At 70.6% G+C, this 57671-nt stretch carries 50 protein-coding genes (1 of these 50 cut by a window edge); 39 read left to right on the top strand and 11 right to left on the bottom strand.

The window, feature by feature from the left end:
* A protein-coding gene (locus ACGFNN_RS29695; protein ID WP_393560522.1) for a glycoside hydrolase family 15 protein crosses the window boundary here: on the bottom strand, positions 1–1197 show its 5' portion. Its footprint begins 606 nt before the window's first position; only the first 1197 of its 1803 coding nucleotides appear in the window; it begins with the start codon at positions 1195–1197; its stop codon lies beyond the left edge, outside the window.
* A 437-nt stretch (positions 1198–1634) separates the two neighbouring features.
* Here ACGFNN_RS29695 and ACGFNN_RS29690 point away from each other — a divergent pair, with 437 nt between their 5' ends.
* The 15 genes from ACGFNN_RS29690 to ACGFNN_RS29620 all read left to right on the top strand — a co-directional run bounded on the left by ACGFNN_RS29690 (position 1635) and on the right by ACGFNN_RS29620 (position 18376).
* Positions 1635–3305: a CTP synthase gene (locus tag ACGFNN_RS29690; protein WP_362548818.1), complete on the top strand. Its 1671-nt coding sequence runs from the start codon at positions 1635–1637 to the stop codon at positions 3303–3305.
* A 149-nt stretch (positions 3306–3454) separates the two neighbouring features.
* A complete protein-coding gene (locus ACGFNN_RS29685) occupies positions 3455–4081 on the top strand; it encodes an NUDIX domain-containing protein (protein WP_393560471.1) in 627 nt (208 codons plus the stop codon).
* Between the two features lie 371 nt (positions 4082–4452).
* Entirely contained in the window at positions 4453–6525 is a 2073-nt protein-coding gene (locus ACGFNN_RS29680; RefSeq protein WP_393560469.1) for a tetratricopeptide repeat protein, read from the top strand.
* A gap of 144 nt (positions 6526–6669) precedes the next feature.
* Positions 6670–7785, top strand: coding sequence for an alanine dehydrogenase (ald, locus tag ACGFNN_RS29675; protein ID WP_393560520.1), 1116 nt, complete (start codon positions 6670–6672; stop codon positions 7783–7785).
* Between the two features lie 359 nt (positions 7786–8144).
* Entirely contained in the window at positions 8145–9263 is a 1119-nt protein-coding gene (locus tag ACGFNN_RS29670; RefSeq protein ID WP_103513592.1) for a ParA family protein, read from the top strand.
* Entirely contained in the window at positions 9260–9841 is a 582-nt protein-coding gene (locus tag ACGFNN_RS29665) for a hypothetical protein (RefSeq protein ID WP_393560518.1), read from the top strand. The genes ACGFNN_RS29670 and ACGFNN_RS29665 overlap by 4 nt, the downstream gene beginning before the upstream one ends.
* A 100-nt stretch (positions 9842–9941) precedes the next feature.
* Positions 9942–11087 (top strand): segregation/condensation protein A, encoded by a 1146-nt coding sequence (locus ACGFNN_RS29660; RefSeq protein WP_393560467.1) that lies wholly within the window; start codon positions 9942–9944, stop codon positions 11085–11087.
* A complete protein-coding gene (gene scpB, locus ACGFNN_RS29655; protein WP_393560465.1) occupies positions 11084–11734 on the top strand; it encodes an SMC-Scp complex subunit ScpB in 651 nt (216 codons plus the stop codon). Before ACGFNN_RS29660 ends, scpB begins: the two co-directional genes overlap by 4 nt.
* On the top strand, positions 11734–12894 hold the full coding sequence (locus tag ACGFNN_RS29650; protein WP_393560463.1) for a pseudouridine synthase: 1161 nt from the start codon (positions 11734–11736) through the stop codon (positions 12892–12894). The genes scpB and ACGFNN_RS29650 overlap by 1 nt, the downstream gene beginning before the upstream one ends.
* Before the next feature lie 131 nt (positions 12895–13025).
* On the top strand, positions 13026–13679 hold the full coding sequence (gene pnuC / locus ACGFNN_RS29645) for a nicotinamide riboside transporter PnuC (protein WP_393560461.1): 654 nt from the start codon (positions 13026–13028) through the stop codon (positions 13677–13679).
* Positions 13676–14755: an AAA family ATPase gene (locus tag ACGFNN_RS29640; RefSeq protein WP_393560459.1), complete on the top strand. Its 1080-nt coding sequence runs from the start codon at positions 13676–13678 to the stop codon at positions 14753–14755. Before pnuC ends, ACGFNN_RS29640 begins: the two co-directional genes overlap by 4 nt.
* Complete coding sequence (locus ACGFNN_RS29635) at positions 14752–15507, top strand: NUDIX domain-containing protein (RefSeq protein ID WP_393560458.1); 756 nt, start codon at positions 14752–14754, stop codon at positions 15505–15507. The genes ACGFNN_RS29640 and ACGFNN_RS29635 overlap by 4 nt, the downstream gene beginning before the upstream one ends.
* The gene (locus ACGFNN_RS29630; RefSeq protein ID WP_393560456.1) at positions 15504–16526 is read left to right on the top strand and encodes an ADP-ribosylglycohydrolase family protein; all 1023 of its coding nucleotides are present in this window, start codon (positions 15504–15506) and stop codon (positions 16524–16526) included. Before ACGFNN_RS29635 ends, ACGFNN_RS29630 begins: the two co-directional genes overlap by 4 nt.
* A gap of 3 nt (positions 16527–16529) precedes the next feature.
* Positions 16530–17318 carry a DNA polymerase beta superfamily protein gene (locus ACGFNN_RS29625; RefSeq protein WP_393560454.1) on the top strand — a complete coding sequence of 263 codons (789 nt, stop codon included), beginning with the start codon at positions 16530–16532 and terminating at the stop codon, positions 17316–17318.
* Between the two features lie 74 nt (positions 17319–17392).
* Positions 17393–18376 (top strand): class I SAM-dependent methyltransferase, encoded by a 984-nt coding sequence (locus ACGFNN_RS29620; RefSeq protein WP_393560452.1) that lies wholly within the window; start codon positions 17393–17395, stop codon positions 18374–18376.
* 10 nt (positions 18377–18386) lie between these two features.
* Here ACGFNN_RS29620 and ACGFNN_RS29615 read toward each other — a convergent pair whose 3' ends face one another.
* Positions 18387–19079: a DNA polymerase beta superfamily protein gene (locus tag ACGFNN_RS29615; protein ID WP_393560451.1), complete on the bottom strand. Its 693-nt coding sequence runs from the start codon at positions 19077–19079 to the stop codon at positions 18387–18389.
* A 10-nt stretch (positions 19080–19089) separates the two neighbouring features.
* The gene (locus ACGFNN_RS29610; RefSeq protein ID WP_393560449.1) at positions 19090–19503 is read right to left on the bottom strand and encodes a Rieske (2Fe-2S) protein; all 414 of its coding nucleotides are present in this window, start codon (positions 19501–19503) and stop codon (positions 19090–19092) included.
* A 225-nt stretch (positions 19504–19728) separates the two neighbouring features.
* Here ACGFNN_RS29610 and aroH point away from each other — a divergent pair, with 225 nt between their 5' ends.
* The 5 genes from aroH to der all read left to right on the top strand — a co-directional run bounded on the left by aroH (position 19729) and on the right by der (position 24205).
* Positions 19729–20091 carry a chorismate mutase gene (gene aroH, locus ACGFNN_RS29605; protein WP_362548778.1) on the top strand — a complete coding sequence of 121 codons (363 nt, stop codon included), beginning with the start codon at positions 19729–19731 and terminating at the stop codon, positions 20089–20091.
* Entirely contained in the window at positions 20088–21173 is a 1086-nt protein-coding gene (locus tag ACGFNN_RS29600) for a prephenate dehydrogenase (RefSeq protein WP_393560447.1), read from the top strand. The genes aroH and ACGFNN_RS29600 overlap by 4 nt, the downstream gene beginning before the upstream one ends.
* Before the next feature lie 124 nt (positions 21174–21297).
* Complete coding sequence (gene cmk / locus ACGFNN_RS29595) at positions 21298–22014, top strand: (d)CMP kinase (protein ID WP_393560445.1); 717 nt, start codon at positions 21298–21300, stop codon at positions 22012–22014.
* Positions 22011–22679, top strand: coding sequence for a lysophospholipid acyltransferase family protein (locus ACGFNN_RS29590; protein ID WP_393560443.1), 669 nt, complete (start codon positions 22011–22013; stop codon positions 22677–22679). Before cmk ends, ACGFNN_RS29590 begins: the two co-directional genes overlap by 4 nt.
* A 56-nt stretch (positions 22680–22735) precedes the next feature.
* On the top strand, positions 22736–24205 hold the full coding sequence (gene der, locus ACGFNN_RS29585; protein ID WP_362548766.1) for a ribosome biogenesis GTPase Der: 1470 nt from the start codon (positions 22736–22738) through the stop codon (positions 24203–24205).
* A 60-nt stretch (positions 24206–24265) separates the two neighbouring features.
* Here the strand turns inward: der and ACGFNN_RS29580 are convergent, their stop codons facing one another.
* Positions 24266–24574, bottom strand: coding sequence for a hypothetical protein (locus tag ACGFNN_RS29580; protein ID WP_362548762.1), 309 nt, complete (start codon positions 24572–24574; stop codon positions 24266–24268).
* A 137-nt stretch (positions 24575–24711) separates the two neighbouring features.
* On the bottom strand, positions 24712–25494 hold the full coding sequence (locus ACGFNN_RS29575) for a hypothetical protein (protein ID WP_362548759.1): 783 nt from the start codon (positions 25492–25494) through the stop codon (positions 24712–24714).
* A 299-nt stretch (positions 25495–25793) separates the two neighbouring features.
* Here ACGFNN_RS29575 and ACGFNN_RS29570 point away from each other — a divergent pair, with 299 nt between their 5' ends.
* Both ACGFNN_RS29570 and ACGFNN_RS29565 read left to right on the top strand, forming a co-directional pair.
* A complete protein-coding gene (locus tag ACGFNN_RS29570; protein WP_393560441.1) occupies positions 25794–27071 on the top strand; it encodes a glycosyltransferase family 4 protein in 1278 nt (425 codons plus the stop codon).
* Between the two features lie 428 nt (positions 27072–27499).
* Complete coding sequence (locus tag ACGFNN_RS29565) at positions 27500–27715, top strand: I78 family peptidase inhibitor (protein ID WP_362548753.1); 216 nt, start codon at positions 27500–27502, stop codon at positions 27713–27715.
* An 86-nt stretch (positions 27716–27801) separates the two neighbouring features.
* Here ACGFNN_RS29565 and ACGFNN_RS29560 read toward each other — a convergent pair whose 3' ends face one another.
* Positions 27802–28845: a phosphatase PAP2 family protein gene (locus tag ACGFNN_RS29560; protein ID WP_393560439.1), complete on the bottom strand. Its 1044-nt coding sequence runs from the start codon at positions 28843–28845 to the stop codon at positions 27802–27804.
* A gap of 488 nt (positions 28846–29333) precedes the next feature.
* Here ACGFNN_RS29560 and ACGFNN_RS29555 point away from each other — a divergent pair, with 488 nt between their 5' ends.
* Both ACGFNN_RS29555 and ACGFNN_RS29550 read left to right on the top strand, forming a co-directional pair.
* Positions 29334–31058, top strand: coding sequence for an MFS transporter (locus ACGFNN_RS29555; RefSeq protein WP_393560437.1), 1725 nt, complete (start codon positions 29334–29336; stop codon positions 31056–31058).
* Positions 31059–31147: 89 nt separating this feature from the next.
* Positions 31148–32386 (top strand): acyl-CoA dehydrogenase family protein, encoded by a 1239-nt coding sequence (locus tag ACGFNN_RS29550; RefSeq protein ID WP_393560435.1) that lies wholly within the window; start codon positions 31148–31150, stop codon positions 32384–32386.
* A 21-nt stretch (positions 32387–32407) separates the two neighbouring features.
* On the opposite strand, the gene ACGFNN_RS29545 is transcribed toward ACGFNN_RS29550, so the two are convergent.
* A complete protein-coding gene (locus ACGFNN_RS29545; RefSeq protein ID WP_362548741.1) occupies positions 32408–32848 on the bottom strand; it encodes a cell division protein SepF in 441 nt (146 codons plus the stop codon).
* Between the two features lie 285 nt (positions 32849–33133).
* On the opposite strand from ACGFNN_RS29545, the gene ACGFNN_RS29540 reads away from it, so the two are divergent.
* From ACGFNN_RS29540 to ACGFNN_RS29505, 8 genes are all read left to right on the top strand, one after another.
* The gene (locus tag ACGFNN_RS29540; protein ID WP_393560433.1) at positions 33134–34366 is read left to right on the top strand and encodes a DUF5685 family protein; all 1233 of its coding nucleotides are present in this window, start codon (positions 33134–33136) and stop codon (positions 34364–34366) included.
* A 610-nt stretch (positions 34367–34976) separates the two neighbouring features.
* Positions 34977–35207 carry a hypothetical protein gene (locus ACGFNN_RS29535; RefSeq protein ID WP_393560431.1) on the top strand — a complete coding sequence of 77 codons (231 nt, stop codon included), beginning with the start codon at positions 34977–34979 and terminating at the stop codon, positions 35205–35207.
* Positions 35204–37045 (top strand): FAD/NAD(P)-binding protein, encoded by a 1842-nt coding sequence (locus tag ACGFNN_RS29530; RefSeq protein ID WP_393560430.1) that lies wholly within the window; start codon positions 35204–35206, stop codon positions 37043–37045. The genes ACGFNN_RS29535 and ACGFNN_RS29530 overlap by 4 nt, the downstream gene beginning before the upstream one ends.
* A gap of 150 nt (positions 37046–37195) precedes the next feature.
* The gene (locus tag ACGFNN_RS29525; protein ID WP_393560428.1) at positions 37196–38272 is read left to right on the top strand and encodes an LLM class flavin-dependent oxidoreductase; all 1077 of its coding nucleotides are present in this window, start codon (positions 37196–37198) and stop codon (positions 38270–38272) included.
* Positions 38269–39597, top strand: coding sequence for an NtaA/DmoA family FMN-dependent monooxygenase (locus ACGFNN_RS29520; protein ID WP_393560426.1), 1329 nt, complete (start codon positions 38269–38271; stop codon positions 39595–39597). The genes ACGFNN_RS29525 and ACGFNN_RS29520 overlap by 4 nt, the downstream gene beginning before the upstream one ends.
* A gap of 4 nt (positions 39598–39601) precedes the next feature.
* Entirely contained in the window at positions 39602–40408 is an 807-nt protein-coding gene (locus tag ACGFNN_RS29515; protein ID WP_393560424.1) for a DUF1684 domain-containing protein, read from the top strand.
* 294 nt (positions 40409–40702) lie between these two features.
* The gene (locus ACGFNN_RS29510) at positions 40703–41605 is read left to right on the top strand and encodes a S1 family peptidase (RefSeq protein WP_393560422.1); all 903 of its coding nucleotides are present in this window, start codon (positions 40703–40705) and stop codon (positions 41603–41605) included.
* A gap of 187 nt (positions 41606–41792) precedes the next feature.
* Positions 41793–42272, top strand: a complete 480-nt coding sequence (locus ACGFNN_RS29505; RefSeq protein WP_362548720.1) for a hypothetical protein — start codon at positions 41793–41795, stop codon at positions 42270–42272.
* 171 nt (positions 42273–42443) lie between these two features.
* Here the strand turns inward: ACGFNN_RS29505 and ACGFNN_RS29500 are convergent, their stop codons facing one another.
* Entirely contained in the window at positions 42444–43343 is a 900-nt protein-coding gene (locus tag ACGFNN_RS29500) for a DUF4231 domain-containing protein (RefSeq protein WP_393560516.1), read from the bottom strand.
* A gap of 335 nt (positions 43344–43678) precedes the next feature.
* On the opposite strand from ACGFNN_RS29500, the gene ACGFNN_RS29495 reads away from it, so the two are divergent.
* From ACGFNN_RS29495 to fxsT, 5 genes are all read left to right on the top strand, one after another.
* A complete protein-coding gene (locus ACGFNN_RS29495; protein ID WP_393560421.1) occupies positions 43679–44395 on the top strand; it encodes a hypothetical protein in 717 nt (238 codons plus the stop codon).
* Between the two features lie 412 nt (positions 44396–44807).
* Positions 44808–44975, top strand: a complete 168-nt coding sequence (locus ACGFNN_RS29490; protein WP_393560419.1) for an FXSXX-COOH protein — start codon at positions 44808–44810, stop codon at positions 44973–44975.
* 30 nt (positions 44976–45005) lie between these two features.
* Positions 45006–47285 (top strand): radical SAM/SPASM protein FxsBH, inactivated beta-hydroxylase extension form, encoded by a 2280-nt coding sequence (gene fxsBH / locus ACGFNN_RS29485; RefSeq protein WP_393560417.1) that lies wholly within the window; start codon positions 45006–45008, stop codon positions 47283–47285.
* 146 nt (positions 47286–47431) lie between these two features.
* Positions 47432–48733 carry an FxsC protein gene (gene fsxC / locus ACGFNN_RS29480; protein WP_393560415.1) on the top strand — a complete coding sequence of 434 codons (1302 nt, stop codon included), beginning with the start codon at positions 47432–47434 and terminating at the stop codon, positions 48731–48733.
* Complete coding sequence (gene fxsT / locus ACGFNN_RS29475; RefSeq protein ID WP_393560414.1) at positions 48730–52665, top strand: FxSxx-COOH system tetratricopeptide repeat protein; 3936 nt, start codon at positions 48730–48732, stop codon at positions 52663–52665. Before fsxC ends, fxsT begins: the two co-directional genes overlap by 4 nt.
* Positions 52666–52785: 120 nt before the next feature.
* On the opposite strand, the gene ACGFNN_RS29470 is transcribed toward fxsT, so the two are convergent.
* Positions 52786–53670: an alpha/beta fold hydrolase gene (locus ACGFNN_RS29470; RefSeq protein ID WP_393560412.1), complete on the bottom strand. Its 885-nt coding sequence runs from the start codon at positions 53668–53670 to the stop codon at positions 52786–52788.
* 345 nt (positions 53671–54015) lie between these two features.
* Between ACGFNN_RS29470 and ACGFNN_RS29465 the strand changes: the two genes are divergently transcribed.
* The gene (locus ACGFNN_RS29465) at positions 54016–55194 is read left to right on the top strand and encodes a S1 family peptidase (RefSeq protein ID WP_393560410.1); all 1179 of its coding nucleotides are present in this window, start codon (positions 54016–54018) and stop codon (positions 55192–55194) included.
* A gap of 133 nt (positions 55195–55327) precedes the next feature.
* Here the strand turns inward: ACGFNN_RS29465 and ACGFNN_RS29460 are convergent, their stop codons facing one another.
* Positions 55328–55510, bottom strand: coding sequence for a hypothetical protein (locus ACGFNN_RS29460; RefSeq protein ID WP_393560408.1), 183 nt, complete (start codon positions 55508–55510; stop codon positions 55328–55330).
* Positions 55511–55749: 239 nt separating this feature from the next.
* On the opposite strand from ACGFNN_RS29460, the gene ACGFNN_RS29455 reads away from it, so the two are divergent.
* The gene (locus ACGFNN_RS29455; protein WP_393560407.1) at positions 55750–56562 is read left to right on the top strand and encodes a hypothetical protein; all 813 of its coding nucleotides are present in this window, start codon (positions 55750–55752) and stop codon (positions 56560–56562) included.
* 553 nt (positions 56563–57115) lie between these two features.
* Here the strand turns inward: ACGFNN_RS29455 and ACGFNN_RS29450 are convergent.
* Complete coding sequence (locus ACGFNN_RS29450; RefSeq protein ID WP_393560405.1) at positions 57116–57613, bottom strand: phospholipase; 498 nt, start codon at positions 57611–57613, stop codon at positions 57116–57118.
* Positions 57614–57671 lie beyond the last annotated feature (58 nt).

The following is a 57671-nucleotide window of genomic DNA, read 5'->3' as shown; positions in this document are numbered from 1 at the left end:
GCGCGGCCCGCGCACCTCCCAGATGCCCTCGTCGGGCTCCTCCCAGTGCTTCTCCAGGTAGCTGATCAGCTTCAGCTGGAGGCCCATCGCGTAGTCGTTGCGGGTCAGCCCCGTCATGTGCGCGAGGTGCAGCGCCTCGGTGACCTCGCCGTACACGTCGAGCTGGAGCTGGTTGGCCGCGCCGTTGCCGACCCGGACCGGGGCGGAGTTCTCGTACCCGGGCAGCCAGTCCAGCTCCGCCTCCCCGAGCTCCCGCTCTCCGGCGATGCCGTACATGATCTGCAGGTTCTCCGGGTCGCCCGCGACGGCCCGCAGCAGCCACTCGCGCCAGGCGCGCGCCTCCTCGCGGTAACCGGTGCGGAGCAGCGAGGAGAGCGTGATCGCCGCGTCCCGCAGCCAGGTGTAGCGGTAGTCCCAGTTACGCGAGCCGCCGATGTCCTCGGGCAGCGAGGTGGTCGGGGCGGCCACGATGCCACCGGTCGGAGCGTAGGTGAGCGCCTTCAGCGTGATCAGGGAACGGACGACGGCCTCACGGTAGGGGCCGTGGTACGTGCACTGCTCCACCCACTCGCGCCAGAAGTCCTCCGTCGCCGTCAGCGAGGACTCCGGATCGGGCACGCCGGGGGGCTCGTGGTGCGAGGGCTGCCAGCTGATGGTGAAGGCGATCCGGTCACCCGGGGCCACGGTGAAGTCGGAGTAGGTCGTCAGGTTCTGGCCATAGGTCTCGGCCTCGGTGTCCAGCCACACCGAGTCGGGCCCGGCGACGGCGACCGTACGGCCGTCCACCTTGTGCACCCACGGGGTGACCCGGCCGTAGCTGAACCGCATCCGCAGTTCGGATCGCATGGGGACCCGGCCGCTCACCCCCTCCACGATGCGGATCAGCTGGGGCGCGCCGTCACGCGGCGGCATGAAATCGGTCACCCGGACCGTGCCCCTGGGGGTGTCCCACTCCGACTCGAGGACGAGCGAGTCACCGCGGTAGCGGCGCCGGTCCGCCGTCGGGGGCTGCGCCCCCTCCGCACGGGCGGGTCCCAGCCGCCAGAAACCGTTCTCCTCGGTGCCGAGGAGCCCGGCGAAAATCGCGTGGGAATCGAAACGTGGCAGGCACAGCCAGTCCGCGGTTCCGTCCCGGCAGACCAGTGCTGCGGTCTGCATGTCTCCGATGAGTGCGTAATCCTCGATGCGCCCGGCCACGTGCGTCTCCAGTCGAACGGCCATGTCGCCCCGCAGGGCGCTTACTGCTGGTCAAGGGGTCGTTGTAGTAGAACCGACGAGCTCTTGCGCGGGTGAGCGGGCTGGGGTGGAGCCGCTGGGCCGGCCAACTCGGCAGCGAGTGTCCGAGCAGGATACGACGCACCCGGGAGATCCGCGCGACTGTCCGCAACTTGTCCGCCGCCTGTCACGGGCGAATGGGTGGGACCTGAAACGAACGTGATGATCTTGTGTTCGGCGGGGCGGGGGTATGGCTGGAAGCGACCTCTCCTCGTCGCTGATACCCTGGTAGCCCGTGGACCGGTGGTCGTCCCGAGAGTGGACGAGGCCCCCGAACCGCAGCGACGGCACCCCGGAAACCTCCGTGCGGCACGCCGGTACGCACCTCACGATCGCGACCACGGGAGCCCCCTTTGGCTATGCAGCCCACATCCACGACGACCAAGCACATCTTCGTCACCGGGGGTGTCGCCTCCTCCCTCGGCAAGGGTCTGACTGCCTCCAGCCTCGGTGCCCTGCTCAAGGCGCGGGGCCTCCGGGTCACCATGCAGAAGCTGGACCCCTACCTCAACGTCGACCCCGGCACGATGAACCCGTTCCAGCACGGTGAGGTCTTCGTCACGAACGACGGGGCCGAGACCGACCTGGACATCGGTCACTACGAGCGCTTCCTGGACGTCGACCTCGACGGCTCGGCCAACGTCACGACCGGCCAGGTCTACTCGCAGGTCATCGCCAAGGAGCGGCGGGGCGAGTACCTCGGCGACACCGTCCAGGTCATCCCGCACATCACCAACGAGATCAAGCACCGCATCCGCCGCATGGCCACCGACGACGTGGACGTCGTCATCACGGAGGTCGGCGGCACGGTCGGCGACATCGAGTCGCTGCCGTTCCTGGAGACGGTCCGTCAGGTGCGCCACGAGGTCGGCCGCGACAACGTCTTCGTCGTGCACATCTCGCTGCTGCCCTACATCGGCCCCTCCGGTGAGCTGAAGACCAAGCCGACCCAGCACTCCGTCGCCGCCCTGCGCAACATCGGCATCCAGCCGGACGCCATCGTCCTGCGCGCCGACCGTGACGTCCCGACCGCCATCAAGCGCAAGATCTCGCTGATGTGCGACGTCGACGACTCCGCCGTGGTGGCCTGTGTGGACGCCAAGTCGATCTACGACATCCCCAAGGTGCTGCACACCGAGGGTCTGGACGCCTACGTGGTCCGCAAGCTGGACCTGCCCTTCCGCGACGTCGACTGGACCACCTGGGACGACCTGCTCGACCGCGTCCACAACCCCGACCACGAGGTCACCGTCGCCCTGGTCGGCAAGTACATCGACCTGCCCGACGCCTATCTCTCGGTCACCGAGGCGATCCGGGCCGGCGGCTTCGCGAACAAGGCCCGCGTCAAGGTCAAGTGGGTCGCCTCCGACGACTGCAAGACCCCGGCGGGCGCGCAGAAGCAGCTCGGCGACGTCGACGCGATCTGCATCCCCGGCGGCTTCGGCGAGCGCGGTGTGGTCGGCAAGGTCGGCGCCATCCAGTTCGCCCGTGAGAACAAGGTGCCGCTGCTCGGCCTCTGCCTCGGCCTGCAGTGCATCGTGATCGAGGCCGCGCGGAACCTCGCCGGCATCCCGGACGCCAACTCCACCGAGTTCGACGCCGCCACCGGGCACCCCGTCATCTCGACGATGGAGGAGCAGCTGGCGTACGTCGAGGGCGCGGGCGACCTGGGCGGCACCATGCGCCTCGGCCTGTACCCGGCGAAGCTCGCCGAGGGCTCCCTGGTGCGCGAGGCGTACGCCGGTGAGCCCTACGTGGAGGAGCGCCACCGCCACCGCTACGAGGTGAACAACGGCTACCGCGCGGAGCTGGAGAAGAAGGCCGGCCTGGTCTTCTCCGGAACCTCCCCGGACAACAAGCTCGTCGAGTACGTCGAGTACCCGCGCGAGGTCCACCCCTACCTGGTCGCCACGCAGGCGCACCCGGAGCTGCGGTCCCGTCCGACCCGGCCCCACCCGCTCTTCGCCGGTCTGGTGAAGGCCGCCGTGGAGCGTCAGGTCGCGGCACGGGGCACCGGCGCCGACGCCTGAGTCCGGCGTTCCGGTCCTGCCCGGCTCCGCTCCCTGATCCGGCACGATCCGAACGTAGGGCCACGGTCCGAAGCGATACGGTTGACCGGGGTACACGTCCTGAAGGGGACGCGGTACCCCGGTTTCCGTTTGTTCGTGGGAGGACGTACATGGGTTTCCAGGACACGCCCGAGGAGTGGCAGGTCACCGCGTCGGTGACCCCCTTCACCGGCAACAAGACCAGCGTCCGCACCGACGACGTCGTGATGCCCGACGGCAGCGTCCACAGCCGCGACTACCAGGTCCACCCCGGATCCGTGGCGGTGCTCGCACTCGACGACGAGGGCCGGGTCCTCGTCCTGCGGCAGTACCGGCACCCGGTGCGCCACAAGCTGTGGGAGATCCCGGCGGGGCTCCTCGACATCCCCGGTGAGAACCCGCTGCACGCGGCGCAGCGCGAACTCTACGAGGAGGCCCACGTCAAGGCCGAGGACTGGCGGGTGCTCACCGACGTCTACACGACGCCGGGCGGCTGTGACGAGGCCGTACGCATCTTCCTCGCCCGGGACCTCTCCGAGGCCGAGGGCGAACGCTTCGCGGTCTCCGAGGAGGAGGCCGACATGGAGGAGGCCCGAGTGCCTCTGGAGGACCTCGCGCGAGGGGTGCTCGCGGGTGACCTGCACAACAACTGCCTGGTCGTCGGCGTCCTGTCGCTGACCGCGGCGCTCGCGGGCGACGGGGTCGACTCCCTGCGCCCGGCCGATGCGCCCTGGCCCGCCCGGCCCTTCGAGGCCTGACGATCCGCCGGCTCCCGTCTTCCGTGCGTCCGTGTCGCGGCGAACGGAGGACGGCGAGCAGGCGGCTGATCGTACGAAATGCTGATCCGATCGGGGGATGCGTCCGCCGCGCTCGGCCATGATCGTCCGCACCGCTGAACTAGGGTCTGTCCGGCGGAGCTTCGCGGGCCCACGACGCCTGGCACGCACTCTCGCCGTACGCCCGAATCACCCGAGTACGTCCAGTACGAGGGCGATCCTGACGCACGCCGAGAGCACGCACCAGACGCCGCGGGCTGATCCACGAAGATCCGCCGGACAGACCCTAGGCTCGAAAGGCCCCGCGCGGAGTTCCGGCGGGCAACCGCGTGCAGCGAAGTGGAGCGTGGCCCGTGACCGATCAGGCGGTGGACACCAGCGGCCCGGCCGAAACGGCGAGGACGTCCGGAGCCGATGAACCGCCGGACGTCACTCCATCCCAGTTCTTCGGCCGCGAAAGAGAACTGAAAGCCCTTCAGGAAGATGTCGGGCGGGCAGGCCTGGACACCCTGGCCGGCCGCAAAGCCGCCCGGGCACGGGTCCTGCTGATCGCGGGGCGTCCCGGATCCGGACGCTCCGCCCTCGCCGCCGAACTCGCCCGCAGGCTCACGGAACCGGGGGACTACCCCGACGGGGTCTTCCATGTCCAGCTCACGGATCCGGACGGTGAGCGGGTCCCGGGGGAGCGCACGGCGCGCGGGCTGCTGGACCTGCTCGCCGTTCCCGCTCCGCCCGGGGCGGACGAGGACGAGCTCTCCGGGATGGTCCGGGAGGCGTTCGCCTCGCGGCGGGCCCTGATCGTGCTCGACGACGCCGTGGACGCGGAGCAGGTCGACCCGCTGCTCCCCGACAACCCGGACTGCCTGGTCGTCGCGGTCGCGACCGGTCCCCTCACCGGGATTCCGGGGGTCCGCCCATGCACCGTCGGAGGTCTCGACACCGGTTCCGCGGTCCGGCTGCTCGCCCGCGCCATCGGGCAGGTCCGCGTCACCGTGGATCCCCGCACGGCCGAGGCGCTCGCGCAGGAGTGCGGAGGACACCCCGCCACACTCACCCTGGTCGCCGGCTGGCTCGCCGCACGACCGGGCGCGTCGGTCGCCGATGCCGCCGGACGACTGCGCGACCAGCAGGTCGACTCCGAAGTCCCGGCGGCGTCGAGGCCGTTGGCGCGCGCTTTCAGGCTGGTCCACGAGTCGCTCCCGCCGGCGGCCGCCCGTACCCTGCGCCTGCTCGCCCTCGCACCCGCCGGTCTGGCCGACGCCCACACCGCGTCCGCGCTGGCCGGATGCTCGGTGCCGGCGGCGGAGACCGCCCTCGACGACTTCGTGCGGCTCGGGCTGCTCAGGACGGACGGCGCGCGACAGCCTCAGTACGAACTGCCGGGCTGTCTCGCCCCGTTGGTGCGCGCCGCACTGGAGGAGGCGGAGCGGCCCGGCGAGATCCAGCTGGCGCGGGCAAGGATGCTGGAGCGGACCGTACGCAGGCTCCAGGCGTGCCGGGCGGTCACCGACCCCGAGGACTCCCCGGCCCGCCGCAGGCTGGCCGGGCTGCCGAGCTCCCTGCGCTTCTCCCCTCCGGAGTCCGCCGCGGAGTGGCTCAGGATCCGCGAGCCCGCGCTGGTGGCCGCCGCCCGCTCCGCGGTGAGGGAGGGGGATCTGGACACCCTCGCCCGACGGCTGGTGGCCGCTCTCGTCAGGGCTCTCGCGGCGCACCGGGGCACGGAGGACGCCGCTCCCGTGCTCTACGGGCTGCACGGCCTGGTCCTCGACGTGGCCGAGCGCCGAGACCTGCCCCGGGAGAAGGCGGCGGCCCTGCTGAACCTCGCCGATCTGGACGCCAGGACCGGCCGTACGGAGGGGGCGCTGGTGCGCTACCGGGCGGCCCTCGACGCCGGACGCGCCGCAGGTGACCTCTACGCGACCGGCCGGGCGATGGAATCCGCAGGTGGGGCCTACGCCGAACTGGGCGACTTCAGCCGGGCCTCCGACTGGTACGGCCGGGCCCTGGCGCAGCGGCTCGGCCAGGGCGAGCGGGCCGACGCGGCGCGGCTGTACGGACGGCTCGGGGCCGTACACGCCTATGCCGGGCGTTACGGCGAGGCCCTGCGCGACTGGCGGGCGGCCGCGGCCGGGTACCGCAGGCTCGGGGACGTCCCGGCCCAGGCGCGGGCGCTCAGCGAGGCGGCCCGGGTGCAGGAGTACGCGGGCCGGCCGCAGGAATCGCTCCACACCTGCAGGGAGGCGGTCGAGCTGGCGCGCAGGGCGGGTGACGTGCGTCTGCAGGCCGCGCTCGAGCTCAGGCTGGCCGACACCCTGGACCGGCTCGGCGACCCGGCGGCGGCCCGGCTGCACCGTGCCACAGCCGACAGACTGCTCGAAGACGACAGTGGCGCCTGCGAAATCCGTAGTGCATCCGCAGAAAATTAATGCTTTGTAAGGCTGGACAGCGCGAAGCCCTTCATTAATGATGGCTCTGCCGCGCATCACTGCGGTGTCTCCCCCTATGCTTGATTCATGCGGGTATGCCCCGCCATGTCCGAGCACATCACCGAGCCAAGGACCGTGATCGACGTGAAGGTCGGCATCCCCCGCGAAGTCAAGAACAACGAGTTCCGGGTGGCGATCACCCCTGCCGGAGTGCACGAGCTCGTCCGCCACGGCCACCAGGTCCTCGTCGAGCAGCACGCCGGCGAGGGGTCCTCCATCCCGGACGCGGAGTACGTGGCCGCCGGTGCGCGGATCCTCCCCACCGCCGACGAGGTCTGGGCCGCCGCCGACCTGCTGCTCAAGGTCAAGGAGCCGGTCGCCGAGGAGTACCACCGCCTCCGCAAGGGTCAGACCCTCTTCACCTACCTGCACCTCGCCGCCTCGCGCGAGTGCACGGACGCGCTGCTCGCCTCGGGCACCACCGCCATCGCGTACGAGACGGTCGAGACCGCGACCCGGGCCCTGCCCCTCCTCGCCCCGATGTCCGAGGTCGCCGGGCGCCTCGCCCCGCAGGTCGGCGCCTACCACCTGATGCGCTCGGTCGGCGGCCGCGGTGTGCTCCCCGGCGGTGTCCCCGGCACCGGTTCGGCCCGTGCCGTCGTCATCGGCGGCGGCGTGTCCGGCTGGAACGCCACGCAGATCGCCGTCGGGCTCGGCTTCCACGTGACGCTGCTCGACAAGGACATCAACAAGCTCCGTGAGGCCGACAAGGTCTTCGGCACGAAGGTGCGGACCGTCGTCTCGAACGCCCTCGAGCTCGAGAAGGCCGTCGTCGAGGCCGACCTCGTCGTGGGTGCCGTGCTCATCCCGGGAGCGAAGGCTCCCAAGCTGGTCACCAACGAGCTGGTCGCCAAGATGAAGCCCGGAAGTGTTCTTGTCGACATTGCGATCGACCAGGGCGGCTGCTTCGAGGACTCGCGTCCGACCACGCACGCCGACCCGACGTTCAACGTCCACGACTCGGTCTTCTACTGCGTCGCCAACATGCCCGGCGCGGTGCCCAACACCTCGACGTACGCCCTGACCAACGCCACGCTGCCCTACATCCTGGAGCTGGCGAACCGTGGCTGGGTGGACGCCCTGCGCCGTGACGCCGCGCTCGCCAAGGGTCTCAACACCCATGACGGACAGGTGGTTTACCGCGAGGTGGCCGAGTCGCACGGGCTCGACCACGTCGCCCTGGAGACGCTTCTCGGCTGAGTGGGTCAACTCTCCCCGTCAACCTCACGCGTCCGGCCGGACCCCGCTCAGCGGGGTCCGGCCGGACGCGTCCGCGTACCCGGCCCAACTCGTCGGAGACGTAACCCTCTACCCGTTTTGCACCCCTGCCAAAGGTGCGTCCCGGACGCTTCTCGCTCTTGACAGCGGGGTGTTCGATTGCCGACACATCGGGCCGGGTCCGGCGGATTGTGTTGCTGCGAACCGGTGACACGCCATAGAGTCGCCAATCGTCGGCATGGTGCCACGCTGACCTATCGATAAGTTTCCTGGTCACATCCAAGGAGGTAAGACGACTTGTGAATGAGTCGACAATTACTCCCGGGGGTGGTCAACCAGGGATGCCCGCACGGGGTCTGAGCCCGATCGGGCTCGAAGCTGTCGGCTCCGTCGCTGTCCGCACCTTCGCCACCCACCAGCAGATGACGACAGCCCCCCAGATGATGGACGGCCTACACGTGAACGCCATGGCCGGCAACGAGAGTGGCCGGGAGACCGCCCACTTCGCCGACTTCGCCGAGGTGCCCGAGGGGCACTTCTACGACCCCGATGCCGAATACGAGCCCGACCCGGAGTACGCGGCCACGCTCGCGCCCGACGCCGCCCGTCAGCGCCGTGAGCGGATCGGCCCGACCGGCCGCCCGCTGCCGTACTTCCCGATCCCCGGTCCGCTGACCGACCACGGTCCCGCGAAGATCATCGCGATGTGCAACCAGAAGGGCGGCGTCGGCAAGACCACGTCGACCATCAACCTGGGTGCCGCACTCGCGGAGTACGGCCGGCGTGTGCTGCTCGTCGACTTCGATCCGCAGGGCGCCCTGTCCGTCGGACTCGGGGTCAACCCGATGGAACTCGACCTCACCGTCTACAACCTGCTCATGGAGCGGGGCATGGCCGCCGACGAGGTGCTGCTGAAGACGGCCGTGCCCAACATGGACCTGCTCCCCAGCAACATCGACCTCTCGGCCGCCGAGGTGCAGCTGGTGAGCGAGGTTGCCCGGGAGTCGACGCTCCAGCGTGCCCTGAAGCCGCTGATGGCCGACTACGACTACATCGTGATCGACTGTCAGCCCTCGCTCGGCCTGCTCACCGTCAACGCCCTGACGGCCGCTCACAAGGTGATAGTCCCGCTGGAGTGCGAGTTCTTCGCGCTGCGAGGTGTGGCGCTGCTCACCGAGACCATCGAGAAGGTCCAGGAGCGTCTCAACCCCGAGCTGGAGCTCGACGGCATCCTCGCCACGATGTACGACTCCCGCACGGTGCACAGCCGTGAGGTGCTCGCACGCGTCGTCGAGGCCTTCGACGACCACGTCTACCACACCGTCATCGGACGGACCGTGCGCTTCCCCGAGACCACGGTCGCCGGTGAGCCCATCACCACCTACGCGTCGAACTCGGTCGGCGCGGCCGCCTACCGTCAGCTCGCCAGGGAGGTGCTCGCCCGGTGTCACGCCGAGTGAGTCTGCCGGGCGCCGACGAGCTGTTCCGTACCACCGGGGGCATGGGCCTGCAGGCCTCGTCCCCAGCCGAGCGGCGACGCAAGGCGAACGGCGAGGCGCGGGTCCCCGCGCCCTCCGGCGGGAGCGAGCCGGCGGCGGAGACCGGCCAGGGCGGCACACAGGCGAGCGGTGACACACCCGGTGCGCCCCGGGAGGAGCACTCCGCGGCCGACGCCGACGGCGGCGGCTCCCGCGGCCGTGCCGAAGCCGAGGAGCGGGACGCGCCCGTCCCGCCCCCGGCGCGCACGGCACAGCCCGCGGGTGCGGCCACCACGGTCCAGCCGCAGCGCGGACGGGGCGGAGGGCGGGGTGCGAACCGCCGTCCCAGTGGCCGGGAGCGCCACGACGAGAAGATCACCGTCTACGTGTCGGCCGAGGAACTCATGGACCTCGAGCACGCGCGTCTCGTGCTGCGCGGCGAACACGGCCTGGCCGTGGACCGCGGGCGTATCGTCCGGGAGGCCGTAGCCGTGGTGCTGGCCGACCTGGAGTCGCGCGGCGACGCGAGCATCCTCGTACGGAGGCTGCGGGGCCGCTGACCGGCGAGGCGCCGGTAGCCTGCCGGGGAGGGCCGCCGTACGCGCGGCCCGGCCCCGGGGCGCACCGCCCACCTCCCGCCGCACCCCTGGACCCCAGCACATGCCGACTGCCGACGACACGCCCCGCCCGACCCGCCGAGCCCTCGGCCGCGGCCCGGGGACGCGGCCGGCGGCGGCCCCGGCGGAGTCGCCTCCGACCGCTGAGGCCCTCCTGGCGCCCCCTGTGCCTCCTCCCGGGGTCTCCGCGGCCCCTGGAGGCTCTCCTGAGCCGTCCGGGCCTCCCGCGCCCGCCCAGGAGCCACCCGTGCCCTCTCCGGACCGTACGGAGGCCGTCGAGCGCGGGCGGGACACGACGGACGAGGTGGCAGGACCGGTTCCACCGGTCGCACCCGCGCGGGACGCGCCGGAACCGCCGGTCCAGGTCCCCGAGGCCGGTGACGACCGCCGGTTCACCGTCCGGCTGGTCAACTTCGAGGGCCCCTTCGACCTGCTCCTCCAGCTCATCTCGAAGCACAAGCTCGATGTGACCGAGGTCGCGCTGTCGAAGGTCACCGACGAGTTCATGGGGCACATCCGCGCCATGGGGCCGGACTGGGACCTCGACCAGACCACCGAGTTCCTCGTCGTCGCGGCGACGCTCCTGGACCTGAAGGCGGCCAGGCTGCTCCCCACGGCCGAGGTGGAGGACGAGGCGGACCTCGCCCTGCTGGAGGCGCGGGACCTGCTCTTCGCCCGACTGCTGCAGTACCGCGCGTACAAGCGGATCGCGGAGATCTTCAGCGACCGGCTGGACTCCGAGTCGCGTCGCCACCCCCGCACGGTCGGACTGGAACCCCAGCACGCGGCGCTCCTGCCCGAGGTCGTGATCAGCATCGGCCCCGAGGGTTTCGCTCGGCTCGCGGTCAAGGCGATGCAGCCGAAGCCGAAGCCCCAGGTCTACGTCGACCACATCCACGCCCCCCTCGTCAGCGTGCGCGAACAGGCGGAGATCGTGGTGGCGCGGCTGCGCGCGGAGGGCGAGATCAGCTTCCGGGAGCTGACCGAGGACGCGGCGGACACCCTCACGGTCGTCGCACGCTTCCTGGCCCTTCTGGAGCTCTACCGGGAGAAGGCGGTCACGCTCGACCAGGAGGAGGCGCTCGGCGACCTGCTGGTGCGCTGGGCCGGGGCCGAGGGGGCGGAGCCGGTGGTCACGGACGAGTTCGACCAAGAGGTGCGCGAACCGCAGGAGGATCGAGAGGCATGAGCACAGAAGACGACGGGCGCGACACCACGGTTGCCGGGCTCGACCTCAAGCCCGCCCTGGAGGCGGTCCTCATGGTCGTCGACGAGCCCGCCACCGAGGAGCACCTCGCCAAGATCCTCCAGCGTCCGCGCCGGGCCGTCGCGGACGCCCTGCGCGAGCTGTCCGACGAGTACACCGCGCAGCGCCGCGGATTCGACCTCAGGCTCGTCGCCGGAGGCTGGCGCTTCTACACCCGCCCCGAGTACGCCCGGGCCGTCGAGGGGTTCGTCCTGGACGGCCAGCACGCCCGGCTCACGCAGGCCGCGCTGGAGACGCTCGCCGTCGTCGCGTACCGTCAGCCGGTCAGCCGGTCGAGGGTGTCCGCGGTGCGCGGGGTCAACTGCGACGGCGTCATGCGCACCCTGCTCCAGAGGGGTCTCGTCGGGGAGGCGGGCACGGAACCCGAAACAGGTGCGATCCTGTACAGGACGACGAACTACTTTCTGGAGCGCATGGGCCTGCGAGGCCTGGACGAGCTCCCGGAGCTCGCGCCCTTCCTCCCGGAGGCGGACGCGATCGAGGCTGAGACGCTAGAGGGTGTGCCGTCGTTCGATCCGGACGCACCGGACACCCCGGATACTCACGCAGACGACAAGACGGATTTTTGATGCGAAGCAGTGGCAGGAACAGCGGAAGCGGCGGCAGCAGCGGCGGCCGGAGCAGTGGCGGCGGCCGCGGCAGGAACAACGCCGGCACCGGCAGGAACAGCAACCCGAACCCCCGGGTTCCCCGCTCCGAGCGCGACGACAAGCGCGACGACAAGCAGGAGCAGCGCCCCCGCCGGCCCCGTCCCGAGGAGCGCCGCTACGACGTCGGCTCCGACAAGCCGGGCGGCGACGGCGGCCCCCGCAAGGGCCGTGGTTCCGCCGCGCGCGGTGGGGCCAAGGGCGGCCCGAAGTCCGCGCAGAACGTGAGCAAGGGCGGCCGCCGCCAGGGCGCGCCCGCCCGCCCCCGGGAGCTCGACGCCAAGATCGAGCAGCGCAACCGCGACAGGTACGCCGGGAAGCCCGAGATCAAGCTGCCCAAGACCCACCCGGGCGCCGAGCAGGAGGGCGAGCGCCTGCAGAAGATCCTCGCCCGCGCCGGCATGGGCTCCCGCCGGGCCTGCGAGGAGCTGATCGAGCAGGCCAGGGTCGAGGTCAACGGCGAGATCGTCCTCGAACAGGGCATGCGCGTCGACCCGCAGAAGGACGAGATCAAGGTCGACGGCCTGACCGTCGCCACCCAGTCGTACCTCTTCTTCGCGCTGAACAAGCCCGCAGGTGTCGTCTCCACCATGGGAGACCCCGACGGCCGGCAGAACCTCGGTGACTACGTCACCAACCGTGAGACGCGGCTGTTCCACGTGGGCCGTCTCGACACCGAGACCGAGGGCATCATCCTGCTCACCAACCACGGTGAGCTGGCACACCGGCTGACCCACCCCAAGTACGGGGTGAAGAAGACCTACCTGGCAGCCATCCAGGGGCCGCTCCCGCGCGACCTCGGCAAGCGGCTCAAGGACGGCATCCAGCTGGAGGACGGGTACGCCCGGGCCGACCACTTCCGCGTCGTCGAGAACACCGGCAAGAACTACCTGGTCGAGGTCACCCTCCACGAGGGCCGCAAGCACATCGTCCGCCGGATGCTGGCCGAGGCCGGCTTCCCGGTCGACCGGCTGGTGCGGACGTCGTTCGGGCCGATCCCGCTGGGCGACCAGAAGTCGGGCTGGCTGCGCCGCCTGACCAACACCGAGGTGGGCATGCTGATGAACGAGGTCGGCCTGTAGGCCGCACCACCCGCAATCGAGGCCCGTGGCCGGTCCCGTTCGTTTTTCGAACGGGACCGGCCACGGGCCTTTCGCCGTCCCCCGTTCTTCTTTATAGTCAGAGTGACCATAAAGAAGAAGGAGGCGGCGCGGTGACGCTCGCGGACATACTCGACCCCCTGCAACAGCCCCTGGTGACAGCCCTCGGCACGCCGGTCAGCTGGACCGAGGTGCTGGGATTCGGCAGCGGCGCGCTGTGCGTGTGGCTCGTGGCCCGCCAGCACCTGGCCAACTGGCCCATCGGCATCGCCAACAACCTCTTCTTCATCCTGCTGTTCACCCAGTCCGGTCTGTACGCCGACGCCGGCCTGCAGATCGTCTTCATCTCCCTCGCCGTGTACGGCTGGTGGACCTGGACCCACGGGGGTGGACCGGGTTCGTCCGTCCTGCCGGTGCGGAGCACCTCCCGCACCGAATGGACCTGGCTGCTCGCGGCGGGGGCGGTGGGGACGCTCGGTCTCACCCTGCTGCTCTCCAGGGCCACCGACTCCACCGTGCCGTTCTGGGACGCCCTGACCACCTCGCTGTCGCTGATGGCGACGTACGGGCAGTGCCGCAAGAGGGTCGAGTCCTGGTGGCTCTGGATCGCCGCCGACCTGGTGTACATCCCGCTCTACGCGTACAAGGAGCTCTACCTGACCTCCCTGCTCTACGCGGGCTTCCTCGTCCTCTGCCTGATCGGGCTGCGCGACTGGAGGCGGGACCTCGCGCCGCACCACCGCGAGGACAGGGCGGTGGCGGCGTGAAGCGGTACGGGCACGGTCTCGTCCTCGGCAAGTTCTATCCGCCCCACGCCGGCCACCACCACCTCGTCCGTACCGCCCGGGACCGGTGCGAGCGGCTCACCGTGCTGGTCTGCGCCGCCTCCGTCGAATCCGTGTCCCTCGCCGACCGGGTCGCCTGGATGCGGGAGGTCCACCCCGACGTGCGGGTGGTGGGGGCGGTGGACGACATCCCCGTGGACCTCACCGACGCCGCCGTCTGGGACGCGCACATGGAGGTGTTCACCACCGCCGTGCCCGAACGGGTCGACGCGGTCTTCACCTCGGAGCCGTACGGCGAGGAGCTCGCCCGCCGCTTCGGCGCCCGGTCCGTCCTCGTCGACCCGGAGCGCATGCTCTTCCCGGTCTCCGGCACCGCGGTCCGCGCCGACCCCGTCCGCTGCTGGGACCACCTGGAGCCACCCGTACGCGCCGCGCTCGCCCGCCGGGTCGTGGTCCTCGGCGCCGAGTCCACCGGCACGACGACGCTGGCCCGCGCCCTGGCGGGCCACTACCGCCGGCGCGGCGGTGTCTGGGCGCGCACCGGGTACGTCTCCGAGTACGGGCGGGAGTTCAGCGAGGAGAAGCTCGCCGCGCTGCGCGCACGGTGGCCCGGGGCCCAGTGGGAGGACGTGGCCTTCACCACCGACGAGTTCCCCCTCATCGCCGAGACCCAGAACGCCAGGGAGGAGGCCGCGGCACGGGCCGGCTCCCCGGTGCTCTTCTGCGACACCGACTCGTTCGCCACCACCGTCTGGCACGAGCGCTACATCGGCGGGCGCAACCCCCTCGTCGAGCTGACCGCCGACCGGGTCGGCCACCACCTCTGGCTGCTCACCGACCACGAGGGAGTGCCCTTCGAGGACGACGGGCTGCGCGACGGCGAGGAGTTGCGGCCCTGGATGACCGACCGCTTCCGTGCCGAACTCACCCGTACCGGCAGGCGGTTCATCGAGATCACCGGCACCCGCGAGGAGCGGCTGCGCACCGCGGTCGAGGCCGTCGACGAACTGCTCGCCACCGGATGGCACTTCACCGCACCCCTGCCGGAGAAGCGATGAGCACCGCCCCCGACGGTTACGACCCCCGGGCCTTCGAGCCCTTCGCCGTCACCGTGGACCTCGCCGTCTTCACCGTCCGCGAGGCGCGGCTCCACGTGCTGCTCGTCGAACGCGGACAGGCCCCCTATCGGGGGCGGTGGGCACTGCCCGGCGGTTTCGTCCTGCCGAGGGAGTCCGCGGAGGAGGCGGCCCGCCGCGAGCTCGCGGAGGAGACCGGCCTCACCCAGAAGTCGGTCCGCGCCTTCCACCTCGAACAACTGCGCACCTACAGCGACCCGGACCGCGACCCGAGGATGCGGGTCGTCTCCGTCGCCTATGCCGCTCTCGTGCCCGACCTCCCCGAACCCCAGGGCGGCGGGGACGCGGCCAGCGCCCGGTGGTGGGACGTGAACGGCGCCGGGCCGCTGGCCTTCGACCACGACGGCATCCTGGCCGACGCGCACGACCGCATCGGCGCCCGGCTGGAGTACTCCTGCCTCGCCACCGCTTTCTGCCCCGAGGAGTTCACCCTCGGCGAGCTCCAGCAGGTCTACGAGACCGTCTGGGGCGTCGAGCTCGACCGGCCCAACTTCCGGCGCAAGGTCCTCGCCACACCCGGCTTCGTCCAGGCCGTGGACGGACCGCCGCGCCGCACCGGAGGGCGGGGGAAACCCGCCGCCCTCTACCGGGCGGGTGCCGCCACCGCCCTGCACCCCCCGCTGCTGCGCCCTGACGGGCGTCCCGAAGGACGGACACAAGGACGGAGACCATGATCCCGACAAGGATTCTCACCAAGCAGGCCGCCACGGGCGCGCTGACCGGGCTCGCGCTCGGCGACGCGCTGGGCTTCCCCACCGAGTTCAACGACGTCCCCTCGATCCTCGCCAAGTGCGGGCCCTGGCGGCAGATGGCCCTGCCGACGCCGGCGTTCGTCACCGACGACACCCAGATGACCATCGCGCTGGGACGCGGGATACGCACCGCGATGGACCAGGGCCTGCTCACCCCGGAGCGGATGGCGGGCCCCGTGCGGGAGGAGTTCGTGCGCTGGAACCGCTCGCCCGACAACAACCGGGCCCCCGGCCGCACCTGCATCGAGGCGTGCGAACTCCTCGAGGGCGACAGGGTCTGGCAGGAAGCCAGCCGGACCGGATCCAAGGGCTGCGGCGCCGACATGCGCGTCGCGCCCATCGGCCTCGTACCCGGTCTGAGCGACGAACAGCGCGCCGGGGCCGCCCAGCTCCAGTCCGCCCTGACCCACGGTCACCCCACCGCGCTGGCCGCCTCCGACCTGATGGCGCGCGCGGTGTTCCTGCTCGCACAGGGGACTGAGCCCCTCGGACTGGTGGGCCAGCTCCGCTCGTACGCCTACGAGAACCGCGGGCGCTACCTGAGGCGGTGGCTCGGTGACCTGTGGCGCTACACCCACGACGCCTCGCCCGAGGCCTTCATCAGCCGCGGCTGGGACGAATGCCTCACCGCCCTCGCACGGGTCCAGGACGCACTGCGCTCCCCGTCGCCCGAGACCGACCCCTGCGAGGTCACCGGTGACGGCTGGATCGCCGAGGAGGCCCTCGCCACCGCACTGCACTGCTTCCTCCTCTTCCCCGAGGAGCCCGTCACCGCCCTGCGCAGAGCCGCCTGCACCCGGGGCGACTCCGACTCCCTGGCCTGTATGACGGGGGCGCTCGCGGGGGCGCACCTCGGGGCGGGGGCATGGCCCAAGGAGTGGTCGGAACGCATCGAGTACCGCAGCGACCTGCTGTCCCTGGCGGCGCTCTGGGACGCTTGACGCATGAACACCGACCCCGACCTCCTGGCCCGCGCGGGGCTCCCCGCCATCGACCTCGCGTCCGTACTCGACGGGGAGCCGTGCCCGCTCGCCTTCGCGACGGTCTCGGGAGCCCACCTGTACGGCTTCCCCTCCCAGGATTCGGACGTGGACCTGCGGGGGGTCCACGTCCTGCCCGCGAAGGACCTGGTCGGGCTCCGGGAACCGGAGGAGACGCGGTCGCGGATGTGGGACCACGACGGCGTCGAGATGGATCTGGTCACCCACGACCTGCGCAAGTTCGTCCGGCTCATGCTGAAGCCGAACGGCTACGTCCTGGAGCAGTTGCTCTCCCCGCTGGTGGTGCACAGCACGGAGCTGCACGCCGAACTGGCCTCGCTGGCACCGGCGGTGGTGACCAGCAACCACGCCCACCACTACCGCGGCTTCGCGGGCACGCAGTGGCGGCTGTTCGGGAGGACCGGTGAACTCAAGCCGCTGCTCTACACGTTCCGGGCGCTGCTCACCGGCATCCACCTGATGCGCACCGGCACGCTGGTGGCACACCTGCCGACCCTGCTGGACGAGGTCGCCGCCCCGGCCTGCCTTCCCGAACTGATCCAGGCCAAGGCGGAGGCCGAGCACGGGCCGGCGCACCTGGTCGACGCGGGACGGGCGTCGCGTGACATCGAGGCACTGCACGCCGTGCTCGACGAAGCCCAGGCTGGCTCGCACCTCGCCGAGGCACCGTCGGGCTTCGGCGCTCTGCACGATCTCGTCGTCCGGGTCCGGCTGACGGATCCGGCCTCCTGACCCCGGGACTCCAGAAGTTTGCGGGAACGGCAAGCTTGGTTGCCTTCGGTGCAAATATTTTCCATAGTGGCGGCATGACTCGTTCCGCATCCCGGCCGCCCGCCGACGACCACGGCGCCGCGTCCCCTGCTCACGACCACCAGGCACAGGACCGCCACGCCCACGGTCACCACGCCCATGGGCACGAACACCAAGGGCACGAACACCACGGACACGACCACCACGCGGACGACGCGGTCCGGGACGACGAGCTCGCCGAGATGCTCGACCTCGACGCCGCGCTCTTCGCGCCGTACATCGAGTCCGTGACCGCCCGGATCGCGCACCTGGCCGGGGGTGGAGGGGACGTCCGACACGTCGTCGACCTCGGCTCGGGCACCGGTACGGGGACGTTCGCCCTGCTGGAGCGCTTCCCCCGCGCCACGGTGACCGCGGTCGACAGTTCGCCCACGATGCTCGCCCGGCTCGTCGAGGCGGCCCGCGCCAAGGGACTCGGCGACAGGGTGCGCCCCCTGGAGGCCGACGCGGGCGCCGGGCTCGCAGGGGTCGAGGACGCCGACCTCGTCTGGGCTTCCGCATCGCTCCACCACGTCGACGACCCAGCCGCGGCCCTTGCCGGGGCTCGGGCCGCGCTGCGCCCCGGCGGGCTGCTCGCCGTCGCCGAGCTGGACGGGCTCCCGCGCTTCCTGCCGGACGCCGGCGAGGAGGGCGGCCCCGGCCTGGAGGCACGCTGCCGAGAGGCCATGGACGAACTCCACGGGGAGCAGGTCCCGCACCTGGGCGCGGACTGGGGGCAGCGGCTCACCGAGGCCGGCTTCACCGTCGAGCACGAGCAGACGGAGCGGCTGGAGCTGCGCGCGCCGCTGCCCGAGGGCGTCGGCCGCTACGCGCGGATCGTGTTCTCCCGCATCCGCGGTGCCCTGGAGGGCAGGACCGCCCCCGCCGACCTCGCGGGGCTCGACGCCCTGCTCGACGGGGGACCGAAGGACGTCCGCCACCGGGACGACCTGGTCGTCCGCTCCGTCCGGGAGCTGTGGGTGGCCCGCCGCCCCTCCTGACTGTCCCCGGTCACCCGCCGGCCGAAGCCCGCCGGGCCCGGACCAGGAACGCCTCCACGCGTTCCCGGTCCGGCTCCGGCGGCAACGGGGAGCGTGCGACGGCCTCGTCGTTCTCCTCGGCCAGCCGGTTCATCCGGCGCTCCACCTCGGCCCACGGGACCTCGCCCCGCTTCACCGACAGCAGGTCCTCGCGCGCGTCCCCGACCTCGATCCGCAGCTCACCCGTCCGCAGCAGGTCACGGCCGGACGCCAGCAGCCGCAGCAGGTGCATGGCGTGCTTCCAGCGCGGGACGCCGTGCGTCCGGACATCGGCCTCCAGCTTCCGCCGCTGCCCCAGGGCGTAACGCACGAACGTCCCGTGGGCACGGCGGGACAGGAAGGCCCCGCGCAGGTCCAGCAGCTCGCGGCCGGTGGCGTCGATCCGGTCCACGAGCGGGGAGTGCAGGCACTCCAGCACATTGGGGTTCGCACGCAGGGCCAGCTCGCAGAAGCGCTCCAGCTCCCAGGAGAACTGCTCGTCGGCCGGACCCTCCACATGGGTCGGGGGCTTCGTGAAGCCCCAGAACAGCGGTGTGGGCGCGAGAAAGACCCCGCGCCGGTCCGTGTCGCTGCCGTCGGTGGCCAGCCCGAAGGCACGGGAACCCATCACACAGGCGTAGACGGTGTGCTCCCGCACCAGCCGGGCGCCGTCAGGGTCGATCATGCGCGTGAGGCTACGCCCTCTGGGCGAGCCGGATGCCGCCGCCCTCCACGGTGATCCGCTCGGCGGGGAGGGCGCGGGTGGCGGGGCCCTGCTCGACCGCCCCGTCCTCGATGCTGAAGCGGCTGCCGTGACAGGCGCAGTCGATCGTGCCCCCGGCGACCGAGGACACGATGCAGCCCGCATGGGTGCACACCGCGGAGAACGCCTTGAACTGCCCGGCGGCGGGCTGGGTCACCACGATCTTCCGGTCGGCGAAGATCTTGCCGCCGCCCACCGGGATGTCCGCGGTCCTCGCCAGTTCCGCGTCACCCGAGGCGGGCGGAGAGCTCTCGCCGTCCCCGCCCCCGCCGTCGCCGGACGATCCGCAGCCGGTCACCAGCACCGCCGCTCCCGCGGTCAGGACCGTCCTCCGCCGTGCGTTCATGGTCTTCTCCTCGATGGGTGACGGACGCCGGGGCAGGACGCGGCCGGCGAGAAGCATCGTCACCCCGCCGTTCGCCCCGGCCGCGCAACCCGGCGGCGGATGCGTCCGACCGGGGCACGGAAGCGCCACCGCCCTGGCGTCTCACGGAGAGAGCACGATGATCGGCGTGCCCGGCGCGGCACTAGGCTGAAAGGGCACGCAGCACGAGGCGACGAGGGGTACGACGTGGCGGTACGAGCAGTCCGTGGAGCCGTCCAGCTGGACCGGGACGACGCGGGTCACATGGACGAGCGGGTGAGTGAGCTCCTCACCGCGGTCCTGGAACGCAACCAGCTCGTCGCCGACGACCTGATCAGCGTCTGGTTCACGGCCACCCCCGACCTGCACAGCGACTTCCCGGCCGCGGCGGCGCGGGGCCTCGGTATCGTCGACGTACCGCTGATCTGCGCGCAGGAGCTCGACATCACCGGGGCCATGCCCCGGGTGGTCCGGGTCCTCGCCCACGTCGAGACATATCTCTCCAAGGCGGAGATCAGCCACGTCTACCTCGGCGCCACCGGCGCCCTCCGCAAGGACATCGCCCAGTGAGAACAGCCCTCGTCATCGGAACCGGCCTCGTCGGCACCTCCGCCGCCCTCGCCCTCGCGAGCCGTGGCATCCAGGTCCACCTGGCCGACCACGACCCGTCCTGCGCCCGGACGGCGGCCGCGCTCGGCGCCGGTACGGACGAGGCGCCCGAAGGCCCCGTCGACCTGGCGATCGTCGCCGTGCCGCCGGCTCACACCGCCTCCGTGCTCGCCACCGCGATGCGCGACAAGATCGCCCGCGCCTACCTCGACGTGGCCAGCGTCAAGGGAGGCCCCCGCCGCGAACTCGAGGCGCTCGGCGCCGACCTCACCCCGTACATCGGGACGCACCCGATGGCCGGGAAGGAGCGCTCCGGTCCTCTGGCCGCCACCGCGGACCTCTTCGAGGGCCGCCCCTGGGTCCTCACCCCGACGCGGGAGACCGACACCGAGGTGCTCAACCTGGCGCTCGAGCTGGTGGCGCTGTGCAGGGCGGTGCCGGTCGTCATGGACGCCGACGCCCACGACCGTGCCGTCGCCCTGGTCTCCCACACCCCGCAGCTGATCTCCTCGATGGTCGCCGCCCGGCTGGAGGAGGCCGACGAGACCGCCGTACGCCTGTGCGGCCAGGGGATCAGGGACGTCACCCGCATCGCCGCGTCCGACCCCCGGATGTGGGTGGAGATCCTCTCCGCCAACCCCGGCCCGGTCGCCGACGTGCTGGCCGGGGTCGCCGCCGACCTGGAGGGGACCGTCCGGGCACTGCGCGGTCTCCAGTCCGCCGACGAGGACGAGCGCCGCTCCGGTACCGAGGGCATCGAGAACGTCCTGCGCCGCGGCAACGCCGGGCGCGTCAGGGTCCCCGGCAAGCACGGCGCCGCCCCCGCCTCGTACGAGGTAGTCGCCGTGCTGATCAGCGACCGGCCGGGCGAGCTGGCGGCGATCTTCGCCGACGCGGGCAAGGCGGGCGTCAACATCGAGGACGTCCGTATCGAGCACGCCACCGGCCAGCAGGCAGGGCTGGTCCAGCTGATGGTCGAGCCCAGCGCCGCGCCCGCGCTGAGCGCCGCCCTCGGTGAGCGCGGCTGGTCGATCCGCCCCTGACGCCTGGTGCGGCCGCCCCCGGGGCGCGGGGCGCGACAGGGGTACAAACGCGCTTCGCGCACTCGGTAACCTTGTGGGAGGCCGTCCCGTGGCCTCGCTCCGCCCGTCACCGTGTACCAGGAAGGTGTCCACCACCGTGGAAACCGTAAGCACCGCCGCCCGGACCGCCCCGGCCGCAGTGATCGTCGCCATCGACGGCCCCTCCGGCACCGGCAAGTCGAGCACCTCCAAGGCCGTCGCCGCCCAGCTCGGCCTGAGCTACCTGGACACCGGGGCGCAGTACCGGGCGATCACCTGGTGGATGCTGAACAACGGCATCGACGTGCGCGACCCCGCCGAGATCGCCACGGCGGCCTCGAAGCCGGTCATCGTCTCCGGCACTGACCCGGCCGCCCCGACGATCACCGTCGACGGCGAGGACGCCTCGGGCCCGATCCGCACCCAGGAGGTCACCTCCCAGGTCAGCGCGGTCAGCGCCGTGCCCGAGGTGCGCGCTCTGATCACCGAGCTGCAGCGCTCGATCGCCAAGGAGGCGGAGCACGGCATCGTCGTCGAGGGCCGTGACATCGGCACCACCGTGCTGCCGGACGCCGACATCAAGATCTTCCTGACCGCCTCGCCCGAGGCACGCGCCGCCCGGCGCAGCGGTGAGCTGAAGGGCTCCGACCTCGCCGCCACCAAGGAGGCGCTGGTCAAGCGGGACGCGGCCGACTCCGGCCGCAAGACCTCGCCGCTGGCCAAGGCCGCGGACGCCGTCGAGGTCGACACCACGGAGCTGACGCTGACCCAGGTCATCGAGTGCGTCGTCACCCTCGTCGGGGAGAAGCAGGCCGCGAGGTGACCGAAGCCACCACCGCACCGGCACGGCGCGGAGCGGCCGTGGGGCGCGGGATCGGCATCGGGCTCATGTACGGGCTGTTCAGACCCCGTGTGCTCGGCGCGTGGAGGGTCCCCACGACGGGACCCGTCATACTCGCGGTGAACCACGCGCACAATCTCGACGGACCCATGCTGATGGGCACCGCGCCCCGGCCGGTGCACTTCCTGATCAAGAAAGAGGCGTTCGTCGGACCGCTCGACCCGTTCCTGCGCGGAATCGGGCAGCTGAAGGTGGACCGCACGACCGCCGACCGCGGCGCCATCACCCAGGCACTCGGAGTGCTGGGCGACGGCGGGGTCCTCGGGATCTTTCCCGAGGGCACCAGGGGCGAGGGTGACTTCGCCTCCCTGCGCGCGGGGCTCGCCTACTTCGCCGTACGCGGCGGGGCGCCGATCGTCCCCGTGGCGGTCCTGGGAAGCACGGACCGCCGCGGACGGTTGATATCGGCGCTGCCTCCGCTGCGCAGCAGGGTCGACGTCGTCTTCGGCGACGCCTTCCAGGCCGGCGACGGCAGCGGGAGGCGCACCAGGAAGGCGCTGGACGAGGCGACCCTCCGGATCCAGGCCGAGCTGACCGCACACCTGGAGAACGCCAGGCGCCTCACCGGGCGCCCGGTCAAGACCTGAGTAGTGGGCCGCGCGATCGTGGCCCATCGATGATGACGCACAGAGGAACGGACTTCATGAACGACCAGATTCACTCCGACGGCTCGGACCACGAGCACGGAGCACTTGGCGATGCCGAGTACGCGGAGTTCATGGAGCTCGCCGCGCAGGAGGGGTTCGACCTCGAAGAGGTCGAGGGCGCGATCGGTGAGGCCGGTCACGGCCCGCTTCCGGTGCTCGCCGTCGTCGGCCGCCCGAACGTCGGCAAGTCGACCCTGGTGAACCGGATCATCGGCCGTCGCGAGGCCGTCGTCCAGGACAAGCCCGGTGTCACCCGTGACCGCGTCAGCTACGAGGCCGAATGGGCCGGCCGCCGCTTCAAGGTCGTCGACACCGGCGGCTGGGAGCAGGACGTCCTCGGCCTCGACGCCTCCGTCGCCGCGCAGGCCGAGTACGCGATCGAGACGGCCGACGCCGTCGTCTTCGTCGTCGACTCCACCGTCGGGGCCACCGACACCGACGAAGCGGTCGTCAAGCTGCTGCGCCGTGCCGGGAAGCCCGTGGTCCTGTGCGCCAACAAGGTCGACGGCCAGAGCGGGGAGGCGGACGCCACCGCCCTGTGGTCGCTCGGCCTGGGCGAGCCGTACCCGGTCTCGTCGCTCCACGGCCGCGGCACCGGCGACATGCTGGACGCCGTCCTGGAGGCCCTGCCCGAGGCCCCGGCCCAGACCTTCGGCACCGCGCTGGGAGGACCGCGCCGTATCGCGCTGATCGGGCGCCCCAACGTCGGCAAGTCCTCCCTCCTCAACAAGGTCGCCGGGGAGGACCGCGTCGTGGTCAACAGCCTCGCCGGCACCACCCGTGACCCCGTCGACGAGCTGATCAAGCTCGGCGGGACCACCTGGAAGTTCATCGACACCGCGGGTATCCGCCGCAAGGTGCACCTCCAGGAGGGCGCGGACTACTACGCCTCGCTGCGTACGGCGGCCGCGGTCGAGAAGGCCGAGGTCGCCGTCATCCTGATCGACGCCAGCGAGTCCATCAGCGTCCAGGACCAGCGCATCGTCACCATGGCGGTGGAGGCCGGGCGCGCGGTCGTGGTCGCCTTCAACAAGTGGGACACCCTCGACGAGGAGCGCCGCTACTACCTCGAGCGTGAGATCGAGACGGAGCTCGCGCAGATCGCCTGGGCCCCGCGCGTCAACGTCTCGGCGGTCACCGGGCGGCACATGGAGAAGCTGGTCCCCGCCATCGAGACCGCCATCGAGGGATGGGAGACCCGCGTCCCCACCGGCAGGCTCAACGCCTTCCTCGGCGAGATCGTGGCCTCGCACCCCCACCCGGTGCGCGGAGGCAAGCAGCCCCGCATCCTCTTCGGCACGCAGGCGGGCACCAAGCCGCCGCGGTTCGTGCTCTTCGCGTCGGGCTTCCTGGAGCACGGCTACCGCCGTTTCGTCGAACGCCGGCTGCGCGAGGAGTTCGGCTTCGAGGGAACGCCCCTGCACATCTCGGTGCGGGTCCGCGAGAAGCGCGGCCGCAAGAAGTGAGCTGACGGTACGGCGAAGCCCCGTACCCCCGAAGCGGGGGTACGGGGCTTCGCCGTACCGTCAGGCGTCCGTGGACCCGGGCGGCAGTGCCGCCGGCTTGGCGCGTCCACCGGCGTGCCGGCCCACCCGCTGCCAGGACCCCGGGTTGGTGCCACTCGTACTGCTGCTTCCCTGGGAGTTCGCCGCCGAGCGGCCCCCCAGCGGGGCACGGCTGCCGAACATGCCGATGCCGAACGTTCTGAAGCCGAGATTCTCCTCGCCCGTGCGATCCCCGGGAAGAGCCCGGAACGACCGCCTGTACTCGGAGTACAGCGCGTCGTAGATCGGGGTGGGGGACTTGCCGCCCGACGGGTCCTGCGAGGGACGCATGGCCGGAATCGGGGTCTGCTGCTGGCGAGGAGGGTCGTATGAGTGCACGTAGGTGCCAACGACCTCACCTCCCGTCGGATGCGGGCGAGACGGAGAAATCGCGGTCAGACGGGCGTCGGAGGGCATGACGGACATGCTCAGGTCCCGGCGAGAGGCATGGTCGCCGCGACCAGGAGGCCGTTGACGGCAGCCTTGTCCAGCGCGTCCCGGAGCAGGTCCTCGCGCGGCTGCTGGCCGATCGAGCCCGCCGGAGCGGCGAAGACCAGCACACTCTGCGCCTTGTTCGCCGCCGTACGCCAGCCCTCGGTGACCTGGAGCGGCTGATGGGCCTGCCACCACGCGACGGGGTTGCCGCCGCCCGCGCCCGGCTGGAGTACGGCGTGCAGCTGGCCCATGGCGAGGAGGACGGACCAGCCGGGAAGGACGCCGGGCAGCCGGTTCAGGTGGGGAGTGGGCAGGAAGCCCTGCTCCAGCAGCAGCTGGAGGAACTGGTCGCCCCCGCTGCCGTCCGTGCCCGGTCGCGCGATCGGCCCGGTGGGTTCGACCACCAGGGCGGGGCGGAGGTCGTCCTCGATCAGGACGAGACCGCTGGTGATGCCGAGGACGGCCTGTTCGGGCATGAGGCCCTCCGGATTCTGTGGCTCGCTGCCGGTGATGGAGCGCACGGCCCCCTGGAGCTGGTCCTCCGCGACCTGGACGACCTGTGAGGGGATGCAGGTCGCGTGGGCGAAGGCGAGTACGGCGGTCTCCTCGCCCACGAAGAGCACCGTGCTGGTGCGTTCCTGGTCGGAGTCGCCGGGAGTGCGGCAGGAGGTGCAGTCGTAACTGCCTGGTGCGCTGTCGCCGACGAGCAGCCGGTCGGCTTCGGCGTCGCCGATCTCGGCGCGTACGTCCTCGCTGACGTCGAGCATGCGCGGCACGGGTGGCTCCTCGAACTCGGTGCGTCGGCCGGGTGGTTCCCGGCTCACGAAGAGACAACGGAAGACCGGGGGCCGGGGTCACGCGCGAATCGGGAGATTGAGCGCCGGGCTCGGCTCGCCGATACGTCAGCAGAGCGTCGCCGCGATCCGGAGCGAATCATTCCGTACGGCGAGCTCCGGAACGCGAGCGCTCGTTCGAATTGTCACGGGACTGTACGGCTGTCGTGCGAAGCCTGCGACCTCTTCTGACGGCACGTAAGGTCCGACGCGACCAGTCGAACAGGGGAAACGACTACGCAATGCATATTTCATTTCTTCTCCACAACGCGTACGGCATCGGGGGAACGATCCGTACAACCTTCACGCTCGCCCGGACCCTGGCGGAACAGCACGACGTCGAGATCGTCTCCGTCTTCCGCCACCGGGAGGTGCCGAAGTTCGGCGCGCCCGAAGGGGTGCGGATGAGTCACCTCGTCGACCTGCGCAGGGAAAGTCCGGGATACGAGGGAGCGGCCGCCGAACACGCCGTCCCTGCCTCGGTCTTCCCGAGGGGGGACACCAGGTACCGGCAGTACAGCGGGCTGACCGACCGGCGCATCGCACAGCACCTGGGGACGCTGGACGCCGATGTCGTCGTCGGTACGCGGCCGGGCCTGAACGTCCACATCAGCCGGCAGGCGCGGTGCGGCCCTGTGCGCGTCGGTCAGGAGCACCTCGCCCTGGAGAGCCACGGATACCGTCTCCGGCGGGAGATCGCCCACCGGTACGGGCTCCTCGACGCCGTCACCACCGTCACCGAGGCCGACGCCCGCGACTACCGCACCAGGCTCGGGCTTCCCGGTGTGCGGATCGAGGCCATCCCCAACGGTGTGCCGGAGCCGGCGGGTCCGCCCGCCGACGGCGGGGAGCGGTGGATCGTGGCGGCCGGCAGGCTCCACCGGGTCAAGCGCTACGACCTGCTGATCCGCGCCTTCGCCGAGGTCGCGGCGGTGCGCCCCGAGTGGCGGCTGCGCATCTACGGCGCGGGGGACGCGTCGGGGAACGAGGCCGCGGCCCTGCGGGCGCTCGCCGACGGGCTCGGGCTCCGGGAGCGGGTCCTGTTCATGGGGGCGGTCGATCCGATGGAGACGGAGTGGCCCAAGAACTCGATCGCCGCCGTCACGTCCGAGAGGGAGTCGTTCGGCATGACCATCGTGGAGGCGATGCGCAGCGGGGTGCCGGTCGTCTCCACCGACTGCCCGTACGGCCCCGCCGAGATCATCCACGACGGTACGGACGGCAGGCTCGTCCCGCCCGGCGACACCGGGGCCTTCGCGGAGGCGCTGCTCGGTCTCATCGACGACGACGCGCTGCGGTGCCGGATGGGCCGTGCCGCGCGGGAGTCCGCCGCGCGCTTCGACCCGGCACCGATCGCGGAGCGGCACGTGCGGCTCTTCACCGAGCTGGCCGCGCGGGGCGGGAGAGGCTCGGGGAGCGGGCTGCGCGGCGCGTTGTACCGGTCCAGGAGCGGTGTCCTGGACGTGGCGTACGCGCTGCGTGACAAGGCGGCCGGAGCGATCCGCGGGGAAGGGGTCTGAGCCCGGGGTGGCGGGGCTCGCCGGAAGCGCGGCGTCGCGGCCCGTCATTGCGGATAGTGCGATGATCCGCGGCGCCGGCTCCGGGGCCGAGCGGCCGTCCGGGGGGCGGAGGAGTAAGAGCCGCATAAGGCGGGGTGAATTCGGGATGACGGGCCCGCGTATTCCTCATTTCCTGCGTCCCGGAGAAAGGGATCGCGCGCGGCCCGTACTCGCCTGTTATTGCGCCGGCTGCGACGCCCGGGGCCTTTTCGCGACCTGCGGGGCATTGATGAATACACGGTGCCCGGCTACCCGTTCGGGTGAAGCGGACGTTATGAACAGGTGTGGGGGTCCTGTGACACAAGCGTGACCCTCCGGATACGGAGGGGCATCCTGGCGCGGGCCCTCACGGCTTCCGCTGCGGCACCGGGCGGCCTACGGTGAGAGGTATGTCATCCGTACCGAGCCCTCCCGCCCAGCCCGACGACAGCCCCGACTCGTACGTCGGCCTCGACGCCGAGGCCGCGGACCGGCAGGCCAGAGCGCGAGGCTGGAGCACGGTCCGTGCCCTCCCGCCGGGCACCGTCATCACGATGGAGTACCGCAGCGGGCGGATCAACTTCGAGGTGGAGGCGTCGACGGTGACCCGTTGCTGGGTCGGATGACGCCCGCACCGCCGAGCAGGACGAAGGCCCCCACGGAACCGTGGGGGCCTTCGTCTGTCGGTCCGCGCCCGGCGGGGGCGGTTCGGTCAGGGGGTGACCGAACCGCCCGTCACCGGTCTCGTCTGTCCTGCGGCGCTTCTCGGCGTACGGTCCGCGTGCGGCGGCCTGCGCGATGCCGCGGGGGCCTGTGAGCTCCGCTCCGAGCGCACGGGGTGAAGCACCTGGTGCGCCCTGGCCCGCCCGGCACCCGGATGCCCTGGCGCTGCCGCCGAGTCCGGTACCGGTGCGTGGCCGGCGGGTCCCTGGAGATCCTCGGCCGCGGCTCCGCCACTCAGGGCCTGAGGCAGGAGGACCGGCTCCGGAGCCACCGGAGCGGCAGGCGTGGAGGCCCGTGCGCCGCGCCGCGCCCGCCACCGCTCGCGGAACGCGAGAATGACGGTCTCCGCCCGTGTGACCAGGGGTTCGAACCAGGGGAGGGCCAGCAGGATCAGCAGACCGGCCGCCCAGCCCAGCAGCACGTCGCTCAGCCAGTGCGTGCCGATGTACACGGTGGTGAGCCCCACGCCCAGCGAGACGAAGGCCGAGAGCGCCGACAGGTAGCGCCTGGCGCGCGGCGTGGTGGCCAGGTAGGCGAGGATTCCCCAGGTCACCACGGCGTTCGCGGTGTGCCCGGAGGGGAATATATCGCCGCCGGCGAAGAGCTCGGCCGAGCCGATCTGGGTGGCGTAGTGCGGTCCCAGCCGCCCGAGCCCGTACTTGACCGCGCCCACCGACACGTTGAGCAGCAGGAGCGCGGTGCCCAGCGTGAGCAGGGGCCGCAGCGTGTGCTGGCGCCAGGAGCGCCAGCCGAGCCAGGAGGCGACCATCACGGCCGTGGGGCCGCGCTGGCCGAGCACGACGTAGTAGTCGAGGAAGGCGTGGAGTCCGGGCCACTGCTGATACGGCCGGAACAGCATGACCTTCCAGTCGAGGGCCACCAGCCAGGACGAGACCAGCACGGCGACGACGATGGCGAGATAGAACGCCAAAGTCCCGCCGAAGAGAGCGATGCGGTGACGGCTCATCCGCGGGGTCTCTATCTTCGGCGGTTCCGGCTCCCGGTCCAGACGGGCAAAGATGTCGGTACGCACCCAATGGACGTTACAGCGAGTGAGTGTGTGATCCGGCCGATCCCGCGTCTTTGTGATGACGATGTGATGTGGACTTTGTCTCAGGCCGGTATCCATTCCCGGCGTGCGGCGGAATGTCTTCCGCTCATGGGCTATTCACTCCCGTTGTTATTCGCAGAAATGTTTGAGCGTCGACGAAATGGCTGTCGAGTGACCACATCCGGCCGGCCCTCCGACCCGCCCGCGCGGGCACCGGGGGATTTCGGAGGGCGGGCGATCCGGTGGTGCCCACCGGCGCGGCGGTCCTGGTGTCCCCCTGCTCACGGGGAGTGAAGTGGTGTACGCCACACCCGGTGGCTGGTGAACGTATGAGCTGCACCACGCGTGACCACGGGGGACTCGCGTACGCTGACGGCTCACTCGCCCGTCGATGCCGGGCCCGGGGGCAGGTCAGCCGGCCCCCTGCTGGCCTGCCGAGCGCGAGGGACACATCAGTGGGAGGTACGCGTATGACCGGGACGACCACGGCCGTGGGCAGGCTGCGCTCGGCGGCCGACGGTGCCAACCGCTGGGTCGTCCTGGTCGTCCTCTGCCTCAGTCTGCTGCTCGTCGCACTCGACGCGACCGTGCTGCACGTCGCCGTGCCCGCGGTCACCGAGGACCTCCGGCCCAGCGCCGTCGGACTGCTCTGGATCGTGGACGCCTACCCACTGGTGTGCGCCTCGCTGCTGATCCTCTTCGGCACGCTCGGTGACCGGATCGGCCGACGGCGGGTCCTCCTCCTCGGCTACGCGCTCTTCGGTGTCGCCTCCGCGCTCGCCGCGACGGCCGGCTCGCCCGGGGTGCTCATCGCGGCCCGTGCGCTGCTCGGCGTCGGCGGGGCGATGATCATGCCCGCCACGCTGTCGATACTCCGCCAGGTCTTCCCCGACCGCCGTGAGCGGGCCCTGGCCGTCGGCATCTGGACCGCGGTCGCCGCGGTCGGAGCCGCGACCGGGCCGGTCATCGGCGGCTTCCTCGTCGAGCACTACTGGTGGGGCTCGGTCTTCCTGATCAACATCCCCCTCATGGCGATGATCCTTCCGGTCGGGCGCTGGCTGCTGCCCGAGTCGCGCGGGGAGGGCGAGGGGCCCTGGGACGTGATCGGAGCGCTGATGGCCGCGGCCGGGGTGCTCGGAGCCGTACTCGGCATCAAGCGGATCGGTGGTGGGGAGGGGCTGCTGAACCCGGGCACCCTCGTCCCGCTGCTGGCGGGATTCGCCCTGCTCGCGCTCTTCGTTCGCAGGCAGAAGCGCCGCGCGCACCCGCTGATCGACATCGCGATGTTCTCCCGGCCGGCCTTCAGCACCGCCGTCGGCTGCATCGTCCTCGCCATGCTGGCGCTGGTCGGCCTGGAACTGATCGCGGTCCAGTACCTCCAGCTCGTCCTCGGTCTGAGCCCGCTGGAGACGGGCCTGCGGCTGCTCCCGCTCACCTTCGCCGCCATGGCGGCCGGGGCCACCGGGTCCCACACCCTCAGCCGCATCGGTCCGCGCCGGATGGTGGGGTGGGGCTTCGTGCTCACCGCGGCCTCGGTGCTGCTGCTGACGCTGATGGGCCAGCACGACCGGCCGGTCCTGCTGACCGCGGGTTTCGTGCTGCTGGGCTTCGGGCTGCAGTCCACCTTGTTCGGCGCGTACGAGTCGATGCTGAGCGAGGTGCCCGCCGAGCGGGCCGGCGGCGCCGCGGCGATCGGCGAGACGTCGTACCAGCTGGGCGCCGGTATGGGCATCGCGCTGCTCGGCAGCGTGATGAACGCCGCCTACGCCCCGGGGCTCTCCCACCTCCACGACGAGGGGGTGCCCGCCGCGGCGGGCACGGCCGCCTCGCACTCGCTGGGCGAGGCCTACCAGGAGGCGGGGCGGTTGGGCGGTCCCGTCGGGGACCTGCTGCGGAGCACCGCGCGGCACGCCTTCGTCGACGGTCTGCACATCACGCTGCTGGTCAGTGCGGGTCTGCTGCTGCTCGGGGCGCTGGCAGCCCTCCGGCTCCCGCGTGTCATGGACTGCCGTACGGCGGGGGAGGGCCACGCGGAGCGGCCGGCGGTCCTGCCGGGCCAGGCCGAGGGGCGTGACGACTCCGGTCCGGACGCCTCCCGCCGTGAGGCGGGTGAGCGGCGACCGGGGCACCGGGTGTCCCTGCCCGCCCGCCGCGAGCCCGCCGAGGCGACCGGCTCTGGACGGGCCGCGCGCTGAGCCGTAACGTCGGCACGGCGCCGTAACTACCACTGCTAGTTTTAGTACCGTGGCGCGTTTCTGTACCGTGCGAGCCGCCGGAGGCACCCATGTCCACCACCGAGTCCGCGAAGCAGTCAGCCCAGGCGGCGCCGCCGAAGCGGCAGCCCTTCGATCCCGGTGACCCGCTCGGGATCGACGACCTCCTCGGCCCCGATGACCTCGCGATCCGTGACACCGTGCGCACCTGGGCCGCCGACCGCGTCCTGCCGCACATCGCCGAGTGGTACGAGAACGGCGAACTGCCCGGAATCCGCGAGCTGGCCCGCGAGCTCGGCTCGCTGGGCGCCCTGGGCATGTCCCTCGACGGGTACGGCTGCGCCGGGGCGAGTGCCGTCCAGTACGGACTGGCCTGCCTGGAGCTGGAGGCCGCCGACTCCGGCATCCGTTCGCTGGTCTCCGTGCAGGGCTCGCTCGCCATGTACGCCATCCACCGGTTCGGATCCGAGGAGCAGAAGCAGCGGTGGCTCCCCGGGATGGCGGCAGGCGAGACGATCGGATGCTTCGGTCTCACCGAACCCGACCACGGGTCGGATCCCGCGGGGATGCGGACGTACGCCCGGCGGGACGGGGACGACTGGGTCCTCACCGGCCGGAAGATGTGGATCACCAACGGTTCGGTCGCCGGTGTCGCCGTCGTCTGGGCGCAGACCGACGAGGCGGGCGGCGGGCAGGGGGTCCGCGGCTTCGTCGTGCCGACCGACAGCCCCGGATTCTCCGCCCCCGAGATCAGGCACAAGTGGTCGCTGCGTGCCTCGGTCACGAGCGAGCTGGTCCTGGACGACGTGCGGCTGCCCGCCGACGCGGTCCTCCCCGGAGCCACCGGTCTGCGCGGCCCGCTCAGCTGCCTCAGCCACGCCCGCTACGGCATCGTCTGGGGAGCGATGGGCGCCGCGCGGTCGAGCTTCGAGGCGGCCCTGGACTACGCGAGGACCCGTGAACAGTTCGGCCGGCCGATCGGCGGGTTCCAGCTCACCCAGGCCAAGCTCGCGGACATGGCCCTGGAGCTCCACAAGGGCATCCTCCTCGCCCACCATCTCGGACGCCGGATGGACGCCGGGAGGATCCGCCCGGAGCAGATCAGCTTCGGAAAACTCAACAACGTGCGGGAGGCGATCGAGATCTGCCGCACCTCACGCACCATCCTCGGTGCCAACGGGATCTCGCTGGAGTACCCGGTGATGCGGCACGCGACGAACCTGGAATCGGTGCTCACCTACGAGGGCACCGTGGAGATGCACCAGTTGGTCCTGGGCAAGGCGCTCACCGGCCTGGACGCTTTCCGGTAGGGAGTTCCGGCGAGCGCCCGCTCAGCTCTGGTTGAAGAAGCCGTCGGCAGGCCGGCCGGCGGCTTCGCCGTTGACGACCTGGGTGTGGGCGGGGGTCAGCAGGAACACCCTGGTGGCCACGCGCTCGATCGAACCGCGCAGCCCGAAGGTCAGCCCCGCGGCGAAGTCGACGACGCGCTTGGCGTCGGTGGGGTCCATGGCGGTGAGGTTGACGATCACCGGGACGCCGTCCCGGAAGAGCTCGCCGATGGCACGCGCGTCACGGAAGCTGTCGGGGGTGACGGTGGCGATCCGGCGGCCCTTGTCCTCCGCCTTCTCCGACGCCACCCGGACCCGGGGGTCGGTCACCCACGGCTGGTTGGTTCCGGTCTCGGCATCCTCGGAGTACTCGTCGTCGTAGTACCGCTCGTCGTTGTCCTCCACGAGGCCCAGCCAGGCACTCGCCTTGCGCACCGATCCCATGGACGCCTCCTCTCACCGCGGTTCGTTGGTGTTCCGCATCTCTTTCCTATCCCTATGGTCGTCCATGATGCGGATCCAGCGCCAAGGGGATAGTCGCGGCGCAGGCGATTCGTGACGCTACTGGTGCAGAACATGTGGCGATTCGTCAGGGTTCATACCGCATCGGGGGGCTTGCGGAAGGAAAATATGATGCACCCGCCCGTACGGGTGAGATGGAGGGCGTACGGGTGAACGGCCCACTCGATACGATGCACGCCGCGCTCGTGCACGGGCGCGGTTCGTCAGATGAACGGCTCCCGGGGGATCGTCGTGTTCGGAATCGTGAGGCCCTGCACCCATCGGCTGTCCGAAGGGCTCAAGGCGGAGTGGATGGCCCATCTCTGCGGGCTCTGTCTCGCGCTCCGTGCGGACCACGGGCAGTTCGCCCGTGTCGTGACGAACTACGACGGCCTGATCGTCTCGGTTCTGACGGAAGCTCAGACCGAGCGTACGGCGGCGCAACGACGCACGGCGGGGCCGTGCCCGCTGCGCTCCATGCGCACGGCCCCGGTCGCCCGCGGCGAGGGGGCCAGGCTCGCGGCCGCGGTCTCCTTGGTGCTGGCCTCGGCGAAGGTCCGTGACCATGTGGCCGACGGGGACGGTGTGTTGAAACGGCGCCCGGTGGCGGCCGCCGCACGACGTGTCGCCGCCGGATGGGACCGGGCCGGTGCCCGCACCGGGGCGGAGCTCGGCTTCGACACCGCGGTCCTGGTCGACGCGGTGGACCGGCAGACCGGGATCGAGTCCCTCGCCGGCCCCGGCACCTCGCTGCTGACGGTCACCGAGCCCACCGAGACGGCCACGGCCGCCGCCTTCGCGCACACCGCCGTCCTCGCCGGCCGGCCGGACAACACCGAGCCGCTCGCCGAGGCGGGGCGGCTCTTCGGACGGCTCGCGCACCTGCTGGACGCCGTGGAGGACCTGGAAGCTGACGCGGCGTCGGGTGCCTGGAACCCGCTCACCGCCACCGGCACACCGCTCGACGAAGCACGCCGGCTGTGCGACGACGCCCTGCACGGGGTGCGCCTCGCCCTGCGGGACGCGGAGTTCTCCGACGGCTCGCTGACCCATGTGCTGCTGGTGCACGAACTGCGGCGCTCCGTCGACCGGGCCTTCGGGACGGCATGCTCCCACCAGCACGCCGGACAGCCCTCGGGCAGCTTCGGCCCGCCGCCCGGCAACCCCTACGCCCCCACGCCCGGCGGCCCGTACGGTCCCCCCGGCCCTCCGCTCCCGCCCGAACCGCCGCGCAACCGGCGCGGGCTCATCGCCGGCTGCCTGGTCTGGGCAGGGCTGGCCTGCACCTGCCAGATGTGCTGCTCCAGCAGCTTCCACGACCCGTGGAGCGGACAGGAGCGCGAAGGGCTCTGCCACAAGTGCGACTGCGGCGACTGGTGCGAGGGGTGCTGCGAGGGCTGCAACTGCTGCGGGAACTGCTGCAGCTGCTGCGAGGGCTGCGACTGCGGGTGCGACTGCTGAATCCTTCCGGGCGCGGGTCGGTCACCGCCCGCACGCGGACACGCCCGCCTGCTTCGCGGAGTCCGCTTCCGCCCGCGAGGCCGCGGGTGCGCCCTGCGCGCGGGCGGTGAGTGAGAGTGCGGCGGTGATCAGTGCGAAGGCGGCGGTCTGCCGTGTTCGGTGTATGGCGGAGCTCTCCGAATTCGTCGACGGCGCTCCCGTGCCCGGGTGGCAGGGAGTATCGGTGAGGGAGATCGGCTTGAGGGAGGGGAGGGTCGTGCGACGCCGTGTACGCGAAGGAACGCGAGGGAAAGCCGCTCGAGCGCGCATGGCGCGAGCGGAGGAAACGCAGGGCGAGGGTCAGCTCAACAGGAACAGGACCACACACGACCGAAGTCGATGTGGGAGCGGGTGACCAGCCATGGCTGCGCGTGCATGGCCCAAGTGGAACAGGCATCCGGTGGTGCGTCAACCGCGATGAGACGTACTGCTCACACTCCGGACAGCCTTGACATCAGGGCCCGTTGAGGCTTTTCTCGGAGACGGACCGGCGCTGAGGGGCCCGGTCCACACCGTGTTCCGCGCCGAAGGTGCGCCCCGTGTTCGATCTCTGCATCCACGGAGCCCCCGCATGTCCGCGCAGACGCAAACCCTCTCGACCGGCCTTTCCGCCAGACCCGCCACGCACATCGGCGAGCGGATCCCCCGCGTCGTCCCCGTACGCCGGACAGGACAGTGGGCGGCCGTCGCGGCCGTCCTGGTCCTCCTAGCGGGATCCCCGGTCGCCGTCACCTCGCTCCTCTCCCTCGGCCGGCACCACGTCGAACACCCCTACGCGCGCGGCACGGCGGACGCACGGTGAACGCCGCGCACACGATCGTGATCGTCGGGGCCGGCCCCCGCGGCACCGGCCTCATCGAACGCATCGCCGCCAACGCCCCCGAACTCCACGGCGAACGGCCCCTGGACATCCATCTCGTCGACCCCCACCCGCCCGGCGGCGGCCGCATCTGGCGGCAGAAGCAGTCCCCGCTGCTCCGGATGAACTCCATGGCCGAGGACGTCACCATGTTCACCGACGACACGGTCCCGCTCGACGGCCCGGTACGCCCCGGCCCCACCCTGCACACCTGGGCCCAGGACGTCCGCGAAGGGCGCACCGCGGCACAGGCCGCCCCGGAGGTGCTGGAGGAGATCCGGAACCTGGGCGGCCAGGACTTCCCCAGCAGGCGTCTCCAGGGCGTCTATCTGCGCTGGGTGTACGAGACCGCGCGCGCCGCGCTCCCGCCGGACGTCACCGTCCACGAACACCGAGGCCACGCCGTGCGGGTACGCGGACCCCGCGACGGCCGGCAGCAGGTCACCGTCCGAGGACGCGCCGAACCCCTCGAAGCCGACCTCGTCGTGCTCACCCTCGGCCACCTCGACGCCGAACCGGACGCCGGCCAGCAGGAACTGGCCCGCTTCGCCGCACGCCACCACCTCGTCCACCTGCCGCCCGACCACACCGCCGACACCGACCTGACGCGGCTGCGGGCGGGGGAGCCCGTCCTGGTGCGAGGCATGGGCCTCGCCTTCATCGACCTCATGGTGCTGCTCACCGAAGGCCGGGGCGGCCGCCACGAGAACGGGGTCTACATCCCCTCCGGGGAGGAGCCCGTCCTCTACGCCGGATCGCGGCGGGGAGTCCCGTACCACTCCAAGATCGGCTACCCCTGGGAGGGCGAACGGCCTCCTCTGCCCAGACACCTCGGCCCCGCCGAGGTGCGCGACATCCTGAGCCGTACCGCGACCCCCGACTTCCGGCGCGATCTCTGGCCGCTGGTCGCCAAGGAGTTGGGCCACGCCCACTACCACCGGCTCCTCACCGCGCACCCCGAGCGGGCGGCCATGGCGCTGGAGGACTTCTCGGAGAAGTACGCGGCCGCCGGGCCCGACGGCCCGGAAGTCGCGGCCCTCGTCGCCTCGGCCGTCCCCGATCCGTCCGACCGGCTCGACCTCGAAGCCCTCGACAACCCCCTCGACGGCGTGCGGCACCCCTCCTTCGCGTCGTTCCAGGACGCCATGCGCGCCTACATCACCGCCGACCTCGAACGCCGGCACGACCCCCGGAACAGCCCCGATCTCGCCGTCTTCCTCGGACTGCTCTCCGTATACGGCCAGTTGACAGCGCTCGGCGACATCGGAGACCGCTGGCACGGCTTCTTCAGCCACCTCGCCTCAGGCCCCCCGGGCCTCAGGCTGCGCCAGCTACTCGCCCTGTCACGGGCCGGAGTCGTCCGCTTCCTCGGCGCGGACATGACCGTCGAGACCGACGAGGCGCACGGCCTCTTCCGCGCCCGCAGCGCCACCGTGCCCGGGGCGTTCACCGAAGCACGCGCCCTGGTCGAGGCGCGGCTGGCGCAACCCTCGCTGCGCGACAGCCGCAGCGCGCTGCTGAGCGCGCTGCACGACGACGGGGCGGCCGGCACCGGCACGGGGCTGCTCCGCGTCGACCCCGCCGACGGCCGGATCCTCTACCGCGACGGCACCGTCCACCCGCGCCGCTTCGCCCTCGGCCCCGGCACCACGGCGCGCACCGGCGCGGCCTTCACCCGGCCACGTACCGGCGGCCCGGCCTTCCGGCAGAACGACGCGACGGCCCGCGCTCTGCTCACCTTCCTCCGCGACCCGCCCCGCCGGGACCGGAGTGCCCGCTGAGCCGGTCCCCGGCGTCCCCTCCTCCACAGGCACCTGATCCGTGAACTCCGCTGCGGATGCCGTCCGCCCGACGGGCCATTCGTACTCCCCGGGAGCAGCCCTCCCGGCTCGTCCCGGACCCATGACCGAACCGAACCTGAGAGGCCTCGCATGCCCGCAACCGGTGCACTCCACCTCGCCGCCGAGATCGGGGGCCCACCCCGCTACGACGCCCGCTCCCACGTCGCGCTCGCCCGCCTCGCCGAGGAGGGTGCACTCGACTACGTCACCCTGGCCGACTCCTTCGCCCGGCCGGGTCCGGACGCCCTCTCCGTACTCGCCCGGGTCGCCCCGGACACCAAGCGGATCGGTCTTGTTCCGACGGTCACCACCACCCACACGGAGCCCTTTCACGTCTCGTCCGCCGTGGCCACACTCGACTGGGTCAGCAAGGGCCGGGCCGGCTGGTACGTGGACGTGTCGGCCACCGAGACCGAGGCCCGGCTGTTCGGCCGGAGGACCGCCGGGCCGGCCGCCGCGCTGTGGCAGGAGGCCGGAGAGGTGGCCGACGCCGGAGCCCGGCTGTGGGACAGCTGGGAGGACGACGCCGAGATCAGGGACGCCGCGACCGGCCGCTTCGTCGACCGCGAGAAGCTGCACCATGTCGACTTCCACGGCAGCACCTTCTCCGTGCGCGGTCCGGCCATCGTGCCGCGGCCACCCCAGGGCAGGCCGGTCGTCGTCATCGACGGCACGAGCGACCTCGCCAGGGAGCCGGCCGCACGCCACGCCGACGTGGTGCACGTGCGCGCCGCCTCGGCCGCACAGGCCGCCGCGCTCCGCGACGACCTCCGAAGCAGAGCAGCCGCGTACGGCCGCGACCCCGCCGGCCTGAAGGTCCTGGCCGCGCTCACCGTCGACCTCGGGGACGCCGAGACGACACCCGAACCAGGGCTGGACAGCGCCCCGCAGCGCTCCGGACGGGAGAGCTACTTCCGCGGCGGCCCCGTCGACCTCGCCGAACTCATCACCGGGTGGCACCGCGGCGGAGCGGTCGACGGATTCCACCTCACCCCCATCAGGCCGGAGCGCGACCTGGAGAGGATCGTCAACGGCACCGTGGCCCTGCTCCAGCACCGCAGCCTCTTCCGCACCTTCCACCCGGGCGGCACGCTGCGCGAGCACCTCGGCCTGAGCCGGCCCGCCAGTCGCTACGCGTCCGCCAGGATCTCAGGAGCCACCTCATGAAGCAGATGCATCTCGCGGCCCACTTCCCGGGCGTCAACAACACCACCGTCTGGGCTGATCCCCGATCCGGGAGCCAGATCGACTTCAGCTCCTTCGAGCACCTCGCCCGGACCGCCGAGCGCGGAAGGTTCGACTTCTTCTTCCTCGCCGAAGGACTACGGCTGCGCGAGCACAAGGGCCGGATCCACGACCTGGACGTGGTGGGCCGGCCCGAGTCCCTCACGGTCCTCAACGCCCTGGCCGGCGTCACCGAACGCCTGGGACTCGCCGCCACGGTCAACGCCGTATTCAACGAGCCCTACGAACTCGCCCGCCGACTAGCCACGTTGGACCACCTCAGCGCGGGCCGTGCCGGGTGGAACGTGGTGACCTCGTCCGACGCCTTCACCGGGGAGAACTTCCGCAGGGGCGGCTACCTCGACCGTGGGAACCCCCACCCGGCCCCCGGCTCCGGCCGTCCCGCGCCGACGCCTTACACCCGGGCCGCCGAGTTCGTCGCCACGGCACGGGAGCTCTGGGACTCCTGGACCCCGGACGGCACCCCGCGTCCGTTCACCCACACGGGAGAGCACTTCGACATCTCGGGGGAGTTCACCGTCCCCCGCTCACCACAGGGCCACCCCGTCGTCATCCAGGCCGGCGACTCCGACGAGGGCAGGGAGTTCGCGGCATCCGCCGCCGACGTCGTCTTCACCCGCCACGGCACGCTGGAGGCCGGACGCGCCTTCTACGCCGACGTCAAGGCGCGCCTGGCCGCGCACGGAAGACAGCCCGACGACCTCAAGATCATGCCGGGTGTCACCGTGGTGCTCGGCGACACCGACGCGGAGGCACAGGAGAACGCCGCCGCCATCCGCCGCCTCCAGGTGTCCCCGCAGAACGCGATCCTCGCCCTCGAACAGGTCTGGGGCCGCGACCTCTCCGCGTACGACCCCGACGGCCCCCTCCCCGGCATGGACCCGGCCCCTGAGCCGGACCTCGCCCAGGGCAGGGTCCGGATCAAGGACCCGCAAGCCGTGGCCGCGAGATGGCGCGCGCTCTCGGAGGCCAAGGGACTGTCCATCCGCCAGACCGTCATCGAGACCACGGCCAGGCAGTCCTTCATCGGTTCTCCGGCCACGGTAGCCGCCGAACTGGAGACGTTCGTGGACACCGGGGCGGCCGACGGCTTCATCCTCGTACCGCACCTGACCCCGGTCGGGCTGGACGACTTCGTCGACCGGGTGGTCCCGCTCCTCCAGGAACGCGGCTCCTTCCGTTCCGAATACACCGGCACCACGCTCAGGTCGCACCTCGGCCTGACCGAGCCGGTATGGAAAGGTTGACCGCATGAGCACGGACGCACAGCAGGGCAGCGAGGAGTTCCAGGCCTGGCAGCGCTGGCACGAGGGACGCATCGTCGCCGTCGCGGCACCGCACGGGCCGCTCTCCCTCACCGGCACCCACTGGCTCGCCGACCACCCGGAGGGTCGAATTCCGGCCGTGCCCGGGCTCTGGCGTGAGGAGGACGGCGCGGTGGTCCTCACCGCGACCGCCGAGGACGGTCTGACCGTCGACTCCAAGCCGCTGACCGGCGAGATCCGTCTCGGAGCGGACCACGGCCCCATCGACACCTCCCGGGTCGCGCAGGGCGAACGCCGGCTCGTCGTGCTCAGCAGGGAAGGACTGTGGGCGGTGCGGGACTTCGACCCCCGGTCGCCCGCCAGGCACGCCTTCCGGACCATCGACGCCACCCCCTACGACCCGCGGTGGTCACTGGACGGCGTCTACCGCCCCTACGGCGCGGACCGGAACATCCGTGTCGAGAACGCCGACGGGCGCGAGCGGGGTCTGGGGCTCTCCGGGGAGATCGCCTTCACCGTGGACGGAAGCGAGCACACCCTCCAGGCCGCGGTCGAACCCGACGGTTCGCTCTGGGCGGTCTTCGCCGACGCCACCAGCGGGGAGAGCAGTTACCGCTTCCGCTTCCTGCGGCCCGCCGCACCGGACGCGGAGGGCAGGGTCCGGGTCGACTTCAACCGCGCACTGCTGCCTCCGTGCGCCTTCGCCGACCACTTCATCTGCCCCTTCCCGCCGCCCGGCAACACCCTCACCACAGCCGTCGCCGCGGGCGAGCGGAACCGGATCGACGGCTGACCCGTCCCACCCGCGGGCAAGCGCACGGCCCGGCACGCCCTGCCCCTTCAGCCCTGCCGTCCCCGTCAGCAGGACGGTCGGCGGGGCACTTCGCCGTGCTCCCTCCCACGGCCGAAAACGCTCCCTTGCGGGGCACACGGGCTGCCCCCAATACTCCCGAGCAGCGCCCGTCAGGAGCGTGATGGCGTCCGGAACGCCGGCCACCGCCGGACGCGTACGCGCCCCATGACCGCGCCTCACGGGCCCCTGCCACCCCACAGGAGGGCCCCCGATTCCCCTCGGGAGGAACGACAAGTGAGGATCAAGCGCACCAACCCCCGCACCGGCACCGCAGGAAGACGCCGCCGGATCACCGCCGTCACCACCGGCCTCGTGGCCCTCGCCACACTCGCGGTGCCCGCCGCCAACGCCAGTCAGTCCGGAACCTACAGCGCCGACCAGCTCGGCGCGGCCGGAGAAGCCGTGCTCGCCGCCGACGTCGCGGGCACCGCCTGGAACGTCGAACCGTCGACCGGGCGGCTCGTCGTCACGGTGGACAGCACCGTGACCCAGGCCGAGATCGACACGATCAAGAAGTCCGCCGGAGCCAACGCCGGGGCACTGCGCATCGAACGCACCCCGGGAACGTTCAGCAAGCTGATCTCGGGCGGCGACGCGATCTACGCCTCCAGCTGGCGCTGCTCCCTCGGCTTCAACGTCCGCAGCGGCAGCACCTACTACTTCCTGACTGCCGGTCACTGCACCGACGGCGCCGGAACCTGGTGGTCCAACTCCGGTCACACCACGGTCCTCGGTACGACGTCCGGTTCCAGCTTCCCGACCAACGACTACGGCATCGTCCGCTACACCAACTCCTCCGTCACCAAGTCCGGAACGGTCGGCAGCCAGGACATCACCAGCGCCGCCAACGCGACCGTCGGAATGTCGGTCACCCGTCGGGGATCCACCACCGGCACCCACAGCGGCTCCGTCACCGGCCTCAACGCCACGGTCAACTACGGCGGCGGGGACATCGTCTACGGCATGATCCGCACTAACGTGTGTGCCGAGCCCGGAGACTCCGGAGGCCCGCTCTACTCCGGAACGCGTGCCATCGGGCTCACCTCGGGTGGCAGCGGCAACTGCTCCTCGGGCGGGACGACGTTCTTCCAGCCGGTCACCGAAGCGCTCAGCGCGTACGGCGTCAGCGTGTTCTGACCCGTTCGGCCACCGCCGCGCTCCCGTGAGTCCCCGCCGATCGCCGGCGGGGGCTCCCTTTCGACCCACCTGTTTTGAGAAGATGCCAGGACGGCCGGTCGCAGAGGCACCACGGGGGGCGGACGCTGTGCCCGTACGGAGGGACGCCCTCCGTGAGCCCCCGCAGACACCAGGGGGTTCCAGGTCCGTGAAACGCATCGGTGTGACCGGTCACCGCTCCATCCCCCCGGAGCTCCACGCGCTCGTACAGGAAGGGCTGAGGGCCGCACTGTGCGGGCACGAGGGCAGCCTGGAAGCACTCTCCAGCCTCGCGGTCGGAGCCGACCAGCTCTTCGCGGACGTCGCGCTCGCCCACGGCGCGGAGCTGACCGTGGTCATCCCCAGCGGTGACTACGAGTCCGGCTTCGACGAAGCGGAGGACCTCGAGCGCTACCGCACGCTCAAGGCGAGAGCCGCGCGCGAGATCAGACTCGACTTCCCGCACTCCACCGACGAGGCCTACTACGCCGCCGGTACCTACATCGCGGACCACTGCGACCGGCTGGTCGCCGTCTGGGACGGCCTTCCCGCGCGCGGACTCGGGGGGACCGGGGACATCGTGACGTACGCCCGCAGCCTCGGCCGTCCGGTCACCGTCATCTGGCGGGACGGCGTGCAGCGGGGCTGAGGGGTGCGCCGGCCTCGCGGGGGCAGCGGGGCAGAGGAACCGGCGCGCCGCTGGGTGCACGGGTGGACACGGGCGCCCAGGGCCCGGTGTACGGGACCTGGTCCGAGACCTGGCCCGGCCCGGCCAGGAAAGGGGACCTGGCCAGGGGTCGGGGACCGGGCCGGGCGCCGGTCACATCCGGTGACGCACCAGCCAGTCGGTGTGCTCCGGTGACACGATCCGCTCGGTCTCGAAGACCGCCACGGCCCACTGCCGCTCGGTGAGAGTGGTCTCCATGGCGGCCTGCATGTTCTCCAGGTCGTCCTCGACGAGGGAGTGCGCGGTCAGCAGCGGATGATGACGACGCGTCTCGTTCCACGCGAGACACGCGGCAGCGGCGGCCGAGAACGTACCGGTGAGCCCGAACGAACCGGCACTCCCGAAGGTCTGGAACAGGGCAAGCACCAGCGCCGGGAATGTCAGCGCCGCGATGGTGCCCGACCAGACCAGGGCCCCGCGCCGCGAAACCAGTCTGCGCCGCCGGTACCAGCGCCGCTGCTCGATCAGCCTGTCCCTGATGTAGGTCTCCTTGCGCACGGTGAACGCCTTGTCCCGTAACTCCCGCATGGAGGCGGTGATGAGACCGCCCCCGGAGTCCTTCATCGCCTCCCTGGGATCGTCCCATCCGACCTTCCGCAGCTCCTGGAGCCCTTCCTCCAGCCTGCTGGCGAACAGTGCTTCCGGATGGTGCACGGAGGAGTCGAACGGTGAGCCGTGGACGGCGTAGCGCCAGCAGTTCGATTTGATGAACTCCGCTGCGGAACGGTTGAGTTGCCAATGCGACTTTGCTTTGCGCCTGGAGGCCAGGAAGGTCGTGATCAGGACACCGAGGTACGCCAACACCGCGATACCATCCAGGAGTTGGATGCCTGACCCGACCTCGGCATGCCAGGGGAGGGCAGCCGGCAGGGTGCCCAGGACCAGCAGCGCCAGCTGTCCGCGGGTGGTGTTGACCGCCTCGCGCTGGCGGGCGATGGCCACGGCGTCGGTGTGATGGAAGAGTGCGGGCAGATCAGTACTCCTGAAGACCATCGACCTAAGCGGGCCGGGAAGTTCCGACACGTTCACCCCCGTCTGCAGTTGTGGCAGGCCTTGTGGGGCGGGTACGGCCCCGCCGTGGATTGCCTTGTCCCCGGAGGTGTGGTCAGGGCTCAGGGCGCGCGCAGGCCTGCCGGGGCCACGAGAGTAGGTTGCTCCCTCATCGACTGCAATGGCGCCTCTCGTGGCGGATCGGTCGAGAGGGGAGATGCGGGACACCCTCGCCCCAGAGGTTGTCCGTGTGTAAGGATCCGCATCAACAACACTACAAACACGTGTAGTTGACGGTTAGTCATGCGTGATCACCCCCCGGGGAAAGGGGCGGATACGTGGTGGACGCAGGTCAGGGCGATGAGGTGCGGATATCCTTCGTCCAGCGAAGGATTCGCCGCAGCCCGTTGCTGTTCGCAGCCCCTCTGGTGATGCTCCTGCTGCTGCTGCTCGTCCTGCTCTGGGAGTCGGTCCGAGCCAATGTGGATCCGGGATCCCGGAACGACTGGCCATGGCGACTGCAGTTGCTGGACGTGCAGGTACTCGGGAGCTTGCTGGCCGTGGCCGGTGGCGGGGTCCTCGCTCGGGCCCAGTACGCCCGCACCGTTCGTCCATACCTGGGATGGCGTGGGGCTTGGCAGGCAGGTCTCCTGGGAGGGGGCTCCGAGGCCTGGAGAGTGGGCGTCATGAATGGTGGTCAGCACATCGCGGCCATCGATCGCATGGACTTCATGGTGGTGATCCCGTCGGGCGGTCAGGGCCACACCGTTCCAGGGCGGTGGGTCAACCAGTCCGAGGTGGTGACGGCGCTGACCGGGGCCGGCTTCGTCAATGGCGTGGACTTCCGGCTTGTCTCGTTCGGTCGCGGGTTCCCCCTGGTGGGAACCGGTAGCTACGAAACAGTTCTGGTCGGCGCATTCTCCACGAGATTCGTCGAGCACGTCCAGGCTCTCCACGTCCGCCTGCGAGTGACCGATGTCGTGGGTGACACCCACGAACGCATCGTCGACTGCATGAAGGGCGCGAAGCCGGAGGGTGGTGCTCCGGACGGCTGACATCCTGTCATCCGTGTCGAGCGTACGGGCGGACGTGGTCCCACTCGAATCGAGCCGGCCGGGTGAGCGCGACGGTGCAGCCCTCCTGCTGTGGTTGTGAGGCGTGAGGCAAGGGCGGTTCTCCGGGCCGTGACGCGGTGTGACGGGGGCCGTGACCGCACCTTGTGCGCGTGAGGCAGGTGACGTGGAAGGCCCCTGGCCGACCGGACCGGGAGCAGCTCTGCCTCCACTCACCCGTGCGGGTCAATGAGGCCCGGGTTTCGGCGCCCGCAATTCGGCGTAAACGAGGGATTTCGTCCTGCTGTGGCGTTTGCGGTGTCCTACCGGGGGAGTAAAGTCATGCCGCCGGATACTGTGAATATGCGGGAGCCGGCTTCGATCCAGTGTCCAGAAACAATCATCAAGGACGGCCGTGAAGACCTACGAAACCTCCCCTGCCTTCGCCATCGCGAAGAAGAGCCGTGTGCCTCTCGCCAAGATCGATGCCCGTGGTGCCGACGTCTCCAGGAAGATCGGACGGGTTTTCGGCGCCTCCACGGTTCGGCCGATGGGGACTTCGACCTTCAGCTCGGCACTCTGAGCAGAGGCCTGAAGTGGCTAGACTGGGGGAATGACAGGACCCCTGGTCCCTTTTCGCGAGATTGTGCTCAAGGTTCACAGTCGGTGTGATCTCGCGTGCGACCACTGCTACATCTATGAACACGCAGATCAGAGCTGGCGCACCCGCCCTAAGTCCATCTCTGACGAGGCTATTTCATGGACAGCTCGACGTTTGGCCGAGCATGCCTCGAAGCATGCACTCGATTCGATGTCAGTGATCCTGCATGGAGGCGAGCCGCTCCTGGCCGGCCCGGCGCGACTGCGCCAGGTCTGCGAGGAGCTCACCTCGGCGATGGACGGTATCGCTGAGCTGGACCTGAGGATCCATACCAACGGTGTCCAGCTCAGCCCCCGGTATCTCGATCTCTTCGACGAGTTCGACGTCAAGGTCGGTATCTCCCTCGACGGTGACCGAGTCGCGAACGACCGGCACCGCCTCTTCGCCAACGGTCGCAGCAGCCACCCGCTCGTCCTCCGAGCGGTCGAGCTCCTGCGACAGGACCGTTACCGGCACCTGGATCTCGGACTGCTGTGCACCATCGACGTCCGTAATGATCCAGTCGCTGTCTACGACGCGCTTGTCGACCTCGGCCCCCCACGCGTGGACTTCCTTCTGCCGCACGCGACCTGGGACGAGCCCCCACTGCGGCCCAACGGTTCGAATGCCGCCTACGCGGAATGGCTCCTCGCTGTCTTCGACCGATGGACGGACGACGGGCAGAAGGTGCCGGTGAGGCTTTTCGAGTCGGTGCTCTCCACCCTGAGCGGCGGCCCCAGCCTCACCGAATCCCTGGGGCTCGCGCCCACGGACCTCGTGGTCATCGAGACCGACGGTCAGATCGAGCAGGTGGATTCCCTCAAGAGCGCCTACGAGGGCGCGGCGGCGACCGGTTTCGACGTCTTTCGGCACACCTTGGACGAGGTGGCCGATCATCCAGGGGTGCGAACACGGCAACTCGGCCTGGCCGGTGTCAACGAGACCTGCCGCTCGTGCCCGGTCGTACGGTCGTGCGGTGGTGGCCTCTACACCCACCGCTACCGTTCGTCCAACGGCTTCGACAACCCGTCCGTGTACTGCGACGACCTCAAAGCTCTGGTGCGGGGGATCGAGACACGAACGAGTGCCGTCACGGTGTCGCCGGCGCTCACCAATCGCCAGGAACTGGTCGCCGAGCAGCATGATCTGACCCGTACGCTCCTTGCCGGCCTCCATGACGCGCTGGACGGCCGGGGCGGATTCCGATGGGACGAGGCCTGGGAGCTCGCGGGGGCTCTGGAGTCCACCGGTTCGGGCGCTGCCGGACTCGACCGGGTGCTGGCGCACCCTTACACCCGCACATGGCTTCTGGACACCCTGGAGGGGCTGCACGCCGAGCGCCCCGAGGCCGTCGGCCAGGCCCTGAGGCTGTCCGCGTACGTGGCAGCCGCCGCGGTGAGGTCCCGATCGGGTCAGTCGGTACCGACGGAGTTCCATGACGGCAGGCTCTTCCTGCCCACGCTCGGCGAGGTACGGATCGCGGGAGCGGGCGAGGCGGGCCGGGTAGGTGTGTGCGCCTCGGAGGACGGGTTCTCCGTTCATCGGGAGGGAAGCGGTGCGTGGCTGAACATCCCGATGGGAGCGGAGGGGCCCGAGTGGCGCCCGCTGCGGGAATTCGGCTTGGGGGGAGTTCCTCCGTTCGTCCTCGACGACCTGGACCCCTTCCGGGACTGCTACGTCGCGCCGGCCGCTCCCCGTCTGAACCAGGGGGAGGCGGACGCCTGGATCGAGGCTGTGGGAGTGGCCTGGAAACGGCTTGAGCGGGCGGCGCCCGGGGTCACGGCAGACGCCGCGGAGAGCCTGACCACACTCACGCCACTCCTTGACGGCCGTAGCGCGAGGCGGCCTCACGCGTACGGCGCCGTCGGACTCGGGATGACGAAGGATCCGGACGAACTCTTCCTCTGCCTGATGCAGGGGTTGCGGTGGACGCGCCTGAGGGCGTTGTTGGACCTCACGGATCTTTACGCGCTGGACGGGGAATGGGAGTACCGGCTTCCCTGGGAGCGGAATGTAAAGGTCCCTTTTTCTGATCTGCTTGCCCGCACATATGAACGCGTGGGACTTTCCTACCTCGTTCCCCGATTCCTGGAGGGTGTCCCCGAGGCGCTCGACATGATGGAAGTGGCGGCTGAGCCCACCGTGGGGGGAATGAGGCTGATCCAATCGCTCAGGGACGAGGTGGGGGGTGTGCATGAGGTGAGGGAGGTGAACATCGCCATCAATGCCGAAGATCAAGTGCCTGTTCGATGAGTGTCGGGCGGCGATGACCGAAAAGCGGCGTTGATTGACCGAACGTCATGGGGGTGGAGCATGGTCCGCTCCGGAATGATGAACTCTCTCGCAATTCCAGTTCCTGGGGTGCGAGTGCTCACACTGGACGGGGGTCGTGTGCACGCATGACGCAGCAGCGAGCGGCGGACCATCGGCCGTACTTCTTTCTGAGTTACGCGCATACACCGGGGTACGGCGGTGCAGCGGACCCGGATATGTGGGTCGAACGACTTTTCCAAGATCTCTGTGGTCATGTGATGGCGATGACCAACCTGCCCGCGGGAGCACAGGCGGGCTTCATGGACCGGGAGATACGCTCGGGCGAGGGGTGGTCCGAACGGCTGGGCAACGTACTCGCCAACTGCAGGGTCTTCGTGCCCTTGTTCTCGCCGCGCTACTTCGCCAGTGAGATGTGCGGCAAGGAGTGGTACGCCTTCGAGCAACGAGCCATCCATCAGCGAGCCAGGTCCAACCAGCCGGCCGAGGCGATCGTACCGGCCCTCTGGGTTCCGGTACCGGCCAGTCAACTCCCTGGTCCGGCCGAGCGATTACAGTTCAACCATCGAGATTTCGGTGAGCGCTACGTCAGTGACGGCCTCTACGGGCTGATCAAGCTCACCCTCTTCGCCCAGGACTACGAGCAGGCCGTCTACCACCTGGCCAAGCGGATCGTCCATGTCGCCGACACCGTGCAGCTCGGCTCGGGCAGGCCGCTCGACTTCCGGCTCGTGCCCAGTGCGTTCGGTGCGCCGGGCGACGGAGCAGGCGCACCGAGACCGATGCGGATCACCATCGCCGCGCCGACCCGCCACGATCTGCCGGAGGGCCGCAACCCGGAGTACTACGGGGACATCCCGCAGGAGTGGAATCCGTATCACCCCGCTGCCGCCAGGCCTCTGGCCTATGTCGCCGAGGAGCTGGTCAGATCCCTCAACTACCAGGCCAGTGTCGTGTCGTTCGACGAGGACATCGGGTCGCGCGGAATCAAGCAGTCTCCCAGCACACCGGAGATCCTCCTCGTGGACCGCTGGGCGCTGCAGGACGAAGACCTGAGGCGGCGCCTCGCCGCCTTCGACGCGGAGCACCGTCCGTGGGTGACGTTGGTCGTTCCCTGGTGCAGGGAGGACCATCAGAGCAGAGCTGCCGAGGCCGATCTGGTCGAGATGCTGGAGCGGACGATGCCGGTCAAGATGCGACAGGGGCGGGCCTTCTGCCGCGTCGCGGCCAAGGGGGTACCGAGCATGGAGGCGTTCGGCCAGATCCTTCCCCAGGTGGTCGAGGTGGCCGCCCAGCAGTATCTGCGCCACGCCACGGTCTATCCACCGGCCGGCGGGCGGCACAGTGAACGAACGCGGCTGATGGGTCCGATGGGCAACACACAGTTCATACCCGAGCACGACCCTGCGATGGATGCGGAGGACGTATGACAGCCGGTCGTGACGGGCGCATCGTCACTTTCTACTCGTACAAGGGCGGAACGGGGCGCACCATGGCCCTGGCCAACACGGCCTGGATCCTTGCCGCCAACGGGAAGCGGGTGCTGGCCGTCGACTGGGACCTGGAAGCGCCCGGACTGCACCGCTTCTTCCATCCCTTCCTCGATCCGGCGACGCTCGGCGCCACCACCGGTGTGATCGACCTGATCACCGAGTTCGCCTGGGCAGCGACCAACCCCGCTCAGCGTGCGGACGACTGGCATCGCGACTACGCCCGGATCCAGCCGCATGCCGTATCCCTCAGCCCGGAGGCGCTCGGCTGGGAGTTCCCGCGGGGCGGCACCCTCGACTTCGTCTCCGCCGGACGCCAGAATCGTGAGTACTCGGCGACCGTCTCGACCTTCGACTGGGACAACTTCTACGACCGTCTCGGGGGAGGCCACTTCTTCGACGCCCTGCGGGACGACATGAAGGCCAACTACGACTACGTCCTCATCGACAGTCGTACGGGTCTCAGTGACATCGCCGACATCTGCACCGTCCATCTCCCGGACGTACTGGTCGACTGCTTCACCCTCAGCGACCAGTCGATCGACGGCGCCGCCTCGGTGGCCCGGCAGATCGCGGAGCGCTACACCGGCCGGCCCATCTCGATCTTCCCCGTCCCGATGAGGATCGACGAGGGCGAGAAGGAGAAGGCCGACGCGGGCCGTGCGCTGGCCAGGCTGAAGTTCGACCGGCTGCCCCGTGATCTCTCGGGCGACGAACTCACCGCCTACTGGGGCGCGGTGGAGATCCCGTACCGTCCCTATTACGCGTACGAGGAGACTCTCGCCACCTTCGGTGACGAGGCGGGGCTCAGCAACTCCCTGCTGTCCGCGTTCGAGCGGCTGACCGCGGTCGTCACCCAGCAGGAGATCACCTCGATGCCCCCGGTGGGTGAGGAGGCGCGGCTTCGCATCCGAGACGCGTTCACCCGGCGCAGGCCCGCGTTGCCGGCGGATCTCCACCTCAGTTATGTCGCGGAGAATCGCATGTGGGCCGACTGGATCGAGTCCGTCCTGACGCGGGCCGGCTTCCGAGTGGTCCCGCGCGACGTCTCCGCGGAGGCGGGCCCGGCGGATCCCGGGCAGAGCGCCGCCGAGAACGCGACCCGCACGATCGTGCTGCTCTCGAGCGCCTACCTCAAGTCCCAGCGTGCCGTGGACCTGTGGGAGAGGTCGGTTGCCGAGGATCCAGGTGGCGGACGCCGGCAACTGCTCCCGCTGCGGATCAGTGATGTCCGGCTTTCGGCGCCGTACATCGACCGAAATCCGGTGGACCTGTTCAGGCTGGACGAAGTCCATGCCACGACTGCGCTGTTGCGGGCTCTGGACCGGCCGGTGCAGCTGGGGGACGGAGTATCGCCAGGTCCGCGCTTTCCCGGCACCGTGCCCAGAATCTGGAACGCGCCGCCGCGCAACCCCGGCTTCACCGGCCGCTCTCTGGTCCTGGAGAGGATGCGCGACCAGCTGGGCGGCGGCATGGCCGTGGTCCTTCCGCAGCCACAGACGCTGTACGGCCTCGGTGGTGTCGGAAAGACGCAGGTGGCGCTGGAGTATGTGCACCGCTTCATGGCCGACTACGACCTGGTCTGGTGGATATCGTCCGAGCAGACGGACGACGTGATCGCGGGGCTGGCGGAGCTGGCGGGTCGGCTCGGTGCTCAGGGCGGTGACGACATGGCGGCCGCCTCCCAGGAGGCAGTGGACCTGCTCAGGCGCGGTGTTCCCTCGGACCGGTGGCTGCTCGTCTTCGACAACGCCGACGACCCGGAACGTCTCAGGCGCTACTTTCCGCAAGGCGGATCCGGGCATATCCTCGTCACCTCCCGGAACCAGGCCTGGTCGCAGCACGGTGACGCTCTTCCCGTCGACGTCTTCCTCAGGGAGGAGTCGGTCGAGCACCTGCAGCGCAGAGCGCCCGGACTCAGCGCCGAAGACGCGGCGCAGGTGGCCACTGCCGTCGGTGACCTGCCGCTCGCTGTCGAGCAAGCCGCGGCCTGGATCGCCGAGACAGCCACCCCTGTCGACACCTATCTGGAGCAGCTGGCCCAACAGGCCCCTGAGGTCCTCGCCCTGAACCAGCCGCCCGGTTACCCGCAACCCGTCGCCGCGACCTGGAACATCTCCATCGAGCGGCTGAAGGAGCGCTCACCCGCCGCGGTCCGGCTGCTGCAACTCTGCGCGTTCTTCGCGCCCGAGCCGATCTCCGCGAATCTCCTTTACAGCAAGGAGATGATCGAGGCGCTCAAGCCCTACGACTCCTCGCTCCAGGAGAAACTGGTGCTCGGCCGGGTCATCAGGGAGATCGGCCGCTTCGCTCTCGCCAAGGTCGATCAGGTGTCGAACTCCATCCAGGTGCACCGCCTGGTCCAGGCGGTCATCAGGGCTCAGCTCAGCGAGGAGGAACAGGCCGAGGCCCGGCACGTCGTACACGTCATTCTGGCGGGCGCGCGGCCCGATGACACCGAGCCGATCGACAACCCCGAGAACTGGCCTCGTTTCGCCACGATCTGGCCGCACCTCGGTCCGTCCGACGCCCGATACTGCAGGGATCAGGAGACCCGCAGGCTACTGATCGACAGGGTGCGCTATCTCTGGAAGCGCGGTGACGTCAGAACCGCGGGGGCCCTGGGCGAGGAGCTCCGCGAGACATGGCTGGACATGCTGGGGGAGCGGGACATCCAGTATCTGTACCTCTGCTTCCACCTCTCCAACATTCTCCGCACGCGCGGAAGGTACGTGGAGGCCAAGGAGCTCGACGAGTTCACTCTGCGACTCCAGCGCGAGGTCCTGGGGCCGGAGCATCCGCACACCTACATGACCACGAGCGGCCTGGCCATCGACCTGGGTCTGCTCGGGGACTACACGCGTGCGATCGAGCTCGCGACCGAAGCCCATGACGGCTTCAACCAGATCTTCCACGAGAGGCATGCCCGGACGCTGGCGGCAGCCAACAATCTGGCGTTGAACCTGCGAAGTGTCGGGCAGTACGCAAAGGCCCGTGAGATCGACCAGGACTGCTACGACCTGCGTTCCGAAGTGCTCGGACAGGAGCACCCGCACAGTCTTTCGTCTGCCCTCAACCTGGCACGTGACCTGAGGGAGGTGGGGCGGTACGAGGACTCGGTGGCTCTGCTCAGCCGGACGTACGACAGTCTCAAGGCGACGCTCGGCAGGACGTATCCCACCACGCTCAGCGCCGCCAAGAGCCTTGCGGTCTCCTTGCGCAGAGCTGGGCAGTTGGAGGACGCCCGTCGGCTCACGGCGGCGACCAGGGCCAGGTACCGGGCGAAGTACACCTCCGCCAACCCTGAATCGCTGGCATGCGACCTCAACATGGCGGCAGATCTGTTTGCCGCCGAGGAGGCCGAGGGGGCAAGGGACACCGCGCAGGAAGTGGTGGACCAGTACATGAAGGTGCCAGGTGAGAGGCATCCGTACACCTTGGCGGCCCAGAACAACCTGGGTGTCTACCTCGCGGCGGCAGGTGCGGGCGAGGAGGGCGAGCAGTTGCTGACGCGGGTGGTGGCGTCGATGCGTGAGATCTTCGGGCGTGAGCACCCGAACACCCTGCTGTGCGTCATGAATCTGGCCAATGCCACGGCTGACAGGGGGGATCTGGAACTCGTACTCGAAACCGAGCGCAAGGTGGCTTCCCAGCTCAGGGAAGTACTCGGCGCGCACCACCCCGAGACTCTGGCCATGACCTCGAACCTCGCCGTCACGCTCAATGCGCTGGGGCGGAGCGACGAGGCACTCAGGGTGCGTGCCGAGACCGGCGACGAGCTGGCCCGGCAGCTCGGTGACGATCACCCGCTCACCCGTATCGCACGTGACGAGCGGAGGTTCCAGCGGGAGCTGGAACCCATGGCGGTGTGAGCCGTGGGTTCCGGGCTCCGCCAGGGCGGAGCCCGGAACACCTTGATCCCGCCTTCCCCGGCAGGGAAGGCGGGACTCCTGGACCACTGCGCCCGCCGGGCATGGGCGCCGGGGCAGGAGTCAGCCGGTCGTCACTTCTCCCTCTTCCAGCAGCCAGTTGAGCACCGAGGGAAGGACGGAGAGCGCGTCGAAGTGCGCTGCCGCGGGCTCCAGGACCGCTGTGGCGCCCGGGATCTGGTCGGCCAGCCAGCGGGAGTGGCCCACGGGCGAGAACACGTCCTTCACCCCGTGCCACAGCATCACGGGGCACTTGATGTCCGCGAGGTCGAAGCCCCACGGCCGGCAGAAGGCGATGGCGTCGTCGATCCAGCCGTATGCCGATGTGCGCAGGCCCTCCCGGTAGTTGGCGAGCAGCATCGTGCGGATCCCGGCGTCGTTGACCACCGTCCGGTCGGAGTCGGTCAGCTCCTGGCGGAGGTCGTCCAGGAGCCGGACCGGGTTCTGGCGGATCTCTGCCGAGCGGCTGATGAAGGATTCCGCCAGCCCGTCCGGATCCGCCGCCGCCGTGGAATAGGCGAGCACGTTCGAGGCGGCCATCCCGTCGAACCAGTCGAGCCCTTCGGCGTCCCAGGGAGCCAGGCTGACCAGCGCGGCGCTCCGGGTCACCCGGTCCGGCAACAGCGCGGCGCAGGCCAGAGCGTGCGGGGCGCCGCCCGACCTGCCCACCACGGCGAAGCGTTCGAGACCGAGTGAGTCCGCGATCGCCCGTACGTCGTCGACGACGTCCCGCACACGGCGGCCCGGGAGCCGGTCGGAGCCGCCGTAGCCCGGCCGGTCGTAGGTGATCAGTTGTGTCTTGCGCTGGTAGAGCACCATGCCGCGCGGTGCGGGCCCGAGCCGGCTGCCGGGCATTCCGTGCAGGAGGAACACCGGTCTGCCCCGGGGGTCTCCTTGACGCTCGACCAACAGATGGCGTCCGTCCGCCACACGCACCCGACTCCGCACGCTTCCCCCTCCGCTCGGTCATTCCGCTCGGGTTGGGCATCAACTGCCCTTCATGTGCTGCAAGTTCGATGATGACTCATTCCTCGTGACATCGGCCACCATCTGTCGGTACACGCCGGTGGTGTTCGAGATGTTCGGGAGCACTCGGTGGTGTTCGGCTTCAGGAGTGCTCTGCACAGAATTCGGACTCCAGGCGCTGTTTCAGGACAGGACTAGTCCTCACCCACCGCCGATATTCCGTCGCCCCGGGTGTTCGCGATCGGAACCGACGTGGTGGAACACCTGATGTGTGAACGCCCCGCGGGTGAACGGTTGTCGTCGTGTGCGCGTCCGGAAGTCGACCTTGTGTGCTATCGGCGGCGTCGGAATAGTGGGCGCCCCATCCTCCGTGTTCCGGACACCCCACTTGTCCGTGCACGGCCCCACAGGAGGTCGAAGTTGAAGCACCGACGCATATCCAGGAAGCGAATGGCGATGGCCGGATCGGCCGTCCTCGCCCTGGTCGCAGCAGGAGTGACGTTCCAGACTGCGAACGCCAGTGACGATGTGCCCCAGTTCACGGCGAAGACGCTGACCGCCCACACGGCCGGAAGTCTCGCCGCCACCCTGGACAGGACTCTGGGAGGCGACACCGCCGGTTCGTACTACGACGCCCGGGCGAAGAACCTCGTCGTCAACGTCGTGGACGAGGCCGCGGCCGAGCAGGTCCGCCAGGCCGGCGGCAAGGCCAGACTCGTCCAGCACACGCTCGCCGAGCTCACGGGTGCCCGGCAGACCCTCGCGGACAAGGCGACCATCCCCGGCACCTCGTGGGCGGTCGACCCGGTCAGCAACAAGGTCGTCGTCACGGCGGACCGTACGGTCGGCGGAGCGGCCTGGGAGAAGCTCGGCAAGGTGGTCGACGGACTCGGCTCGAAGGCCGAACTCAAGAAGTCGGAGGGGGAGTTCAAGCCGCTGATCGCGGGCGGTGACGCGATCTGGGGCAACGGCGGCCGGTGCTCGCTCGGCTTCAACGTCGTCAAGGACGGCGAGCCGTACTTCCTGACCGCCGGACACTGCACCGAATCGATCACCAGCTGGTCCGAGACGCAGGGCGGCGCCGAGATCGGGGCGAACGAGGGCTCCAGCTTCCCGGACAACGACTACGGCCTGGTCAAGTACACCTCCGACGTGGCGCACCCGAGCGAGGTGGACCTCTACAACGGCTCCACCCAGGCCATCACGCAGGCGGGCGACGCCACCGTCGGGATGACGGTGACCCGCAGTGGCTCCACCACCCAGGTCCACGACGGTGAGGTCACCGCCCTGGACGCCACGGTGAACTACGGCAACGGCGACATCGTCAACGGCCTCATCCAGACCACGGTCTGCGCCGAGCCCGGTGACAGCGGTGGCGCGCTCTTCTCGGGCGAGACCGCGCTCGGCCTGACCTCGGGCGGCAGCGGCGACTGCTCCTCGGGCGGCGAGACGTTCTTCCAGCCGGTGCCGGAGGCGCTGGCGGCGTACGGCGCCGAGATCGGCTGACGCCTGCTCGCTCCACCGCGGCCCGCCCGCCCCGCCCGCCACGCACGGGGCGGGCGGGCCGTCGGCCTTCCGGCCTGGCGGTTCGTGCCGCACGTCCCGCTTGCCACCGTTCACCGCGGGGGAGGCGCGACCGTCACTCGACGGGCGTGAGCCCGCCCGCGGCGAGCCGGTCACCCATGTCGTCCGCGAGGCCTCTGCCGAGCACGTCCGTGCTCGTCAGCAGCTCGCGCGACGCGGCTTCCAGCTCGGAACGCGGGGGCAGCCCATGGGGCCGGCGCTGATCGGTGGCCAGCTCCTCGTAACCCCGGTCAGACAACTCTGAACACCGCGTACGGCACGCTCAAGATGTATGGGCCGCGCCGGCCAGGTACGCCGAGGCGCTGGCGGATCTGGAGGGTGCGTTCCACGCGGATGTCTGGCCCCATCTGGGAGCGCTGAGGAAGACGATGCGGGATGACCTGGGCATCGAGGAGTGACGGTCCCAGCCGCCGTTCGCCTGGGCGTCGTCGGTGTACCGCATCGCACCGATCACCCCAGGCGTCCTAGGGTGACGGGATGACGCTGCCTGCCGACCGGATCGCCCTCGGCCTGCTCGACGCCCATCTGGAGGGGCTGTGCGACGGAGCGGCACTCCCGCTGCTGCCCGAGGGACTCGACGATCGCGCCGTCGGCGAGGCCGGCGACCTCGTACGCTGGGCCCTTGACCGGCTCCGGGGCGTTCCGCGGCAGCCGGTCGGCGACTTCGCGCGGGAAGTCGGCGGTCTGCTCGGGGAGTTCCGTACGCGGGTGTGCCCGTGGAACGCGGCGGCGGTCCGCCTGCTGGGCGACTCGTACAACTTCGTGGCCACGGGCCCGCGCTCGCACGAGGACTGGGCGCACGACGTGCTTGCGGTGCTGCACCGATCGGTCCGTGACCCACGCGGCTGGATCCGGCTGGATCCGGACCGCGCCAACGCCGCTCGCCACAGTGTGCCCGCGTATCCCTTCGACCCGCCTGCCGCACCGCAATTGGCCCAGTGCCTGCATCCCCTGGAGGGAGAGGCGGCGGTTGCCGCGCTCGCCGTCATGACCGAGGAGTGGATGGGGGAGCCTGCTCCCGTGCGAACCCGCCCGGACCAGGGAGCCGTTCTGGCGGATGCCCGGACACTCCTCGACCGGTACGGGCCGGGCGCGGGCTACTGGACCAACGCGACGGCCGCCGCGTCCGACCCGGCCCCCGACTTCATCGCGGCAGGCCTCAAGGGCACCGGTTCCCACCGCTTCCTCACCGGCGAGTACCTCAACGGCCTCGATCTGTACGAGGATCTCGGCGTGATCGCGGTGGGCCGCGACGAGGTCGGCGTCTTCTGGTCGATCGGCGCGTACTGACGAACGACCGGCAGCGGGGCCGTTCCCGACCGCTTCGGCTGCTGCCGGACGGAGACCGGGGTGACCCGCGGTCGGGACCCGCCGAGCGGGTACTCCGTCAGCGCGGACATGATGAGGGGCCCGACGGGAGTGGCTGGGCGGACGCCGGCCGTCAGGCCCACGCGCAGTCGGCTGCATCGCCGTTCACGGGAGAGAGCTACCTGCTTCGGGACGGTCGGCCCGCCGTTCGGACGGCCTTGGTGGAGCAGTCCTGCGAACTCTTCCTGGGCAGCGCGAACCTCACGGAATCGGCCGCCCGGCGCAAATCGAGGCAGAGGCCCTGATCCCGGGCGGGGACGCGCCGCAGCGAGCTGCCGAGCACATCGTGGAGCTGCAGCGCCGGGGGGTGCTGCGGCGGTTCCATGTGTGACGCCGGGTGACGGGTCGGGCCGACGCGCCCGGAGCGTCTCGTGTGCACCAGGAGCCCGGGGGGCCTGGTGCACACGGCGAGCCGCGGTGCGACCGTGGGCTGAGGCGAGGCCGAGGCCGTGCCGCCCGGTCCGGGAGGTTGCCGTCAGGCGGTCCGCGACCGGCTGTCCAGGGCTCCCTTGGCCGGTGTGACGCCGAAGATGTCCACCGCGTGGTAGTACGTCCATGCCGTGCTGTTGCACGCCGTCAGCTGCGCGCCGGAGTAGGCGGCGCACACCCGTTTGAGGTCCGAGTGGAAGGCGGAATCGATGCGGGACTTGTTCGCTGAGAACGTGCCCGCGGCCTTGTAGTTGCGGTAACCGAAGTCGTGCCGGGCGCAGGCCGTCTGGAAGGGGAAGCCGAACGGGTTGTCCGGAGAGGTGCTGCAGTAGTCCGTCGACCAGTCGAAGCCGTACGCGGACCAGGCGCCCTGGTTGTTGCGGGCGGAGTTCCAGGCGCTGTAGCTGGAGGCGCTCGTCTGGGTCCAGGAGCTGAGGACCTGTGGCTTGTCCGACGGGGCGGCCGAAGCGGAGCCGGCGGGTATCAGGGCGAGCGGGAGCGACAGAGCGACTGCGGAGAGCGGGACGGTGAATCTGCGGCGCATGGGCAACCTCCGGTGAAGGGAAGCGGGTTGTGCCGACCGTGCTCCTCGCGGGTCGCGC

This window comes from Streptomyces sp. NPDC048590 (assembly GCF_043199535.1).
Classification (GTDB): domain Bacteria; phylum Actinomycetota; class Actinomycetes; order Streptomycetales; family Streptomycetaceae; genus Streptomyces.
This window is presented reverse-complemented; position numbering and strand designations above follow the sequence as displayed.

What these genes read in the sequence shown, in the direction of transcription:
- ACGFNN_RS29615 (WP_393560451.1), bottom strand. Translation starts at nt 19,079, where the DNA reads ATGATCGACCCTGACGGCGCCCGGCTGGTGCGGGAGCACACCGTCTAC.
- ACGFNN_RS29545 (WP_362548741.1), bottom strand. Translation starts at nt 32,848, where the DNA reads ATGGGATCGGTGCGCAAGGCGAGTGCCTGGCTGGGCCTCGTGGAGGAC.
- ACGFNN_RS29690 (WP_362548818.1), top strand. Translation starts at nt 1,635, where the DNA reads ATGCAGCCCACATCCACGACGACCAAGCACATCTTCGTCACCGGGGGT.
- ACGFNN_RS29660 (WP_393560467.1), top strand. Translation starts at nt 9,942, where the DNA reads ATGCCGACTGCCGACGACACGCCCCGCCCGACCCGCCGAGCCCTCGGC.
- ACGFNN_RS29620 (WP_393560452.1), top strand. Translation starts at nt 17,393, where the DNA reads ATGACTCGTTCCGCATCCCGGCCGCCCGCCGACGACCACGGCGCCGCG.
- ACGFNN_RS29670 (WP_103513592.1), top strand. Translation starts at nt 8,145, where the DNA reads ATGCCCGCACGGGGTCTGAGCCCGATCGGGCTCGAAGCTGTCGGCTCC.
- ACGFNN_RS29650 (WP_393560463.1), top strand. Translation starts at nt 11,734, where the DNA reads ATGCGAAGCAGTGGCAGGAACAGCGGAAGCGGCGGCAGCAGCGGCGGC.
- ACGFNN_RS29550 (WP_393560435.1), top strand. Translation starts at nt 31,148, where the DNA reads ATGTCCACCACCGAGTCCGCGAAGCAGTCAGCCCAGGCGGCGCCGCCG.
- fsxC (WP_393560415.1), top strand. Translation starts at nt 47,432, where the DNA reads ATGACGCAGCAGCGAGCGGCGGACCATCGGCCGTACTTCTTTCTGAGT.
- ACGFNN_RS29500 (WP_393560516.1), bottom strand. Translation starts at nt 43,343, where the DNA reads ATGGTCTTCAGGAGTACTGATCTGCCCGCACTCTTCCATCACACCGAC.
- ACGFNN_RS29515 (WP_393560424.1), top strand. Translation starts at nt 39,602, where the DNA reads ATGAGCACGGACGCACAGCAGGGCAGCGAGGAGTTCCAGGCCTGGCAG.
- ACGFNN_RS29535 (WP_393560431.1), top strand. Translation starts at nt 34,977, where the DNA reads ATGTCCGCGCAGACGCAAACCCTCTCGACCGGCCTTTCCGCCAGACCC.
- ACGFNN_RS29525 (WP_393560428.1), top strand. Translation starts at nt 37,196, where the DNA reads ATGCCCGCAACCGGTGCACTCCACCTCGCCGCCGAGATCGGGGGCCCA.
- ACGFNN_RS29610 (WP_393560449.1), bottom strand. Translation starts at nt 19,503, where the DNA reads ATGAACGCACGGCGGAGGACGGTCCTGACCGCGGGAGCGGCGGTGCTG.
- ACGFNN_RS29540 (WP_393560433.1), top strand. Translation starts at nt 33,134, where the DNA reads ATGAACGGCTCCCGGGGGATCGTCGTGTTCGGAATCGTGAGGCCCTGC.
- ACGFNN_RS29520 (WP_393560426.1), top strand. Translation starts at nt 38,269, where the DNA reads ATGAAGCAGATGCATCTCGCGGCCCACTTCCCGGGCGTCAACAACACC.
- ACGFNN_RS29570 (WP_393560441.1), top strand. Translation starts at nt 25,794, where the DNA reads ATGCATATTTCATTTCTTCTCCACAACGCGTACGGCATCGGGGGAACG.
- der (WP_362548766.1), top strand. Translation starts at nt 22,736, where the DNA reads ATGAACGACCAGATTCACTCCGACGGCTCGGACCACGAGCACGGAGCA.
- ACGFNN_RS29555 (WP_393560437.1), top strand. Translation starts at nt 29,334, where the DNA reads ATGACCGGGACGACCACGGCCGTGGGCAGGCTGCGCTCGGCGGCCGAC.
- ACGFNN_RS29450 (WP_393560405.1), bottom strand. Translation starts at nt 57,613, where the DNA reads ATGCGCCGCAGATTCACCGTCCCGCTCTCCGCAGTCGCTCTGTCGCTC.
- ACGFNN_RS29635 (WP_393560458.1), top strand. Translation starts at nt 14,752, where the DNA reads ATGAGCACCGCCCCCGACGGTTACGACCCCCGGGCCTTCGAGCCCTTC.
- ACGFNN_RS29625 (WP_393560454.1), top strand. Translation starts at nt 16,530, where the DNA reads ATGAACACCGACCCCGACCTCCTGGCCCGCGCGGGGCTCCCCGCCATC.
- ACGFNN_RS29565 (WP_362548753.1), top strand. Translation starts at nt 27,500, where the DNA reads ATGTCATCCGTACCGAGCCCTCCCGCCCAGCCCGACGACAGCCCCGAC.
- fxsT (WP_393560414.1), top strand. Translation starts at nt 48,730, where the DNA reads ATGACAGCCGGTCGTGACGGGCGCATCGTCACTTTCTACTCGTACAAG.
- ACGFNN_RS29630 (WP_393560456.1), top strand. Translation starts at nt 15,504, where the DNA reads ATGATCCCGACAAGGATTCTCACCAAGCAGGCCGCCACGGGCGCGCTG.
- ACGFNN_RS29580 (WP_362548762.1), bottom strand. Translation starts at nt 24,574, where the DNA reads ATGCGTCCCTCGCAGGACCCGTCGGGCGGCAAGTCCCCCACCCCGATC.
- ACGFNN_RS29455 (WP_393560407.1), top strand. Translation starts at nt 55,750, where the DNA reads ATGACGCTGCCTGCCGACCGGATCGCCCTCGGCCTGCTCGACGCCCAT.
- scpB (WP_393560465.1), top strand. Translation starts at nt 11,084, where the DNA reads ATGAGCACAGAAGACGACGGGCGCGACACCACGGTTGCCGGGCTCGAC.
- fxsBH (WP_393560417.1), top strand. Translation starts at nt 45,006, where the DNA reads ATGACAGGACCCCTGGTCCCTTTTCGCGAGATTGTGCTCAAGGTTCAC.
- ACGFNN_RS29685 (WP_393560471.1), top strand. Translation starts at nt 3,455, where the DNA reads ATGGGTTTCCAGGACACGCCCGAGGAGTGGCAGGTCACCGCGTCGGTG.